Annotated in this window: 40 protein-coding genes (2 of these 40 cut by a window edge); 17 read left to right on the top strand and 23 right to left on the bottom strand. The window is 64.0% G+C overall.

Annotation, left to right across the window (positions count from 1 at the left end):
* Positions 1-1,236: the end of an RHS repeat-associated core domain-containing protein gene (locus XalbCFBP2523_RS17110; RefSeq protein ID WP_230599113.1), read on the top strand. 3,198 nt of this gene lie to the left of the window's left edge; 1,236 of the gene's 4,434 nt are visible here — the last part of the coding sequence; its start codon lies off the left edge, out of view; it ends in the stop codon at positions 1,234-1,236.
* A 418-nt stretch (positions 1,237-1,654) separates the two neighbouring features.
* On the top strand, positions 1,655-2,104 hold the full coding sequence (locus XalbCFBP2523_RS08360; protein WP_012916717.1) for a DUF4440 domain-containing protein: 450 nt from the start codon (positions 1,655-1,657) through the stop codon (positions 2,102-2,104).
* Between the two features lie 14 nt (positions 2,105-2,118).
* Here XalbCFBP2523_RS08360 and XalbCFBP2523_RS08355 read toward each other — a convergent pair whose 3' ends face one another.
* The 5 genes from XalbCFBP2523_RS08355 to mutS form a co-directional block, all read right to left on the bottom strand.
* On the bottom strand, positions 2,119-3,588 hold the full coding sequence (locus XalbCFBP2523_RS08355; protein WP_230599111.1) for a PepSY domain-containing protein: 1,470 nt from the start codon (positions 3,586-3,588) through the stop codon (positions 2,119-2,121).
* On the bottom strand, positions 3,575-5,731 hold the full coding sequence (locus XalbCFBP2523_RS08350; protein WP_249027720.1) for a TonB-dependent receptor: 2,157 nt from the start codon (positions 5,729-5,731) through the stop codon (positions 3,575-3,577). Before XalbCFBP2523_RS08350 ends, XalbCFBP2523_RS08355 begins: the two co-directional genes overlap by 14 nt.
* 149 nt (positions 5,732-5,880) lie before the next feature.
* A complete protein-coding gene (locus XalbCFBP2523_RS08345) occupies positions 5,881-6,918 on the bottom strand; it encodes a WD40 repeat domain-containing protein (RefSeq protein ID WP_052687952.1) in 1,038 nt (345 codons plus the stop codon).
* Positions 6,915-7,880: a CobW family GTP-binding protein gene (locus tag XalbCFBP2523_RS08340; protein WP_045766080.1), complete on the bottom strand. Its 966-nt coding sequence runs from the start codon at positions 7,878-7,880 to the stop codon at positions 6,915-6,917. The genes XalbCFBP2523_RS08345 and XalbCFBP2523_RS08340 overlap by 4 nt, the downstream gene beginning before the upstream one ends.
* A gap of 442 nt (positions 7,881-8,322) precedes the next feature.
* A complete protein-coding gene (gene mutS, locus XalbCFBP2523_RS08335; RefSeq protein WP_045766079.1) occupies positions 8,323-10,914 on the bottom strand; it encodes a DNA mismatch repair protein MutS in 2,592 nt (863 codons plus the stop codon).
* Positions 10,915-11,392: 478 nt separating this feature from the next.
* Between mutS and XalbCFBP2523_RS08330 the strand changes: the two genes are divergently transcribed.
* From XalbCFBP2523_RS08330 to XalbCFBP2523_RS16570, 3 genes are all read left to right on the top strand, one after another.
* Entirely contained in the window at positions 11,393-12,448 is a 1,056-nt protein-coding gene (locus XalbCFBP2523_RS08330) for a glycosylasparaginase (protein WP_045766078.1), read from the top strand.
* The gene (locus tag XalbCFBP2523_RS08325) at positions 12,445-13,185 is read left to right on the top strand and encodes a copper homeostasis protein CutC (protein ID WP_012916710.1); all 741 of its coding nucleotides are present in this window, start codon (positions 12,445-12,447) and stop codon (positions 13,183-13,185) included. The genes XalbCFBP2523_RS08330 and XalbCFBP2523_RS08325 overlap by 4 nt, the downstream gene beginning before the upstream one ends.
* Positions 13,186-13,384: 199 nt before the next feature.
* Positions 13,385-13,558: a hypothetical protein gene (locus tag XalbCFBP2523_RS16570; protein ID WP_158250778.1), complete on the top strand. Its 174-nt coding sequence runs from the start codon at positions 13,385-13,387 to the stop codon at positions 13,556-13,558.
* Between the two features lie 56 nt (positions 13,559-13,614).
* Here the strand turns inward: XalbCFBP2523_RS16570 and XalbCFBP2523_RS08320 are convergent, their stop codons facing one another.
* Entirely contained in the window at positions 13,615-14,691 is a 1,077-nt protein-coding gene (locus XalbCFBP2523_RS08320; RefSeq protein ID WP_045766077.1) for a sialidase family protein, read from the bottom strand.
* A 112-nt stretch (positions 14,692-14,803) separates the two neighbouring features.
* Between XalbCFBP2523_RS08320 and XalbCFBP2523_RS08315 the strand changes: the two genes are divergently transcribed.
* Complete coding sequence (locus XalbCFBP2523_RS08315; RefSeq protein ID WP_080928127.1) at positions 14,804-16,180, top strand: alpha-L-fucosidase; 1,377 nt, start codon at positions 14,804-14,806, stop codon at positions 16,178-16,180.
* A 9-nt stretch (positions 16,181-16,189) separates the two neighbouring features.
* On the opposite strand, the gene XalbCFBP2523_RS08310 is transcribed toward XalbCFBP2523_RS08315, so the two are convergent.
* From XalbCFBP2523_RS08310 to XalbCFBP2523_RS16345, 11 genes are all read right to left on the bottom strand, one after another.
* Entirely contained in the window at positions 16,190-17,485 is a 1,296-nt protein-coding gene (locus XalbCFBP2523_RS08310) for a sensor domain-containing phosphodiesterase (protein WP_080928126.1), read from the bottom strand.
* Between the two features lie 395 nt (positions 17,486-17,880).
* Positions 17,881-19,725: a glycoside hydrolase family 35 protein gene (locus tag XalbCFBP2523_RS08305; protein WP_045766075.1), complete on the bottom strand. Its 1,845-nt coding sequence runs from the start codon at positions 19,723-19,725 to the stop codon at positions 17,881-17,883.
* A gap of 57 nt (positions 19,726-19,782) precedes the next feature.
* Positions 19,783-22,125 carry a GH92 family glycosyl hydrolase gene (locus tag XalbCFBP2523_RS08300; protein WP_045766074.1) on the bottom strand — a complete coding sequence of 781 codons (2,343 nt, stop codon included), beginning with the start codon at positions 22,123-22,125 and terminating at the stop codon, positions 19,783-19,785.
* Positions 22,126-22,170: 45 nt separating this feature from the next.
* The gene (locus tag XalbCFBP2523_RS08295; RefSeq protein ID WP_045766073.1) at positions 22,171-23,619 is read right to left on the bottom strand and encodes a glycoside hydrolase family 125 protein; all 1,449 of its coding nucleotides are present in this window, start codon (positions 23,617-23,619) and stop codon (positions 22,171-22,173) included.
* 49 nt (positions 23,620-23,668) lie between these two features.
* On the bottom strand, positions 23,669-26,383 hold the full coding sequence (locus XalbCFBP2523_RS08290; protein ID WP_080928217.1) for a glycoside hydrolase family 3 C-terminal domain-containing protein: 2,715 nt from the start codon (positions 26,381-26,383) through the stop codon (positions 23,669-23,671).
* Positions 26,384-26,412: 29 nt separating this feature from the next.
* On the bottom strand, positions 26,413-29,112 hold the full coding sequence (locus tag XalbCFBP2523_RS08285; protein WP_045766072.1) for a beta-mannosidase: 2,700 nt from the start codon (positions 29,110-29,112) through the stop codon (positions 26,413-26,415).
* A gap of 16 nt (positions 29,113-29,128) precedes the next feature.
* Complete coding sequence (locus tag XalbCFBP2523_RS08280) at positions 29,129-31,582, bottom strand: family 20 glycosylhydrolase (protein ID WP_196297623.1); 2,454 nt, start codon at positions 31,580-31,582, stop codon at positions 29,129-29,131.
* 95 nt (positions 31,583-31,677) lie between these two features.
* Positions 31,678-32,733: a glycosyl hydrolase family 18 protein gene (locus XalbCFBP2523_RS08275; protein WP_045766070.1), complete on the bottom strand. Its 1,056-nt coding sequence runs from the start codon at positions 32,731-32,733 to the stop codon at positions 31,678-31,680.
* Positions 32,730-34,424, bottom strand: a complete 1,695-nt coding sequence (locus XalbCFBP2523_RS08270) for an alpha-L-fucosidase (protein ID WP_045766069.1) — start codon at positions 34,422-34,424, stop codon at positions 32,730-32,732. Before XalbCFBP2523_RS08270 ends, XalbCFBP2523_RS08275 begins: the two co-directional genes overlap by 4 nt.
* A gap of 98 nt (positions 34,425-34,522) precedes the next feature.
* On the bottom strand, positions 34,523-37,183 hold the full coding sequence (locus XalbCFBP2523_RS08265) for a TonB-dependent receptor (protein WP_045766068.1): 2,661 nt from the start codon (positions 37,181-37,183) through the stop codon (positions 34,523-34,525).
* Positions 37,184-37,786: 603 nt separating this feature from the next.
* Positions 37,787-38,008 (bottom strand): hypothetical protein, encoded by a 222-nt coding sequence (locus tag XalbCFBP2523_RS16345; RefSeq protein ID WP_146084064.1) that lies wholly within the window; start codon positions 38,006-38,008, stop codon positions 37,787-37,789.
* 102 nt (positions 38,009-38,110) lie between these two features.
* On the opposite strand from XalbCFBP2523_RS16345, the gene XalbCFBP2523_RS08260 reads away from it, so the two are divergent.
* Entirely contained in the window at positions 38,111-39,133 is a 1,023-nt protein-coding gene (locus tag XalbCFBP2523_RS08260) for a glucokinase family protein (protein WP_045766067.1), read from the top strand.
* A 219-nt stretch (positions 39,134-39,352) separates the two neighbouring features.
* Here the strand turns inward: XalbCFBP2523_RS08260 and XalbCFBP2523_RS08255 are convergent, their stop codons facing one another.
* The 3 genes from XalbCFBP2523_RS08255 to bioA form a co-directional block, all read right to left on the bottom strand.
* On the bottom strand, positions 39,353-41,908 hold the full coding sequence (locus XalbCFBP2523_RS08255; RefSeq protein WP_407070983.1) for a TonB-dependent receptor: 2,556 nt from the start codon (positions 41,906-41,908) through the stop codon (positions 39,353-39,355).
* 456 nt (positions 41,909-42,364) lie between these two features.
* A complete protein-coding gene (locus XalbCFBP2523_RS08245; RefSeq protein ID WP_045766065.1) occupies positions 42,365-43,096 on the bottom strand; it encodes a 16S rRNA (uracil(1498)-N(3))-methyltransferase in 732 nt (243 codons plus the stop codon).
* On the bottom strand, positions 43,087-44,478 hold the full coding sequence (gene bioA / locus XalbCFBP2523_RS08240; protein ID WP_045766064.1) for an adenosylmethionine--8-amino-7-oxononanoate transaminase: 1,392 nt from the start codon (positions 44,476-44,478) through the stop codon (positions 43,087-43,089). Before bioA ends, XalbCFBP2523_RS08245 begins: the two co-directional genes overlap by 10 nt.
* 74 nt (positions 44,479-44,552) lie before the next feature.
* Here bioA and nudE point away from each other — a divergent pair, with 74 nt between their 5' ends.
* The 9 genes from nudE (at position 44,553) to XalbCFBP2523_RS08200 (ending at position 52,151) form a co-directional block, all read left to right on the top strand.
* Positions 44,553-45,107, top strand: a complete 555-nt coding sequence (nudE, locus tag XalbCFBP2523_RS08235) for an ADP compounds hydrolase NudE (protein WP_045760883.1) — start codon at positions 44,553-44,555, stop codon at positions 45,105-45,107.
* Complete coding sequence (gene cysQ, locus XalbCFBP2523_RS08230; protein WP_045766063.1) at positions 45,104-45,904, top strand: 3'(2'),5'-bisphosphate nucleotidase CysQ; 801 nt, start codon at positions 45,104-45,106, stop codon at positions 45,902-45,904. Before nudE ends, cysQ begins: the two co-directional genes overlap by 4 nt.
* Positions 45,905-46,022: 118 nt before the next feature.
* Positions 46,023-46,844 carry a nucleoside triphosphate pyrophosphohydrolase gene (mazG, locus tag XalbCFBP2523_RS08225; RefSeq protein ID WP_230599108.1) on the top strand — a complete coding sequence of 274 codons (822 nt, stop codon included), beginning with the start codon at positions 46,023-46,025 and terminating at the stop codon, positions 46,842-46,844.
* 427 nt (positions 46,845-47,271) lie between these two features.
* Positions 47,272-48,237 (top strand): SPFH domain-containing protein, encoded by a 966-nt coding sequence (locus XalbCFBP2523_RS08220; protein WP_045766781.1) that lies wholly within the window; start codon positions 47,272-47,274, stop codon positions 48,235-48,237.
* 3 nt (positions 48,238-48,240) lie between these two features.
* Positions 48,241-48,672 (top strand): NfeD family protein, encoded by a 432-nt coding sequence (locus XalbCFBP2523_RS08215; RefSeq protein ID WP_045766061.1) that lies wholly within the window; start codon positions 48,241-48,243, stop codon positions 48,670-48,672.
* A gap of 262 nt (positions 48,673-48,934) precedes the next feature.
* A complete protein-coding gene (gcvT, locus tag XalbCFBP2523_RS08210) occupies positions 48,935-50,041 on the top strand; it encodes a glycine cleavage system aminomethyltransferase GcvT (protein ID WP_045766060.1) in 1,107 nt (368 codons plus the stop codon).
* A 100-nt stretch (positions 50,042-50,141) separates the two neighbouring features.
* Complete coding sequence (gene gcvH / locus XalbCFBP2523_RS08205; RefSeq protein WP_012916687.1) at positions 50,142-50,537, top strand: glycine cleavage system protein GcvH; 396 nt, start codon at positions 50,142-50,144, stop codon at positions 50,535-50,537.
* A 627-nt stretch (positions 50,538-51,164) separates the two neighbouring features.
* The gene (locus XalbCFBP2523_RS16340; protein ID WP_146084063.1) at positions 51,165-51,407 is read left to right on the top strand and encodes a hypothetical protein; all 243 of its coding nucleotides are present in this window, start codon (positions 51,165-51,167) and stop codon (positions 51,405-51,407) included.
* Between the two features lie 264 nt (positions 51,408-51,671).
* Positions 51,672-52,151 carry a hypothetical protein gene (locus XalbCFBP2523_RS08200; protein WP_045766059.1) on the top strand — a complete coding sequence of 160 codons (480 nt, stop codon included), beginning with the start codon at positions 51,672-51,674 and terminating at the stop codon, positions 52,149-52,151.
* A gap of 502 nt (positions 52,152-52,653) precedes the next feature.
* Here XalbCFBP2523_RS08200 and XalbCFBP2523_RS08195 read toward each other — a convergent pair.
* Both XalbCFBP2523_RS08195 and XalbCFBP2523_RS08190 read right to left on the bottom strand, forming a co-directional pair.
* Complete coding sequence (locus XalbCFBP2523_RS08195; RefSeq protein WP_012916683.1) at positions 52,654-54,042, bottom strand: serine hydrolase domain-containing protein; 1,389 nt, start codon at positions 54,040-54,042, stop codon at positions 52,654-52,656.
* Positions 54,043-54,398: 356 nt separating this feature from the next.
* Positions 54,399-55,997 (bottom strand): GMC family oxidoreductase, encoded by a 1,599-nt coding sequence (locus XalbCFBP2523_RS08190; protein WP_045766058.1) that lies wholly within the window; start codon positions 55,995-55,997, stop codon positions 54,399-54,401.
* A 236-nt stretch (positions 55,998-56,233) separates the two neighbouring features.
* On the opposite strand from XalbCFBP2523_RS08190, the gene XalbCFBP2523_RS08185 reads away from it, so the two are divergent.
* Positions 56,234-56,587, top strand: a complete 354-nt coding sequence (locus XalbCFBP2523_RS08185) for a DUF1304 domain-containing protein (RefSeq protein WP_012916681.1) — start codon at positions 56,234-56,236, stop codon at positions 56,585-56,587.
* 162 nt (positions 56,588-56,749) lie between these two features.
* Here the strand turns inward: XalbCFBP2523_RS08185 and XalbCFBP2523_RS08180 are convergent, their stop codons facing one another.
* Positions 56,750-57,671, bottom strand: the 3' portion of a protein-coding gene (locus XalbCFBP2523_RS08180) for an acyl-CoA dehydrogenase (protein ID WP_045766057.1). 1,559 nt of this gene lie beyond the right edge of the window; the window shows 922 of its 2,481 coding nt (coding positions 1,560-2,481); its start codon lies off the right edge, out of view — the gene reads right to left on this strand; the stop codon is at positions 56,750-56,752.

The raw sequence follows: 57,671 nt of genomic DNA, 5'->3' as shown, positions 1-57,671 counted from the left end.
GACTACGACGCCCTGGGCCGGTTGAGTGCATTCAAGGACGGCCCGACCGGCGCGGTGATCGATGGCTACACCTATGACGCCACCGGCAACCGGCTCAGCGCGCAGGTCAACGGCGTGACGCAGCACTACGTCTACCCGGCCGACAGCCATCGTCTGGCAAGCGTGGATGGCGCCAATCGCAGTTACGATGCGGCGGGCAACACCACCAGCATCGGCGGCAGCGCGCAGCAGTTCGTGTACGACGACAGCACCCGCCTGCGCCAGGCCAAGCGCAACGGCGCGGTGGCGATGGAATACCGCTACAACGGTCGAGGCGAACAGGTGCAGCGTTTCTTGGGTACGAACAGTACCTACACGCTGTATGACGAAGCCGGCCATTGGCTGGGCGACTACGACGGGAATGGCGCACCACTGCAACAGGCGATCTGGCTGGATGATCTGCCGGTAGGCGTGTTGGCAGCAGGCACCACGTTGAACTACATCCAGCCAGACCATTTGGGCAGTCCCCGCGCGGTGATCGATCCGGTGCGCGACGTGGCGATCTGGCGTTGGGATTTGAAGGGCGAAGCGTTCGGCAACACCGCCCCGGATCAGGACCCGGATCATGACGGCACCGCGTTCGTGCTCGACCTGCGCTTCCCGGGGCAGCGGTATGATGCGGCGAGTGGGCTCGATCAGAATTACTTCCGGGATTACGATATGAACGCTGGCCGCTATGTGCAGAGTGATCCGATTGGGTTGGGTGGTGGTCCTAATACCTATTCATATGTATTGGGGGATCCGCTAAGCGTTATTGATCCCCTGGGATTGGAAACTGGCGTAACCATATGGCAGCCAGTTGGCTGGGGTGAGTCTTCATTTGGGCATGTATCGACAGACGTCAATGGTACTACTTACTCTTTTGGTCCTGGTGGCATGACAGTCATGCCGACGGTGGACTATGTTAAAAAGAATTCGTTCCGTGATGGCGAGGAGGTATTGATTAAGTTGATGCCGGATCAGGAGGCGAAGTTGGAGCAGTGTTTGTCAAAGCCTCGCGATAAATACAATTTTGCTACTAATAATTGTGGAACCCCTGTTCAGGATTGTTTGAAGGGGATGGGGGTCGATACCGGTAACCAGATAATGCCTGTTTCTCTGGGTAACCAGTTGCTTGATATGTCCATCTTTAATGGTGTTAAATCATACCCGGCAAGAATTCCTTCTAATGGAGGTAGTGCGCCATGGGCACATTAAAGCGTATGTTGGCTGGTTTTTTTACTGCAATGGTAGTGCTCTCGTTAATATATTTGTCCGTCAAATCATTTGCGAGTTTCCGAAAAGGTTACTCTTGGTCTGAAATGGACTGGGATCAAAAGGGAAGCACCTCACTGGGCGACTTTTGGAGGGCTAGTGATATTGGAAAGCGTGAAATCATCAAAGATGGCAGGAAGTGCGTGGAGTATTACGCCTATAAAGATGGCCTTCCAGTGAAAACTATGTGTGCAAAAAGGAGTCTGTAAATTGAACTTTGGACACAACCACAGCCTAAACGTTGTACGACGAAGCCGGCCACTGGCTGGGCGACTCACATGGCCTCCGCCCTCAGTTGTTATAAAATAACAACCATCGCCACAGCGACACGCCCATCGTCCCCACAACTCAGGACTCCCCCATGACCGCCGATGCTGGGCCTGTCGATCGCCGTTCCGCTGTTGTCGAGCGCACCGCCGCGTATTGCTTGACCGAGGCGGGCAAGGTGCTGATCTGCTGGGCCGAGACAGTGGGCCGCCGCGACATCGATGCCTTGCTTGCCTTGTACGCGCCCGATGCCATTCTGGTGCCGACGCTGTCTGACGATATCCGCGGTCGCGACGAGGATCGTCGGACGTACTTTGCGTCCTTCCTCGCGGCCGATGGGATCAGTTGCGGCATCTCCGTGCAGAATAAGCGGGTCAGCGCCAAGCTCGGCACGGTGGTGATCGGTGGGCTTTACACCTTCGTGTTCGAGCGCAACGGGGCCAGCGAGCCGGTCAATGCGCGTTTCCTGTTCACCTTCGAAGAGATCGAGGGGCGCTGGCTCATCACCGGGCACCATTCCTCGCGCTGTTCCGAGGGCGTCTAGTCAATCCTGGCGAATCATCGCGTGCGCCGCCGCCGCGCGGTCGCACGCAGCCGCTTCACTGCCAGAATCGTCCCGGTCAGGCTCAGGCACCAGCCGGTGGTCAACAGCAGCAGTTGCAGGGCGATGCGCAGACGTGGGTATTCGACCAGCCCCGGAACGCGCGTCGTGTGCAGGGCGAAGTACAGCCAGGCATAGGCTTGGCGACTGGCGTCCAGCAGCAGCAAGGGGTGGCCCGAGTGCGTGTCGATGTATAGCTCGGCGTCTTGCGGGGCCACCAAGCTGATGCGCAAGGCATCCGTTGTAATGGCATCGGCTTCGCGATACAGCGCGTCGTCGCGTGGTCTGGGCGTTGCCGCCACCGACCAAGCATGCTGGGCCGCGCTGCGGATGGCGCGCGCGCGCTCCGGCGATGACAGCAGGCGTGCATCGCCGGTATCGGCCTGGATGCCGAGCGTGGCGGTTGCGGTGCTGCCGCCATATCCGCTCGCCCAGGCCTGGCCGCCGACGACTTGGAAGTCGATCTCGCTGCTGCCGTCCAACGCGCGCAGCATGGCCGGCGTGGCCTTGGTCAGCGCTGTGCGCAGGTCGGTCATCGCGTAGCGTTGCAGCGCTTGCGCCGAGGGTTGGCCGCGCGAGAACAGCCGGCCATGATCCATCGACAGCCAACCGCTGAAGATCCAGGCGAGCACGATGACGGCGCCCGCCAGGCCCAGTCCATGATGCCACTTCAACATGCCGCGGTAGGGCGACCAGCCGTCAGCGTTGCGGTGGCGATAGTGCCAACTGCGGTACAGGCCGAGTGCGGTGCCGGTCAGTGCGCCGACCAGGGCGGTCAGTCCCAGCCACCACACGCTGCGATCCCACGCGCCGAAGTCGTGCCGCAACACCGTGAAGTACACCCAGTGCGGGATGGAGCCCAGCCAGTTCCAACGACGCTCGACAGCACGGGTGCGCTGCATCACCTCGCCGGTGCGTGCCGAGATGTACAGCGTCGTGTCTTGCGAGTCGTCCATATCGACGCGATAGAACGGCCGCCAGGGATCGAAGCGTTGATGCACGATCCACTGGTCCGTTTCCAGCGGGCCGGTTAACCGACGCACTGGCGCATGCCCGAAACGTGCCGCCACGAGATGGGCCTGCGTGGCGCTCAACAGCCCCAGCGGGGCGCCGGTGCGCCCATCAAGGCTACGTAGTTGTGCGTCCTGCGCAATCACATAGCGCGGCTGCCCCGCGACGGAAAGCAAGCGCAAACCCGCATCGCTGTGGCTGTGCGCCAGTGCCATCGCCGGCGCGATCCGGACCTGCGCCAGCGCCAGCGGTTCGCTGTGCGACCAACGCGCCGTGTCCGGCAGCGATGGAAATGGCACGAACAGCATCACCATCCCGCTGCTGAACCAGACCATGAAGGACAGGCACAGCAGCACGCCTAGCCAGCGGTGCAGCCAGGCCAGTCGTGCCCAGACGCGCCGACTAGAATGTGGCACGCACGCTCAGCGCGTAACTGCGCGGTTGGCCCAGCATCACTTGCTGCGGATAGTAGATATCGGCCCACTGCACGTAGGGTTTGTCGAACAGATTGTCCACATGCAAGCTCAGCGTGAGCGACGGCGTGAACCGATAGGTGGCGTAGGCGTCGGTGAGCAGGTAGTGCTCCAATTGCAACGTGTTGGCGAGGTTGCCCGCGCGTGCGCCCACGCGATGCAGGTCGAGCCCGAGTTCCAGTGGCAGGCCGCCCACGCTGTCCACGTGGGTGCCGACGTTGAAGACGGTGCGTGGCACGTTGGGTGGACGGTTGCCCGAGACGTCGAGTCCGTTGTTGTCGATGAAATTGTGGTAACGGGCATCGGTGTAGGCCAGATTGGTATCCACCGCCCAGTGCGCGCCGAGCCGTGCCGTCAGCGACAGTTCCACGCCGCGCGAGGTTTGCGCGCCGACGTTGTCCAGCGTGTCTTGCCCGGTCAAGGTGAGGATGTTGTCGCGGCGGATGTCGTACACGGCCAGGGTGGCACTGGCGCGTTGCTCGCTGCTGGCGGCCTTGATCCCGGCTTCGTACTGGCGTGCGTGGCTGAGCCCAAAGTCCTCGCCGGCATTGACCAGGAAGATATTGGAGCCAGGCGGATCGCTGCCGGTGGTGTAGGACAGGTAGGGAGTCAACGAGGGGCTCAGTGCATACACCAACCCGATGCGCGCGTTGTTGGGGCGATAGCGGCGGGTGAAGCTGCTCGCGGCCTGGAACTGGCCATTGGCATCGAAGTTACGCCGGTCCAGATCCAGGATTTCCCAGCGTCCGCCCAGCACCAGTTTCAGGCGTGGATCGACGTCCAGCGCATCTTCCATGAAGAGTGCGGTGTTGTTCCACGTGGTTGGACTGCGCCGCGGTTGGCGGATGCCGAACACCCCGGTTGGTCCGGGTAGTGTGGGATCGACGCTGTCTCCATCCGGGAAGCCGCGCTCGCGCACAAAGCGCAGGTGGTTGTGATCCAGCCCGACCACCAATCGGTTGGGTAGTGCGCCCAGGGGTTGGTCGAAGGTCACGCTGGTCTGGCTGCCCCACAGGTGCTGTTGGTGGAAGACGAAGAAGCGATCGCGGTCGATCTGCCCACTGGCGGGGTTGTAGGCGTAGTTCTCCGCGTCGATCCAGCGCCGCGATGCGTCGAACGCGAACAACAGGCTGCGCACGGTGATGTGTTCGCTTGGCGACCAGACCAACGTGGCCTGCGGCCAGAGTTGCCGGGAGGAAATCCGCGCATCGGTGACGTTGTAGTTGTTGTAGCGCAATGCCGCATCCACCACCCTGCCGTCGGCGCTGTGCAGGATGCCGCGCAGCGGTGCGTGGGCTGCGGCGACCGGGACCAACGGTGTGCCGAAATAGGTGCTCGGGTGATCGTTGGCGTAATCGACGGTCAGTTGCAGGCTGAGATTGTCGCGTGGCCGCCACAGCACGGCCGAACTGGCGTTGAGGACGTTCGAGCCCGTGGCATGCACGAAACCGTCGGAGGACAGTCGGCTGATGTCGGTCCGGTAGGCGAGCACGTCGTTGAGTTTTCCGCCGCTACCCAGGCCGAACTCGCGACCACCGAAACGCGATGCGCCGGCAAGCAGGTCGTTGCTGATCGGGTCAAAACGCGGTTGTTTGTCGATCACGTTGACGACGCCGCCGATCGCGCCTTGCCCATAGAGCACCGACGCGGGGCCTTTGAGCACCTCCACCGATTGCAAATTGAAGGTGTTTTGCGGGCGCGTGACCATGTCCGATGGCCCCAGATACAGGCCGTTGTGTAGCATGGTGATCTGGCTGCCGGTGAAGCCGCGCATCGACAGGTCGGACAGATCGCCCGGCGAACCGCCTGCGGTGATGCCAGGGAGCGCCAGCACCGCACGCTCCACGCTCTGCACGCCGCGCGTTTGCATGGTCTCGCCATCGATCGTATCGAGCGTGGCGGGCGTTTGTGCGGGCGGCAACCCGAGCCGACCGGCGGTCGGCAGAAACGGGGCGGTGTCCGCGCCAACGGCACGGACATTGACCTCGTCCAGGGTCTGCAGCTTCGTGCCGGAGTCCTCTCCCGCCATCGCGATCGAAGGCAGCAGAGCGAGCATCGTGGCGAGCGCGAGACGCTGCATGGGCATGCCCATGCAGCGGGCGGCGAGCGGAGAACCTTCAACAGCAAGGAGGCAGTCAGTCATGGGCGTGATCGGAGCGGAGGAGGTAGGTGTCGGTCGCGCATTGCGATGGCGGCGAAGTTGGCCGACGACAGTTGCAGACGTGGGCGGCGCGCTCATGGCAGCAGCAGCGGCATCCACAGCGCCTGGCCGTCGTCGTGTACGACGAGCAGCCAATGCGGTTCCGGCAGGATCGCAAGCAGCGCGACCGCTGCGTTGCCGGGGGGGCGCAGCACATGCCAATGCTCCGGTGTGGCTGGCTCGCCGAGTAGGACGCTGCCATCGGTTCTGCCGGCCAGGATGCGCGGTTGATCGGGGAGCGTGCATAGCGCGCTGACCAGATCCTGCTGTGGGGTATCGAATAAAGTCAGCGGAGCGCGTTGCATCGGGCCATTGATGCCATCGAATGGCCACAGCACGGCCGACGTCGCGCCGCTGCTGGCGAGCCAGGGCTTGGTCCCGACCCAGCACCACTGCCGCACCTTGGTCGCATAGCCGGCGATGTGCAGTTGCAATGCATCGCTCACGCGCCAGCCGTGCAGCGCGGTTTCTTGCATGCTGCTGACGACGAAGCGGCCGTCTGGCGACCAGGTGACACCGAGATGGCTGCCACGACACGCCAGCGGCGTGGGTGTCCAGTCGCCGGGGGCGTGTGTCCAGACGGTGGCGCCGCCGTAGTGCGTCACTGCCAATCGCTGGCCATTGGGATCGAAGGCAATGCCGCCGACGCTGGAGGGGTGGTCCATGACCTGCGTGCTGCCGTCTGTCCGCCACAGGTGCACCTGACGACCGACGGCGCAGGCATAGTGGCCGTCGGCACTTGCGGCGACGTGCTCCACCCATTGTCCGGGGAAACGTGCCAGCACCTGCTGGCCGGTGGCATCTAGATGCGCGAACACGCCATCGTCGCCGCCGCTGAGCAGGCCGCCTGTCGCATCGGCCGCCAGTGTCAGGATCGCCCCATCGTGGACCTGCACGCGGTCTGGCGCTTGCTCCCTGGCGAAGCGGCGAACACTGCCATCGCCCCAGGCGGTGACCAATCGCGTGCCACACATCACCGCGGCCACTGGCACCGCGTCGACCTGCATGGTGAAGCCGGTGGCCGACTGCGTTGGGATGGAGGTGGAGGTGCGTTGCTGCGACGGCATCTTCATGCTGTCGCGCAGGCGCTGAATCCCTCCCGCAACTGCATGCGTTCGAGGTTCCTGCCGATGAACACCAGTTTGGACACGCGCGGCTTCCCGGCCGGCCAGGCATCGAGGAAATTGCCGTCGGTCAGCATGTGCACGCCCTGGATCACGTAGCGGCGCGACTCGCCGGCCAGCTCCAGAATGCCCTTGCAGCGCAATATGTCGGTGCCGTGCGTGCGCAGTAGGTCGCCGAACCACAGTTCGAATCGCAACGGATCCAGCGGGGTCTGCAATTGCAGCGACAACGAGCCGATATCTTCCTCGTGCACATGCGCGTGGTCTTCGTCGAGGAAGTCCGGTTCGATCTCCAGGACGCGTTCCAGCGTGAACGCATTCAAACCCAGGACTGCATCCAGCGGCACATCGCTGCGCTGACTGTGATGGATGCGCGCGTAAGGATTGATGCTGCGGATGCGCGCCTGCACCGCTTCCAGGTCTGCTGCCTGGACCAAATCGATCTTGTTGAGCAGGATCACGTCGGCGAAGGCAATTTGTTCGGCTGCCTCGTGTGCTTCGTCCAGATGCGTGGCCAGGTTGACCGCATCGACCACAGTGACGATCGCGTCCAGCCGGGTTTTGGCGGCGACGTCCGGGTCGACGTAGAACGTCTGTGCCACTGGCGCGGGATCGGCCAATCCGGTGGTTTCGATCAGGATGCCATCGAAATCGCGCCGCTTCATCAAGCCATCGAGAATGCGGATCAGATCGCCGCGCACGGTGCAGCAGATGCAGCCATTGTTCATCTCGAAAATTTCTTCGTCGGCGTCGACGACGAGTTCGTTGTCGATGCCGGTCTCGCCGAATTCATTGACGATCACCGCATAGCGATGCCCATGCGATTCGGTGAGGATGCGGTTCAACAACGTGGTCTTGCCGGCGCCGAGGAAGCCGGTCAATACGGTGACGGGAATTTGAGTGGCAGTCATGGGGGGGGCCTAGTGGTGCAAGTGCGTGGGGGAATGGCGAGATGGCGCAGGTGCCCATGGCAACCGAGCGAGGGGCGCGAACAAACTGGCAGCGTTGCGTGCGGCGATGGGCCGCAACCTACCTGCTGGAGTGCGATGACGGTGCTGGCGCACACTCGCGCTTTGTGCCTGGACGTCGGCATGACGCGCGCCGGTGGCCATGGCAATGCGAGGGGCAAGGCGAAGCGTGGCAGGACGCCAAGGACGACGCCGACGCACGGTGATAGCGTTGACGTGCGGTGCAACGTCACAAAGAGCCGGGATGGGGGCGTTGGCGGAGCGTGATACGCGCATGGATGTTATAAAGTAACACAGTGTATCCGGGGCTTCGCACACCGCGAAGTGCGCATGGGCATGCCGATCCTCGTTGCCAGGAACGCGCTATGGGCGCGCCTGGCAACGTTCAGAGCAGGGCTTTGAGCCGGTACAGCGCTTCCAATGCCTGCTTGGGGGTCAACTCGTCCGGATGCAGTGCCGCCAGGGCTTCCTGTGCGGCCGAGGGGGCCGCTGCGAACAAGCCGAACTGCTGTGGCGCGTCCAGCGCCTGTGGCGCCATCTGCACAGCATGGTGCTCGCCGCCGCGTTGCTCCAGTTCGGCCAGCCGCCGTCGCGCCTGCGCCACCGTGGCCTTGGGCAGGCCAGCCAAGGCGGCCACTTGCAGGCCGAAGCTGCGGTTGGCTGGGCCATCCTTGACCGCGTGCATGAACACCAAGCGGTCGCCGTGTTCGACTGCGTCCAGATGCACATTGGCGATGCCGCTGGGCCCGCCTTCGACCGGCTCGTCGGCCAGCGCGGTCAGTTCGAAATAGTGCGTGGCGAACAGGGTGTAGCAGCGGTTGTGCTGGGCGAGGTGGCGCGCCACCGCGTCGGCCAGCGCCAGACCGTCGTAGGTGGAGGTGCCACGGCCGATCTCGTCCATCAGCACCAACGACTGCGCGGTGGCGTGATGCAGGATGTAGCTGGTCTCGGCCATTTCGACCATGAAGGTGGATTGGCCGCGCGCCAGATCGTCGCCGGCGCCGATGCGGGTGAGGATGCGGTCGATCGGGCCGATCACCGCGCGTCGCGCCGGCACGTAGCTGCCGATGTGCGCGAGCAACACGATCAACGCGTTCTGGCGCATGTAGGTCGATTTACCGCCCATGTTCGGGCCAGTGATGACCAGCATGCGTCGACCCGGATGCAGGTCCAGGTCGTTGGGTTCGAACGGTTGTTCGCGCACCGCTTCCACCACCGGGTGCCGGCCGCGTTCGATACGCAGGCAGGCGTCGCTTTGCAGTTCTGGCTGGCTCCAGTCCAGCACCTGCGCGCGTTCGGCAAAAGCGGCCAATACGTCCAGTTCGCTGAGTGCGGCGGCGGCGCGCTTGAGCGGCTCCAGGCACTCGCCCAGGGTGTCCAGCAGGCCTTCGTAAAGCAGCTTTTCGCGCGACAGCGCGCGTTCGCGCGCCGACAACACCTTGTCCTCGAAGTTCTTCAGTTCCTCGGTGATGTAGCGCTCGGCGTTGGTCAGGGTCTGGCGTCGACTGTAGTGCACCGGTGCCTTGTCGGCTTGGCCCTTGCTGATTTCGATGTAATAACCATGCACGCGGTTGTAGCCGACCTTCAGCGTGGCGATGCCGCTGCTGGCGCGTTCGCGTGCTTCCAGGTCGATTAGGAATTGGTCGGCGTTGGTGCTGAGCCGGCGCAGTTCGTCCAGTTCGGCGTCGTAGTCGGCGGCGATGACCCCGCCGTCGCTGAGCTTGAGCGGCGGCTGTTCGGCGATGGCCGAGGCCAACAGGTGCGCGATCTCCTCGTGCTGGCCCAGTTCCGCCGCCAGTGCCGCCAGCCGCGGTGAATCCAGCGGCGCCAGAATCGCGCGCACCGCCGGCAGCAGGCCGAGGCCATCGCGCAAGGTAGAGAAATCGCGTGGTCGTGCCGAGCGCAGGGCGACGCGGGTGAGGATGCGTTCGAGGTCGCCGAGTGCGCGGAATGCATCGCGCAGGTCGGTATCGGCGCCACGGTCGATCAAGGTGCCGACCGCGTGGTGACGCTGCATCAGCACCTCGCGCAGACGCAGCGGACGGTGCAGCCAGCGTCGTAGCAAGCGCCCACCCATCGGTGTGATCGTGCTGTCGAGCACGCCGAGTAGGGTGTTGCGGGTGTCGCCATCCACGCGGGTGTCCAGCTCCAGATGGCGGCGGGTGGCCGCGTTCATCGCGATGGCTTCGCCAGCGGTTTCCAGTGCGATGGAGGTCAGATGCGGCAGGCGCTGCTTCTGGGTTTCTTCGACATAGCCGAGCAGCGCGCCAGCCGCGGCGATGGCGCGTGGCCGGTCGTCGATCCCGAAGCCGGTGAGGTCGTGCAACTGGAAGAACGCCAACAACTGGCGGCGGCCGCTGTCGGCGTCGAACAGCCACGGCGGGCGTCGTCGCACACCGCGTCGCTCGCGTAGAAATGCTGGCCACTGGTCCTCGTCCGGTACCAGCAGTTCGGCCGGTTCCAGCCGTGCCAGTTCCGCTTCCAGCGCATCCTCGCTGTCCACCTCGTTGACCAGGAAGCGGCCGCCGGCCAGATCGGCCCAGGCCAGCCCGTAGCCGTGCTTGGTGCGCGCGATGGCCATCAGCAACGTATCGCGGCGTTCGTCCAGCAGCGCCTCGTCGGTGACCGTGCCAGGGGTGACGATACGCACCACCTTGCGCTCGACCAGCCCCTTGGCCAGCGCGGGATCACCGATCTGCTCGCAGATCGCCACCGACTCGCCCAACGCCACCAGCCGTGCCAGATAGCCCTCGTAGGCGTGCACCGGCACGCCGGCCATCGGGATCGGCGCGCCGCCGGAGCTGCCGCGCTGCGTCAAGGTGATATCGAGCAGGCGCGCGGCCTTGCGCGCATCGTCGTAGAACAATTCGTAGAAATCGCCCATGCGGAAGAACAGCAACAAGTCCGGATAGTCGGCCTTGGCGGCGAAGAACTGCTTCATGAGGGGGGTGTGTTCTTTTAACTCGCTGTTCTGCATGGATGTTCTGTGAAGTGCAAAGGAGCAATCGTGCCGCGCGGACACGGTGGGGTAAGGTCGGAGCACGCTGGTTCACTCAACGTGTTCATGCTGCGTGCGGTTGTCCACCGCCCAGGGTGTGGACCCCATCGGAATAAGACAATGGTACGGGAGTACGGGAGTAACGAGGATGAGTCAGCGCGGATTCCCTGTGTCCGAGAGGCAGTTGTGAGTACTCAGCCTGGTCAGGCATTGGGCGCTTCATCGGTTTCTCGGGCATTGGACGAAAAGCACGATGGAAGCGCCTGCCCTTCAGTGGCGAGAAAACGACAGGTTGCACGGTGCGTTTGACAGCACCTCTCTACTGCCTTCTTGCCCATCGTGGGCGATGCAATGCCGCAATGCCCATTCAATCCGGCAGCACTCTATCGCATGATGCGCGCTTGGCCGCGCGCGATTGCCGCGCGGCGCCTGTCCATTGCCGCGCTGGAGCTGATCAATGCACGAACGTCGTCATTTCCTGAAAACCGCCGCTTTCGGCGCCCTGGCCGCCGGGGTGGGCGGTGTGTTGCCTGGGGCGCGCGCTGCGGCCAAGGCCAAGGCCGGTGTCGCGCCGCTGCCGCGCGGCGCGGCGCGGGTGATCTCGACTTGGGATTTCGGTGTGCCGGCGAATCAGGCCGCGTGGCAGGTGCTGGCCCGCGGCGGGGCGGCGCTGGATGCGGTGGAAGCCGGGGTGCGGGTGCCGGAGGCGGATCCGGACAATCACACTGTCGGGCTGGGCGGCTATCCCGATCGCGATGGCCGGGTCACGCTGGACGCCTGCATCATGGACCACACCGGCAGTTGCGGCGCGGTCGCGGCGCTGGAAGACATCGTGCACGCGATTTCGGTCGCGCGGCGGGTGATGGAGAAGACGCCGCATGTGATGCTGGTTGGCGACGGCGCGCTGCAATTCGCGCTGGCGCAAGGATTTGAGCGCACCAGATTGCTGACGCCCGCAGCGGAAAAGGCGTGGAAGGAGTGGCTGAAAACCTCGCACTATGCGCCGGAGGCCAACATCGAGAACCACGCCTATCGCCGCGGCACGCTGCCCGGCGGCAAGGACAATCACGACACCATCGGCATGCTGGCGCTGGATGCGCACGGCAATCTGTCCGGCGCCTGCACCACCAGCGGCATGGCGTGGAAGATGCACGGGCGGGTCGGCGATAGCCCGATCATCGGCGCTGGGTTGTACGTGGACAACGAGGTGGGCGGGGCGACGTCCACCGGCGTTGGTGAGGAGGTGATCCGCAATGTCGGTAGTTTTGCGGTGGTGGAAATGATGCGGCAGGGCAAGAGTCCCGCCGAGGCGTGTCGCGAGGTGGTGATGCGCATCGTGCGGCGCAAGCCGCAGCTCACGCGCGATCTGCAAGTGGGTTTTCTGGCGATGAATCGACGTGGCGAGATCGGGGCATTCGCGATCCAGCCCGGCTTCACCTACGCGGTTTGCGACGCGCAGCGGCAGGATTTGTTGCTGCCTGGACAGAGCCATTTCGCCGAGCCGGCGGCATGAATCGGCCCACGACCCCGGGCCTGGAAGTGGCCGCCGATGCGATCGGCTCGGCGTTGGCGGCACAGGCTGGCGGGGCGATGCGGGTGGAACTGTGCGGCGGGCTCGATGGCGGCGGCTTGACCCCATCCTTCGGCACGCTGGCGGTGGTGCGCGATCGCTTGCGGATTCCGTTGTACGTGTTGATTCGCCCGCGCGTGGGCGATTTCGTGTTCGATGCGGCCGAGGTCGAGGCGATGTGCCGCGACGTGGAGCAGTGCGTGCGGCTGGGCTGCGATGGCGTGGTGCTGGGCGCGTTGGATCCATCCGGCGAGGTGGACATGGCGACGATGCGCGAACTGATCGCCGCCGCTGGTCCGTTGGGCGTCACCTTCCACCGCGCCTTCGACGTCAGCGCCGATCCGCGTCGTGCGTTGGAGGACGTGATCTCGCTGGGCTGCGAGCGTGTGTTGACCTCTGGCGCGCGCGAGACGGCGCAAGAAGGCGCGGCTTTGATCGCCGAGTTGGTGCAGCAGGCCGGTACGCGGCTGAGCGTGATGCCCGGTGCGGGCGTCACCGATGCCAATCTGGCGCAGCTGCGCGCACGCACGGGCGCACGCGAATTTCATGGATCGGCGCGCGGGCCGCTGGCATCGCGCGCGCGCGCGACGCATCCGCATGTGCGCAGCCTGGGCGGTGATCGCCTGCAGACCGATGTGGCGCTGGTGCGGCGGATGGTGGCGTTGTTGCAAGAGACATAAGCCGGTTGAGCGGCTTGCCGGGGCGTGTGTGTTGGTGTGTTTGTTATTGGTCTTTCAGCGTTCTGGCGTGACGTCGTGGTTACGTCAACGCGGCGCGATTTAAACCAAACAGCCTCGGGAAATCCCAGGGCGTTTCGCTTTTGTTATTTTGAATTGGATATGGACGAAAGGCATAAAGAAATCCATTGGTCCGCGCAGAATGCTCTACTTGCTAGTAATGGCCGGAGCCTTAATGTTTTTTTCTGGTTTGACTATTCATCGGGGTGGTGTGGCGTATTTGATTTTTGGAGGAATGATCGGCCTTGGTACTTTCTTGATGTTGGCAGGTTTGATGATTTCTTTCTTTAAAGAGATGCGTCAAAGAGCGGTCTGATGCGTGCGCCGGCATGCTTGGTATGCCGGCGGCTTGATCGGTGTACGGCGCGATAGTCACCCGTTGTCGGCGCTCTGCCAGGTCGCGATGTCCAAGCGCTTCGGATCCAACACCACATGCTTGATGTGGGTGCGCTTCCACGTGTAGCTGATGTGGATCTGGCCGTCGCGGGTCTGGATCACCGCCGGGTAGGAAAATTCGTCCTTGGGGCTGTTTTCCAGGGTCAACACACGGGTCCAGTGCAGACCGTCGTTCGATAAGGCGACGGCCAGGATGCCACGGCCGTCCCACCACTCCTTGCCGGCCTCGGTGGGGTTGTAGACCAGTAGCGAGCGGCCGTCGGCCAGCACCACGGCGTCGGTGCCGGAATTGGGATTGGCCAGGTCGAGCAGGGTCATCGGTTCCCAGGTGCGGCCCTGGTCGTGCGACCAGGTGCTGAACACGTGGTTTTGCCGGCTGCGGCCGACAGCCTGCACGCGCCCGTTCGCATGCACCAGCACGCTGGGCTGGATGGCGCCGATCTTGGCCGGATCGTTCATGGCTGGGCCACGGGTCCAGTGCGCGCCGTTGTCGTCGGACCATTCCATATGCGCGACCCAGCCGGCGTCCTCGCTGCTGCTGGGGCTGAGGATGCGGCCGCTGGCCAGTTGCACGGGTTTGTTCTTGATCGGGCCGAGGATGCCCGTGGGCAAACGCTCCGGTGCCGACCAGTGGCGGCCGCCATCGCTGGAGGTGATCTGCATGCCCCACCAGCCCTTCGGGTCTGGACCGACTTTGTAGAATAGCCGCAGTGGCCCCTGCGCCGGTTGGAATAGCACCGGGTTCCAGGCGGGCAACGGCGGCGCGCCGTGCGCTTGCGCCCCGTCGGCCACGCGTTGCGCCGGCAGCCAGCCATGTGCGTCGCGCCGCGCGACCCAGATGCCCACGTCGTCGGCACCTTCGTGCTGGCCGCCGAACCAGGCCGCGAGCAGGCCATCGTCGGTTTCCACCAGGGTGGAGGCATGGCATTGCGCGGTCGGTGGTTTGGCGTTGACGAACTCGCTGTACACGATCGGCGTGAGTGTGGTCACGGGGGCGGCGACGGCGTGCAGTGCGAACAGCGACAGCAGGGGGAACAGCGTGCGCGATATCATGTGGTCGGTCCTGTGCCGGAGTGCGGGGATATCTATGTATCATCAATTGAACACCCTATGCTGACGGCGCTGGCAGCGTCGTTCGTCTGCTCGATGATTGTGAGGATCTGCGATGCCGTGCCGTGTGCTTTCTCCGTTCCGCTGCTTGGCCGTGCTCGGCTTGACTGCCTTGGCCGCACCGCATGCGCTGGCCGAGAACTTCGCCGAGGTCAAACCTTCGCCGCAGCAAGTGGCCTGGCAGGATCTGGAGTTCGGCGTGATCGTGCACTTCGGCACCAACACCTTCCTGGATCGCGAGTGGGGCGACGGCACCGCCAGTGCCAAGGTGTTCGCCCCGGATCGGGTGGACCCAGCGCAGTGGGCGCGCGCGTCCAAGGCGGCCGGCGCCAAGTATCTGATCCTGGTGGCCAAGCACCATGACGGTTTCGCCTTGTGGCCGACCGAGGAAAGTGCCTACTCCGTGAAGCAGAGTCCGTGGCTGGGCGGCAAGGGCGATCTGGTGAAAATGACCAGCGAGGCCGTGCGCCAGCAAGGCATGGGCTTGGGCATCTATCTGTCGCCATGGGATCGCCACGAACCCAAGTACGCCGATCCCAAAGCCTATGACAAATTCTACGCCGCGCAATTGGTGGACTTGGCCTTGCATTATGGTCCGTTGACCGAATGGTGGCTGGATGGCGCCGGCAGTGCCGGTCACGTCTACAACTTCGACAAGTATCTGGAGGAGCTGCGGACCTATCAGGCCAATGCCATGGTGTTCGCCGATACCGCGCTGTTCGAGTATGGCGATGTGCGCTGGGTCGGCAACGAGGCCGGCGCGATCGAGGGCGAGAATTGGAATACGATCGATCGTCACGGCGTGCTGCGCTGGCGTCCGGTCGAGGTGGATACGCCGCTGCACAAATTGCAGTGGTTCTGGCATCCCAATAGCGATCAGACGCTCAAGAGCGTCGACGAGCTGGTGCAGATCTGGGAAGACAGCGTCGGCCGTGGCGGGCAATTGGTGCTGGGCATCGCCCCGGACAAGCACGGATTACTGCCGCAGGCCGATGTCGAACGGCTCGAAGCGATGGGCCAGGCGTTGCAGGCGCGCTATGGCGCCGATCGCAATCTGGTACGCGGCCAACTCAAGGCCGACGACGCAATCGCTGCCGCGGTCGATGGTGATCGCGATACGTTCTGGAGCGCACCCGCCGGCTCGCATCACGCCACGCTCGAACTACAGTTCAAACAGCCGGTGACCTTCGATACGGCGTTGTCGATGGAGTGGCTCAACGATGGCCAGCTGGTGCAGAAATACGCGGTGGAAGTGTTCCGCGATGGCGCCTGGGTCAAGGTAGCGCAGGCGCAGGCCATCGGGCATATGAAGATCGATCACTTCCCCGCAGTCACTGCCTCGCGCGTGCGTCTGAATATCCTATCCAGTGTGGATGCGGCGCATATTCGCGAGTTTCAATTGTTCGAGGTTGGCGCTGCCTCCCTGCGTTGAGCCGGCAGGTCAGCTACAGGTATTTACCAGTCTTTGTCCGGCCGTGCCCCTGGCGCCGTGTATGGCGTCGGATACGTGTTCGTGCGCGAGCCGAGTCGCATCATCCCGTTGCATGGGTTTGGCAAGATAATAACCTTGCGCATAATCGACGCCTAATTGTTGCAGCGTTTCCAGTTCGCTGGCGGCTTCGACGCCTTCGGCGACGACCTCGCTGCCAATTTCGTGCGCGAAGTTGATCAATCCCTTGGCGAGAGCTTTGCGGTTTTTGTCGTGGTCGATGGACTGGGTCAGGCTGATGTCGAGTTTGATGAAGTCCGGCTGCAGGTTGAGGATATGCCGCATGCTCGAATAACCCGCGCCGGCATCGTCCACTGCCACGCGCACGCCCAGTGCTCGCACAGGGTTCAATGCTTCCGCCAGCGCTGCATAATCGTTCACGATGTCATGCTCGGTGATCTCCAGCACGATCCGTGAAGCATCCACGCAACCCAATAGTGGCAGTAGCCTGGACGAGATGATCAGCTCCGGCGAGCAATTGAGGTTGAACGAGATGTTGTCCGGGAATCGCGCCAGTTCCTTCAATGCCTTATCGATGGCATGCAATTCCAGGTCCAGGCCGAGCCCGACGCTGTGGGCGGCGTTGAACCACTTGTCCGGTGAACGGCAGGGCTGCATGTTGAAGCGCGACAGGCATTCGAAGCCATGGATGTGCGGTTTCGCGATACCGTACACAGGCTGGAAAACGATGCTCAATGCATCGTTCTGCATGGCGGCGCGGATATCCTGGGCCACGGATTCTTGCTCGCGTTTCTGCCGCTCGACACTGTCGAAATAGAAACCTAGGAACTCGGAGAATGCACGTAGCATATCCATGTCGCGTTCGGTGAGCGAGGCGACGGGGTGGTGGCTGAAGCAGCACAGCGTCCCGAACACGCGCTTGTCTTCCAGGACGATGGGCGTGCTGAGGTGAGAGCCGATGGGGATGGCGTGCGTTTCGGGGATGGCGATGGCGGCGGGAATATGCGCTGTGTTAGGGATAAACTCCGGTAATTCTCCGTTCACCACCTTCATGCAGTAGCCCGCATCTATCGGGATGGATTGTCCGCGGTTGAGCAGTGGATATCCTTCGGAGTCGACGTGATCGAGAATCCGCGTATCGCCCTGGAAGCGCGACACGAAGGCCACGTCCATCGAAAGGTGCCGCCTGACCACCCCCAGAACCCGATCCAGTCCGGAGGCTCCCATGGAATGTTCGAAGAAATTGGCCAGCTGGCCTGCATCGTCTGGGGGGTCAATCATTTCCATAGAACAATCACGATCAGAGGAAGTCGCTTTGCGGAAAGAAGGGAGACTGGCGATTGCGATGACGCCGTGTCATTCCTAGCCGCAGGCTATCGAAGTCTTTGACTAACTCTATCAGGGGAAATTTTGACGCACGTCACATATGCATCACGTGTGCAGATCTGCGCGAGCAGCCAGTGCGCGGCGATCCTGTGCGCCGCAAAGGCAGGCCCAGCTTGGATTTGAGCATGCGCAAGCTGTGCAACAGCGGTGAGCTGATATGCCGTCCGACCGCGGTTGGTCCCACAACGGTGGATGAATTGCAGTGCGCTGCAATCGTGGGCGTCAGCCTGTAGTTGGCCCGACCGCACGAGCGCCCATGCGGAGGAGGGGATGAGGCCGTGACGGGTAGACCGGATTCAGCCGCCTGGCTGACTCCACACCTGGGTTTTCCCGCCGCGAACGCTTGCATGCCGGGAGGTGTCCAGATCGAACACGATCACGCTGTTGTCGCCCTGGCGCTGCCACGGCGCCGGGAAGTACAGCGTGCGCTGCGGGCCGATGTTCCAATGACGGCCAAGATTGTGGCCGTTGGCCCAGGCGAAGCCTTTGCCGAAAGCGCGCATGTCCAGAAAGGTGTCGGCCGGGGCGGCGATCTTGAGTATGCCGCGGTGGAAAGCGGGGCCGTCCACCTTGGCGGAGGTCCAGCCGTGGAGTGTGCTGGCGTCGTCCATCGGCAGCGGGAAGGTTTGCCAGCCGCTCAGGGACTTGCCGTCGAGCAGCACCGGGTCGACCAGGCCGGCGCGACCGTCGGGCAAGTGCGTGCCGTAGTTGATGCGGCCGCTGTTTTCGACCAGCACGTCCAGCGTGTGGGTGCCGGCGGGAATGTCCACGTCCACGGCGACCTGCTGTCGGCGGCGGTCGGCGCTGCCGGCGAGCGCGTGATCGACGTAGACGCGCGCATAGTCCCGCACCTCACCCAGGTATAGGCTGCCCTTGCGCGGGCCGGTGACGGTCGTGCGGTAGAGGATGTAGCCGTAGGCTTGGCCGTAGCGTTCCATCGGTTGCGGGATGTCGGTGGTGGCGGCTGCCGGTGGCAGGTTGTCCCAGAGCGATGCCGATTCGCGCAGCGGTGTGTCCGCCAGTTCGGCGAAGTGCTGCGGCGCGGGCAGCGCCGGCGGCTGGATGCCGGTGACGCGGGCGATGGCGTCGCGGAACAAGGCGAACTTGGGCGTGGGACGGCCGGCTTCGTCCAGGACCGCGTCGTAGTCGTAGCTGGTGGTCTGCGGGGCGTAGTGGTCGGTGGGGTTCTTCTGGAAGTTGGCCCCGTTCATGAAGCCGAAGCTGGTCCCGCCGACGAACATGTAGATGTTGGCGGAATGGCCCTGGCGCAGGATCCATTCGAACTCGCTGGCTTGTTTGGCGGCGTCGGTGGCGGCATGTTTGTCGCCCCATTGGTCGAACCAGCCAGCCCAGTATTCGCCCACCATCTGTGGTTGCCCGGGGCGAAACTTGGCCAAGGTCTGGAAGGCGGTTTTGGCGTCGCCGGGGCCGAAGTTCACCACGGCCAGCGTATTGGGCAAGGTGCCATTGGCGAGCACGTCGGGACCGTCGGCGGTGAACAGCACGGCCTTGTCGAAGCCGGCCTGGACGTACATGGCACGGTTTGCGCGCATGTAGGCGTGGTCGTCGTTGTAGGAGCCGTATTCGTTCTCCACCTGCACGGCGATGACCGGGCCTCCGTTGCCGTTGAGCCGTGGCTTGACCTGCGCGCCGAGCGCATCGAGATAGGCCCGGCTGGCAGCGAGGAAGCGCGGGTCCTGGCTGCGCACGCGCATGCCCGGTTCGGCGAACAGCCACGCGGGATAGCCGCCGGCCTCCCATTCGGCGCAGACGTAAGGGCCGGGACGCAGGATCACGTTGAGGCCCTGCGCGGCGGCGGCGTCGATGAAGGCGGCGATGTCGTTGTTGCCGCTGAAGTCGAACTGGCCAGGACGCGGCTCGATCAGGTTCCAGAAGACATAGGTCTCCACCGTGTTCAGGCCCATGGCGCGGGCTTTTTGCAAACGGTCGTTCCAGTAGGCGCGGGGAATCCGCTGGAAGTGGATGGCGCCGGAGATGATCTGGTAGGGCGTGCCGTTGCGGGTGAAGTGATCGCCCTGGGTGGAAAACGCGGGCCAGGCTGGCGTGTGCTTCGGTTCTGCGGAGGCCGTGAGCGACAACAGCAGCGACAGGGCAAGCGGGGGTAGGGAGCGACGCAGCATGTGGAGTCTCCGGCAATCGCGAAGGTGATGTGTTGGCGCCGCGCCCATCGTGGGGCGTCAGGCGAACGAAGGCGGCAGGTCGTCCTTGGCAGCGCCGAAGGTGGTGTTGGGGGTTGGCCCCATGTCCAGTTCGAGGGTGCCGCCAGTGGCAAGATCGGCGTGGCGCAGCCAACTGCGTGTGTACGGTTTGCCGTTCCAGCGCGCGCGCTGGATGTACACATTCGCCGGGCTGTTGCCGTGGGCAATGATGCGCAGGGTGCGGCCGTGGCCGACATCCAGTTCGGCGCGTTTGAACAGCGGGCTGCCGAGCACGTAGTTGGCGCTGACCGGATCGACCGCATACAGGCCCAGCGCGCTGAGCACGAACCAGGCGCTCATCTGTCCGCAGTCCTCGTTGCCCGACAGGCCGTTGGCGGCGTCGTGGTACTGCTCGCGCAGCAACCGTCGCACCATTGCCTGGGTCTTGTACGGCTGCCCGGCGTAGGCGTAGAGGTAGGCGACGTGGTGGCTGGGTTCGTTGCCGTGCGCGTACTGGCCGACCATGCCGTCGATGTCTGGTGGCGCGTCGGCGGGCAATGCCGAACTGGTGGAGAACAGTTCGTCGAGTTTGGCGACGAAGTGGTCGCGGCCGCCGAACAGGTCCATGTAGCCGTACAGATCGTGCTGGTTGAGGAAGGTGGCCTGCCAGGCGTTGGATTCGGTGAAGTCGCGCCAGCGCTTGCTGTGGCCCATCGCGCGCGGGTCGAACGGCGTTGCCCAGTGGCCATCGCTCAGGCGCGGCTGTACGAAGTTGCTGTCGTGGTTGAACACGTTGCGGTAGTTGCGCGAGCGTGCGCGCAGGCGTTGCGCGTCCTCGTGGGCGCCTGCGGCATCGGCCAGATGTGCCACGGCCCAGTCGTCGTAGGCGAATTCCAATGTGCGGCTGGCGGATTCGTCGACCTTGTCGCAGGGAATGTAACCCAGTTGCCGGTACAGCCCCAGGCCGTGCACGTCGTCGTCCATCGCGCGCTTGCGCCACGCCGGCCATGCCGCCTTCCAGTCGATGCCGGTAAAGCCCTTGGCATACGCTTCGGCCAGCACCACGGCGGAGTGGTAGCCGATCATGCAGTCGGTTTCCACGCCTTGCAGCGGCCAGATGCCGACGCCTTGCGGGCATTCGTTGGCGCCGCGCACCAGGCACTGCACCAGATCCGGGACGCGCTCGGGCTGGACCAGGGTCAGCAGCGGATGCAGCGCGCGGTAGGTATCCCACAGCGAATACGTGCTGTAGTTGTGGTAACCGGCAGGTGCCTGGTGGATCTGCAGATCCATGCCGCGATAGCGGCCGTCGGTGTCGCTAAACAGGCTTGGCGCGAGCAGGCTGTGGTACAGCGCGGTGTAGAAGATGCGGCGCTGTGCGTCGTCGTCGCTGTCGATGCGTACCCGTCCCAGTTCTTTCTCCCACGCGGCCACGGCGGCGGCGTGCACGCCGGCGAAATTGAAATCGGGTAATTCGCTATCCAGGTTCGCCAGCGCGTTCTCGGCGCTGACTGCGGACAGGCCGACCTTGACCAGCAACGGCGCGTCGGCGGCGTCTGGATAGTGCAATGCCAGTTTCAGCTGCGTGCCGTCGGCCTGCCGCGCGGATGCGGCCAGCGGTTTGTCTTCGGAATACAACTGCGCGGTGGCGAACGGCCGCGACAGGCGCAGCGCGAAGTAGATGTAGCGGCCCTTGGCCCATTGGTAAACGCGGCGGCCGCCGGTCACGGTCTGCGCATCGACGATGCGCAATTGCGCGTCGCTGATCCGGGTGGGGATGCCGGGTTTGTCCTGCATGCCATGGCAAAAGTCCAGCAACAGGTGCGCCGGTTTGCCCTTGGGAAAATGATAGCGGTGCAGGCCGGCGCGCGCGGTGGCGGTCAGCTCGGCGTGCACGCCGCTGTCTTTCAGGCGCACGCGGTAGTAGCCGGGCGAAGCGGCTTCGTCGGCATGGTCATAGCGCGAGCGGTAGCCGGCGTCTGGATTGTCGAGCGTACCCGGCACCAGCTTGACCTTGCCGGTGCCTGGCACCAACAGCACATCGAGCATATCGCCGATGCCGGTGCCGGACAGGTGGGTGTGCGAGAAGCCCATGATCGAGCTGTCGTCGGCGTGGTATCCCGAACACGCGTCCCACACGGCGTTGTAGGTGTCCGGGCTCAGTTGCACCATGCCGAATGGCAGTGTCGCGCCGGGGAAGGTGTGACCATGGCCGCCGGTGCCGATGAAGACATCGACGTGGCGGGTGAGTTCGGCCTTGGCGCGCGCATCGGCCGGCAGCGCGTAGTTGCCGGCGCGCGCCCGCGCCAGTCGGGCGATGCCGCTGCTGCCGAATAGAGCCAGGGCGATGGCGCCCTGCAGGAAACCGCGTCGTGTGGCCATGATGCTGTCCTTGGAGGTGTGCGGTGAAGAGGAGGGGAAAGCGGATCAGGCGTTCAACAAGTGCGGCTTGCGCTGGTGCAGATCGATGATCAGTTCGCCGAACATGGTGTTGGCCCAGGCGAACCAGGAACGGGTGAAGTGCGCAGGATCGTCTTTGTCGAAGGACTCGTGCATGAACCCGCTGCCGGCGTCGGTGCTCTTCAACCATTGCAGGCACTGGCGGATCTGCGCGTCGTCGTCGCTGACCAGCGCGTATTGCATCAGCGACATCGGCCAGATCGTGTTCAGCCCGCTGTGCGGGCTGCCGACGCCCTCGGCGGCATGCCCGCGACAAAAGTACGGGTTGCGCTCGCTCCAGGCCAACGCGCGGGTGCGCAGGAACAGCGGATCGCGGCGGTCGCAGCAGTCCAGATAGGCCAGGCTCAGCAGCCCCGGTGCGTTGGCGTCGTCGATGAACAACTGGTTGCCGTAGCCGTCCACTTCGTAGGCCCAGAACGCTTGGCCGTCGGCATCGCGCATCTGCCCGAAGCGGCGTGTAGCGGTCTCGACTTCGTCGGCGAAGGCGCGGCACTCCGCCGCGAAGGGGGCATCGTGGTGCAGGGCTTCGCTCATCGCCGCCAACTGTCGCAGGGAGGTCACCGCGAACAGGTTGGCCGGGACGAACAGCGGATACACGCAGGCATCGTCGGACGGACGGAACATCGAGTGGATCATACCGTTGGGCCGTGTCGGTTGACCGTAGCCGTCCAGCACCAGGGTCTCGGTAGCTAGCGGCGAGGGGCGCTGGAAGCTGTACGGGCCGCGATCATGCAGGCGCTGCTGTTCGCGGAAGGTCCTGACCACCACGTGCATCGCCTCGCGCCAGTCCTCGTCGAACGGTGCGGCGTCGCCGCTGGCGCGCCAGTAGGCGTGCGCCAGGCGGATCGGATAGCACAGCGAATCCACTTCCCACTTGCGCTCGCCGACGCCGGGCTTCATCTCGGTGATGTCGGCCACCGACCACTTCAGGCGCTGGCTGCTGCCATCGGGCAGGAACGCGTTGGCATACGGATCCAGGCGGATGCACGCGGCCTGGCGCTGGATCAGGCCATGGAACATGCGCTGCAGCGCCGGATCGTGCTTGGTCAAGGCGATGTATGGATGCACTTGCGCGGAGGAGTCGCGCAACCACATCGCCTCGATATCGCCGGTGATGACGAAGGTGTCCGGCTTACCGTGGCGGGTGCCGATTTCCACCGTGGTGTCGAGGGTGTTGGGATAGCAGTTTTCGAACAGCCAGGCCAGAGACGGATCGGCGATGTCGGCTTTGATGCGGCGCAGGTGTTTTTCCACTGTGCTGCTGACGAAGCGGCGCTTGCTCGGCGGCGGGCGCTTGCTGGTCAGCCTGGTGGATGCAGCCGCAGTCGTGGCGGCAAAACCCGGTGCCACGGCACCAAGCAGGCTGGCGCCGGCAGCGCTGCCGATCAGGTGGAGGACGTCGCGGCGGGAGGGCATGATGAAATTCCTGGTGTGTTTTTGTACGAATGTGCGCAGTGCATGCGCGTCATCGTGGCAATGGCGTCGTGCCCTGAATCGAAAACGCCGCTTCACTGCCAGACACTTGCGTGTCCGGCTGACCACCACCGACGAATAGCCGGTAGTCGCCGGCCTCGACCGCGCGCTGGCCACTGCGATCCACGTCGCTGAGCTGGCGCGGCTCCAGGGCGAAGCTCAGGGTGCGTGCTTCGCCAGGTTGCAGGCTCACCCGCTGAAAACCGACCAGCGCCCGCAGCGGCGACTGTGCACGCGGCGGATATTGCAGGTACACCTGTACTACCTCGTCGCCGGCGCGTGCGCCGGTGTTGCGCACGGTGGTGGTGACGTGCAAGGTGTCGCCAGCGCGCAGCGTGGTGCTGGACAGCTTTGGTGTCGTGTAAGCGAACTGGGTATAGCTCAGGCCGTAACCGAACGGGAACAACGCTTCGCCCTTGAAATAGCGGTAGGTGCGGCCCTTCATGTCGTAGCTGACGTAGGGCGGCAGATCCTTGGTCGAGCGGTAGAAGGTCACCGGCAGGCGCCCGCCGGGGTTGATGTCGCCGGCCAGCGCCTGTGCGATCGCGGTGCCTCCAGATTGTCCGGGATACCAGGCCGCGAGGATCGCATCGGCGTGTTGCTTGGCCCAGTTCAGCGCCACCGCGCTGCCGCTCATCAGCACCACGATCAACGGCTTGCCGCTGGCTTTGGCGCGCTCCAGCAGCGCCTGCTGCGCCGCGGGCAGGGACAGGTCGTTGCGGTCGCCGCCGTCGAAGCCGGGCACGTCGATGCGCAGTTCTTCGCCTTCCACATCCGGCGATAGACCGACGAAGGCCACAACCGCGTCGGCCTGCGCCACCGCGTGTTCGACCTCGGCCAATTGCGCCGCTGGTGGTGCCAGCCATTCCAGGCGCAGTCCCTGGTCCTGGCCACGGTGTTCCAGTTCCAGACGGATGCGGTGTGGCTGGGTGTCGTCGAAATGCAGCACGGTTTCCACGTTGCGGCCATCGGCGTTATGCATGCCGGCTGGCACGTGCTTGTCTTCGGCGTTGCCGGCGACGATTAATTGATCGTCGATGTACAAGCGCACCGGATCGTGGCCAGCACAGTCGAAACAGCGCGCCACCCGCACCGCCAGGGTGTAGTCGCCCGGGCCGGGCGGCAGCAGTTCGCCGCTCCAGCGTACCGAGTAGCGATCTTTGTCCACGCCCTTGGCCGGCGCCACGTGGTCCCAGTTGAAGCCGATCACCCGATCCTGGCGTTGCGCGCGCGGGCGACCGACCAGATCCAGGTTGTCGAAATATTCGCCACGCAGACCGGGCTTGCCGTCGCTGCGTAGCGCGGTCTCGGGGATCGTGCCCGGTACGCCCGCAGCCAGCGGCGCGCCCTGCGCATAGTGCACTTGCGTGGTGCCAAAGCGCGCACGCAGGCCTTGCAGCGGCGTCACCGGTGCCACCGAGGTGCCTTGGTAGTTGGCTTCCAGTGCCGCCAGTGCATCGGCATTGGGGCCGATCACCGCCAGACGCAGCCCTGGCCGCAGCGGTAGGGTGTCGTTGCGATTTTGCAGCAGCACCAGCGATTGCTGCGCCGCTTGCAGCGCCAGCGCGCGGTGCGTGGGGCTATCGATGTCTTTGGCGCCGAGTCGCGCATACGGATCCTTGCTGCGCGGCTGCAATTCGCCCAGTCGGTAGCGCGCGGCGAACAGCCGCACCAGCGAGCGGTCCAGCATGGCCTCCTCGGCCTCGCCGCGGTCGAGCGCGATGCCGAGATCGCGGTAGGCGTAGCCGCAGTTCAGATCGTGGCCAGCCTTGAGCGCGGCGGCGGCAGAGCCGGCGTTGTCGGCGCGGTAGTAATGGAACTGGGTCATGTCGTCGATGGCGTCGCAATCGGAGACGACGAAACCCTTGAAGCCCCAGTTGCCGCGCACGCGACCGTCGATCAGCCAGTCGGCGGCACAGGCCGGGATGCCGTGCAGTGCGTTGTAGGCGCACATCACCGAGCCGGCATGACCCTCGACGATGGCGGCGCGGAATGCGGGGGAATACGTGGCTTCGAAATCGTGCGGCGAGACGTCCACGTCGAAACCGTGACGGCCGGATTCCGGCCCGCTGTGCACGGCCAGATGCTTGGGCGTGGCGATGGTGCGCGGATGCGTCGGGTCGTCGCCTTGCAGGCCGTGGATGAAGCCCACCGCGAGCTGCCCGGTGAGATAGGGGTCCTCGCCGTAGGTTTCCATGCCGCGGCCCCAGCGTGGGTCGCGGAAGATGTTGATGTTGGGCGACCAGATCGTCAGCCCGCCATAGCGCGCATGGTTCTTGCCAGGGCCGCCAGCGAGGTTGAATTTGGCGCGTGCTTCGGTCGAGGTGATGGTGCCGACTGCATGCAGCAGGTCGGTGTTCCAGCTTGCCGCCAGGCCGATGGCCTGCGGGAACACCGTGGCCTCGCCGTTGCGGGCGATGCCGTGCAGGCCCTCGCTCCACCATTCGTAGGCGGGGATGCCCAGGCGCGGGATGGCCGGGGCATCGTTCATCGCCTGGGCGATTTTTTCTGCGCGGGTCATCTTCGCCACCAGCGCGGTGGCGCGGTCTTCGGCGTCGTCGGCATGGGCCAGTGGCGAGACGAGCAGCCCAAGCAGGCACAGCGCTTGTGGTATGTCGCGCAGGAGCGACGACAGTGGCGATCCGGCGCTGCCGGCATCGCGTCGTTGCGGTTGATCCGCTGGCGTGTGCAGTGCCGTGCGCGGCATGCTGGGCGTGGTGATCTTCGGCATCGGTATCACTTGTTTTCCATTGGTTCGGCCGGTGCGCCGGCGAGGGTGCTGGCTAGGTCGCGCACCTGCAGCGCAGCGCGCAATTGTTCCAGTGTGGCCTGGCTGCGCAGATGCACGGTCAGTGGTTCGCCGGGCAGCAGGTCGAAGGCGTTGTCGGAGAGGGTGACGTCCAGATCGCCGAACGCCAGCCACACTTCGCTGGCCAGGGTGGGGCTGCTCAGGGTCAGCGCATAGCCATCGCCGTCGGCGCGCAGGTCGGTGCGGATGTCCGTGCGAGGCCATTGCAAGCGCTTGGCGGTGTCGAAGAACACCAAGTTGCGCGACAGCACGCGTTCGCCGTCGAGCAGTTCGAACACCGCCACGCTGCGCGCGGGATCGGCGCGGCGCAGCAACTGCGCATCGCTGAAACTGCCGACGCGCAGGCTGGACAGCGGTGCCAGCGTCACCGGTTTCTCGCTCTTGCTTAGCACCTTGCCGGCCATGTCCATCACCCGCATGCGCCAGCGTGCAGTCAGTGGCGTGGTGCGGTCGGAGACCAGCGATACAGTGGTATGGCCGCTGTCATCGCGCAGGGCGGCGATCAGTTCCGGTGCGTAGAAGCGCCGCGCGCGGTAGTGCAGTGCTTTCCAGCGACCGAAGTAATCCAGGCTCGACCACGAGGCGCCCGGCCAGACGTCGTTGAGCTGCCAGTACATCGAACCCATCGCCTGCGGCCGCGCCGCGCGTAGGTGTTCGGCCGCCAGGGCGATGCCTTCGGCTTGCATGATCTGGCTCAGGTACACGAAGCTCTCGAAATCCTTGGGCTCGCCGAACGCGCGGCGGATGTACAGCAACAGACGCTGGTTGCCATTGCCCTTGTCGAACTTCTGGTGCGCGCGCATCACCGGCGATTCCGGTTGCAGGTCGCCGGGCTCGGCGAAGGCGCGGATGGTGCGCATGTCCGGGAACGATTGCAGACCGTATTCGGACATGAAGCGCGGGGTCACGTTGAGGTATTCGGTGACTGGCAGCGCCGGGCCGCCCCACACTTTCCAGTAGTGCATGTCGCCATCGTTGGGTTGGTCGGCGGCGCCATCGAAATCGGTGCCGGGCGAGGTGGCCCAGTACGGCGTGTCGCTGTCGTAGTGGCGCACCGCGTCGCGCAGCACGCTGCCGAACAAGGTGGTCATGCCGCGCACGATGCGCTCGCGCTCTTCCGGGTCGATCGACTGCTTGAACTTGATCCGGTCGCCCCAGTTCTCCCAGCCGGTCTGCACTTCGTTGTTGCCGCACCACAGCACGATGCTGGGATGGTCGCCCAGGCGTTTGACTTGCGCTTCGGCCTCGGCACGGGTGTTCTCGCGGAAGGCCACGTCGTAGGGCGGGATCGCGCCGCCGAACATGAAATCCTGCCAGATCATCAGGCCCAGGCGGTCGGCGTCTTCGTAGAAGCTGTCCGGTTGATAGTGGCCGCCTCCCCAGATGCGCAGCATGTTCATGTTGGCCTCGCGCGCGGATTGCAGGAAGCCGTGCATGCGCGCGGCGTCGACGCGGCTGGGGAAGCTGTCGAACGGGATCAGGTTTGCGCCCTTGGCGAACACTGCGATGCCGTTGACCACTAGGGCGAAGCTTTTGCCCCACCTGTCCTGTTCGCGGCGCAGTTCGATGCTGCGCAGGCCGGTGACGCGCTGGGTGTCGAGGCTGTCGCCGCTGGTATCGCGTAGGTGGGTCTTGAACGTGTACAGATCCTGCCGGCCATAACCGACCGGGAACCAGCGCTGCGGGTTGGCGATGCGCACCGGTACGGTGAGGATGTTGTTGCCTGGGTCGAGGACCGCTTTCTGCGAGAACTGCGCCACCGGCTGGCCGTCGGGGCCGAGCACGTCCAGATCCAGTTGCACCGCATCGCGATGGTCGGCTTGCACCTCCAGTTGTGCCAGCAGTTGTGCCGCGTCGGCGTCCACCCGCTGCTGGGCGATGTGCAGGCCTTCCACACGCAGGGCGTCCCAGGCTTCCACGCGCACGTCCTGCCAGATGCCGGCGGTGACGATGCGCGGACCCCAGTCCCAGCCGAAATTGTAGGGCGCCTTGCGCACGTAGGTGGAACTGTGCCGCGCCACCGGCTCGTCGCCGAAGGCCGAATCGTAGGCGCCGGGCAGCGCGTAGGGTTGTTTGGCCAACCATGGTTGGATCTTCTTGATCGGCGAGGACAGCCGGACTTCCAGTACGTTGTCGCCGCGCTGGAGCAACGGTTTGGCATCCACCCGCCATTGCCGGAACATGTTGTCGGCCGAGAGCAGTTTCTTGCCGTTGAGGTAGACCTCGGCGAAGGTGTCCAGGCCGTCGAAGATCAGTTCCACATGCGCACGCGCCAGCAGCGCTGCGTCGGCCTTGAACCGGGTCTTGTATTCCCAGTCGCTCAGTCCGACCCACTGGATCTTGGCTTCGTTGTCGCGATAGAACGGGTCCGGGACCACGCCAGCGGCGATCAGGTCGGTCTGCACCGTGCCCGGCACCTTGGCCGGCAGCCACTGCGCTGCTTTCGGGTGAGTGCTGGCCGAGGCATCGCCCGGCGCCAGCCTGACTTGCCAGCCCTGCTGCAACGACAACGACGATGGTGGCGCTGCCTGGCCCAGCGCCGGTAGCGCCAGCGCCAGTAAGAGCCCGAGCCGCGCGGGAAGGCGCGTGCACGGCGCGGAGCGGAAGTGGCGATGCGACAGGGTCATGCGGGGTCTCCGGGGGTCAGTGCGCGGCGGCGGTTGGCGCCTGCGCGGCGCTGTCGATCAAATGGACGGCGCCGATGGCGTAGTACGGGCCTGCGATCGGTGCGGTGGAGCGCAGGCACAAGTCGTGTACGCCGGTCTGCGCCGGCAGCCGCGCTTGCAACGAGAACTGTTCGCCGAGGGTCTTGCCGGCCGGCAGCGGCAGCCGTGCCAGGAGCTTGCCCTTGCAATCGCCCAGATGCACTTCGAACTCGCCATGCGCGCTCTTGGCCGGATAGCGCTTGACCTTGGCTTGGTCGTGCGCCAATCCATAATTGCGCGCCAGCCGCGCCGCATCGATGCGAATGCGGGCGATGCCGTCCAGGCGCGCGTCGGCATAGCGCCAGCAACTGGTGAAGAGATCGATGTTGAATACAGGTGTGTCTTTGCCGGGCAGATCGGGCAGCAATGGCACGCGCAGGCCCAGCGAGCCGTCTGCGCACGAACCCAGGCCCTGGGTGTCGCGGCTGAGCAGGTTGGGGCGGTCGAGGATGCGGCTGCGCGCTGCGGCGAGCACGCGGCCGTCGTCGGCGAAGGTGGCCACCCGCACCGTGGTCGGCAGGGGCACGGCGAACGGCGCGGTGTAGTGCGCCGAGTCGGCCTTGGGTTCGCTGCCGTCGGTGGTGTAGCGGAAGTTGCCAAACTTGGCCTGATTGCTCAGCACGATGGTGGCCTTGCCGCTGTCGAGCGCGGCATTGTCGCCGCCCTGCACCGCGATGTCCGGCGCGAAGGCGCCGTCGCTGGCGTCGATGCCCTGAGTGCGATAGCGGTCCAGTTGTGCCGGCAGGCGTTGCAGGAAGCTGTTCCAATTGCGCGCGGCCATCGGCGACCACGCGGCTTCGGCCACCGCGCTCAGCCGTGGGAACAGCGCATGGTCCACGTGCCATGCCGAGGGGATGTACTCGGTCCACAGCGCCGCTTGGGTGCCGAGCACGTGCTTGCTCTCGTCGGCGCTGAGGGCGGCCGGCACTGGATCGAAGCTGTAGACCTTCTCCAGCGGCAACACCGACAAGCGGCCATTGGGTTCGTCGTTGCGAGCGCTTTGCAGGTTGTCCAGGTACATCCAGCCGGCGGGTGCCAGGACGACGTCGTGGCCTTGCTTGGCCGCGGTGACCGCACCTTCCACGCCGCGCCAGGACATTACCGAGGCGCTCGCGGGCAGGCCGCCTTCGAGGATTTCGTCCCAGCCGATCAGGCGTCGGTTGTGTTTGGTCAGATAGTCGGCCAGTTGCGCGTTGAACCAGCCTTGCATCGCATGCGCATCCTTGACGCCGAGCCTGCGCATCTGTGCGCGTACCGCCGGCGAGTGTTCCCACTGGTCCTTGACCGCTTCGTCGCCGCCGATGTGGATGTAGGTCGAGGGGAAGAGTTGCAGCACTTCGTCCAGAACGCCCTGGATGAAGGTCATGCTCTTGGCGTCGGTGTTGAAGAGATAGGGGTTGACGCCCCAGTCCACCGACACCTTGGGCCGTTGCCGGGTGACCCCGACCAGTTCCGGATACGCCGCGACCGCTGCCTGCGCATGTCCGGGCATGTCCAGTTCCGGCACGATGGTGATGTGCCGGTCGGCGGCATAGGCGACCAGGTCGCGGATCTGGTCCTGGGTGTAGAAACCGCCATAGCGGTTGGGCAGGTCGTGGCTGCCGGCACCGGGCGGGGTGCGCCATGCGCCGATCTGGGTGAGCTTGGGATAGCGCTTGATCTCGATGCGCCAGCCCTGGTCGTCGGTCAGATGCAGATGCAGGACGTTGAGCTTGTGCTGCGCCATCGCGTCGATGACGTGCTTGACCGTGTCCGGGCCATGGAAATGCCGTGCCACATCGAGCAACAGGCCACGCCAGCCGAAGCGCGGCCAGTCGCGGAGATGCACTTGCGGCACCTCCACCTCGCCCTTGTCGGCATTCGGGGTAAGCAGTTGCCAAGCGCTGATCGCACCGTAGAACAAGCCGGATTCGTCGCGGGCCTGGATCAGCATGGTGTGCGAGTCCACGTCCAGCGTGTAGCCCTCCGCTTGCGCGACCGCGGTGTTGGGGTTGAGTTGCAGGCGGATGCTGCCGTCGGCCGGGATGGTCTCCTCACGCACCTGCACGTTCAGACCGCGCGTCTTGCGCAGCAGCGCGGCTAGTTGTTGGGCCACGCGCATCGCCGCTGCGTCGTCGATGGCCACCGAGAGCGCGCTGTCGCTGTCGAAGGTCAGCGTGTCGCCGTCGCGTTCGGCCTGCGCCGGTGCCGGGATCAGCGGCAACGGTGCGTCATCGTCGTGGTGGTCCCGCGGCTTCGGTGCGGGAGCCGGTTTCGATGCAGGTTTGGGTGCGGCCTGTGGCGCAGGTGGTGGGGCGCGATCGCAGCCACCGAGCAAGGCGCCAAGCGCGATCAAGGACAAGCGCAGCCAGGCGGTGCGGGAGGCCGCCGCGATGCGCGCGCAGGCGGGCATCGGGCGGTGCGGCAAACGGGAGTGGTCGCCCACGACGGTCATCGGTCTATCTCATACGATCCAGACGCGTATCGTAGTGGATCGCCCCTCGTGGATCAGCGCGATGCAGCCGGTAGCTCGTCCCAGACCTTGGGGTCTTCGGCGCCCAGCACCCAGCAACTGAAGCCTTCCAGGCCATATTGCTTGGTCAGGTCGTAGCGTGCGCGGAAGCTGCGTGCGTCCGGGCGGAACACCCACTCGCGCATGTCGTCGCGGTAGAAGTAGAACCACGATTCCTGCTCCACCGGATCCCATTGCACGGTGGCGTTCTGTTCGATCGCCAGCGGGAAGGATTCGTCGGCGTCGATGTAATCGGCGGTGATGTTGGAGGCTTCGGTGCCGTCGGCCTTGACCGGGTCGCCGGTATACCAGCGGTAGCCGTAGGTGGCGATGCCCAGCGACAGCTTTTCCTTCGGCACCTGGGTCAGCGCGTACTCCAGGTGTTTCTTGATCCACGGCATGCCGTCCACCGGACCGGGCGTGGTCCAGCGGGTGTGCTGGTCGTAGGTCATCAGGCTGATCAGGTCTGCCGACGCGCTCAGTGCCTTTAGATCGTAGGCACCACGCCAGTATTCCCACATCCACTTGGCGAAGCGTCCGCCCTCGGCGTAGCCCGGCGCGTTCGGCACCACCGCCACCGACATCTTGAAGCCGGCCTTGTGCAGTGCCTCGGCGGTCTGCTTGACCATCAGCGAGTAGGCATCGCGGTCGGTCCAGGCGATGCTCTCGAAATCGAACTGGAAGCCGTCATAACCGTGTTTTTTCCCTTGGACCAGCAGCGCGGCGATCATGCGCTTTTTCGCATCCTCGTCGTGCAGCAGCTTGTGGAAGCCATCGCGGCCTGCGGTCATCGACAGGATCGGCATCACCCGCAGTTTGTGCTGCTTGGCGATGTCGTACAGGTACAGGTTGGGCGTGCCGTTGACCAGTCCGCTCTGGTCCACGCCGTACCAGGTCGGCACGACCACGTCGATCTTGTCGAGGTGGGCCAGGAACGCGTTGGTCGATTTCTGCGTGCTCATCAGATAGAACAACGCGGTCGGATTCTTGGCCATGGCCGGAGAGCAGACCAGGGCCAGGGCGAACAGCAGCCCTGCGAAGCGTTTCATCATCGGGAGGTATCCGTTGGCGGGGTGAGGGAGGGGAGATCGATGCGGAAGACGTAGGCGTGCTCGCCCACCGGTTTGGTCGGCAGACGCAGGTGCAGACCGTCGGCGCGTTGTTCGAATGGCACCGGCTTGCCGTTGGCCAGCAGGGTCACGCCGCGTACGTGGTCGGCCGGGGTCAACGAGCGGATCACTGCCTTGCCGTCGGCCGGCCAGCCCAGTTCGATCGCATACAGCGCGCCATGGCCGGTGGTGAAGCGGAAATCCTTGGCGGTGTAGGGCTTGGTCTTGGTGTCCTGAAAGGTGCCGCCGACCACTTCGGTCGGGCCTTCGCCGTAGGTGCGCCAGGGTCGGCTGGCGTAGATGGCCTCGCCGTTGGTCTTGAGCCAGGTGCCGATCGACAGCAGGATGTCGCGCTCGCTGTCGGGGATCGAGCCATCGGCGCGCGGGCCGATGTTGAGCATCAGGTTGCCGTTTTTGCTGACCACGTCCACGAGCATGTGCACGATGAACGTGGGGGTCTTGTAGGTGTCGTGGTCGATATAGCCCCACGAGGCGTTGCTGACCGAGGTGTCGGTCTGCCAGTGGGTGGGGTGGATGCCGGTGAGTTGGCCGCGCTCGATGTCCAGTGTGCCAGCGCCCTCGGGGAACGCGCCGATTTTATAGTTCACCACCACGCCACCCTTGGCGGCGCCGTGGTTGTAGTAGTACGCCAGCATCGTCGGCAGGGTGCCGCGGAAGATCGGGTGTGCGATCCACCAGTCGAAATAGATCAGGTCCGGGTCGTAACGGTCGATCAGCTCGGTGGTGCGTGCCAGCCAGTCGTCCAGCCACGCTTGCGAGACCGGGGTCCAGTCGTTCTGTACGTCGGCGTCGTCCTTGCCGGCCAGGCGCACCTGTGCCGGGCCGTACAGGCCGGCATAGCGCGGATCGTTGACGTCCGAATCGAAATGGCGCCCGCCGTCGAAGAACCAGTCGTGTTCGGCACGGTGCGAGGACAGGCCGAAATGCATGCCTTGGGCGCGGATCGCCTTGGACAGCGCGCCGATCACGTCGCGCTTGGGGCCCATCTTGGTCGCGGTCCAGTCCGATAGTTGCGAGTCGTACATCGCGAAGCCGTCGTGGTGTTCGGCCACCGGCACCACATAGCGTGCCCCGGAATCGCGGAACAGCGTGGCCCAGGCCTGCGGATCGAACTTGGACGCGGTGAACAGCGGGATCAAATCCTTGTAGCCGAAGCGCGATTGCGGGCCGTATGTTTCCCGGTGGTGGGCATATTCCTTGGTGTCTTGCAGGTACATGTTGCGCGAGTACCACTCGCTGCCAAAGGCTGGCACCGAGAACACGCCCCAGTGGATGAAGATGCCGAACTTGGCGTCGTCGTACCAGGACGGCGAACGGTAGTGTTTCAGCGAGGTCCAGTCGGGCCGGAAGCTGCCGCTGCGCGCGCCGGTTGCGGCCTCGCGCACCAGTCGAGCGCGTTCGGGCGCGTATTTGGCGGTGGCGTGCAGCCACTGCTGGTCGATCTGTTCCGGGCTGAGGGTGGTGGCGGTCGGCGCGGTCGGCGACGGCGCATCCGCGGCGCTGCTGGGCAAGGCGGCCAGCGCGAGCATCAGGGCCATTGCACTGGCCAAGCGCTGGCGTGCAGTTCCGGCGTGGCGGGATCGGTCCGCGCGCAGGCGGGTCTCGGACGTCATGGCACTGCACTCCTGCGTAAAAGACGATGTCGGCGCAACAATACGCAGACAAAGAAAAGCGCGCCACCGTGGAGGAACGGTGGCGCGCCGTTGTTACATCAGAACTTGAAGTTCAGCTGTGCCTGGTAGCCACGGCCGTTCTTGTACATGCCGATCGGCGCGTACTTGACCTCGTTGTACCAGTAGTACGTGGAGTCGAGCAGGTTGGTCGCGCTGAAGCTCAAGCTCAACTGGTCGTTGATCTGATACGAAGCGGTCAGATCCAGTTGCTTGTACGCGTCGGCGAATACCTGCGAATTCAGACGACCGACCTGGGTGAAGTACTTGGTGCGATAGCTGTAGTTCAGGCGCACCATCCACGGACCGTTTTCCCAGTAGGGAATCACGTTGTAGGTGTTCCGCGACAGGTAAGGCATGTTCAAGCCCTTGCTTGTGTTGGCTTCGGCGTAGGTGTAGTTCGCCTGCAGGCCGAAGCCGTAGCCGAACGCCTGCTGGTAGTTCAGCGACGCGCCCTTGACCTTGGCGTTGGAGGCATTCACCGGCGAACTCACCGAGTACAGGCCGCTCACCCCGGAGACCGCGTCGGTCAGCTGCTGATTCGTGGTGGTGGTGACGATGTACGAACTGATGTCGCGGTAGAACAGTTCCGTCGACAGCATGCTGGACGGGGCGAAATACCACTCGGCAGCCAGGTCGTAGTTGGTCGACTCGTACGGTTTCAGGTCCGGGTTACCACCGCTGGCGGTCAAGTTGCCGTTGCTGCTGTTGATGGTGAACGAGCCGGCCAGATCGCCGTAGCGCGGACGCGCCATGACTTTGGCCACGGAGAAGCGCAGCACCTTGTCCTGATCCAGGTCATAAGCCAGGTTGAGGCTCGGCAGCGGCTTGTAGTACTGCTTGGTCGCCTGTGTCTGGTTGTAGGTGTTGCCGCCATCGCTGCTCTGCCAGTACAGCGACTTGTCCTTGGTGTCCACATAACGAAGGCCCAGGTTGCCGCGCCACGCACCCGATTCGAAGTTCAGCTGCGCGTACAGGTCGCTGGTGATTTCCTTGACGTCGAACGAGGAGCCGTAGTCGGTCTTGTACGGACCCTGCGGCAGTGAGTGCAGGTAGTTGATGACCGAATTGAGGTTGGCGGTCGACCAATTGGTCAGGTCGCCGCTTGCGCCCAGGCCGTCGTACAGGCCGCTCGGCGTGGTGCCGGGCCTGAAGTCGGTCAACGACACCGGGTTGGTGGTGTTGATACGGTTGCCGCGCGCATCGACGCCGTTGTCGTGGTTGATGTACTTGTAGCCGACCTGCAGCTTGTTCAGCGGGCCCCAATCGAGGTCGCGTGCCGCGTCGAACTGGAAGTACTTCTCCTTGTCCGTGCTCCGGGCATAGTAGATGCCGCCAGCCTGCATCGCAGATTTGTTGGTGGAGCCAGGTGCCAGGCCCGCAGGTGAGCCGACCAGGCCCCAGTTCGACGCGCTGGGGTCGTCGTAGTTGACGCTGGTGTGCTTGCCGTCGTACGCGAAGTTGTAGCCGCCATTCTGCAGCAGGTACTTCATCAGGTATTCGGGATCCTTGCCGCCGGTTGCCTCGGTGGCACCCACCTGGGAGGTGAACACCCACTTGTCGCCATAGAAATCATGGCGCAGATTCAGGCTCTTGGTGGTGACGATGCTCTCACGGTAGTTGGTATCCAACTGCGCGTAGGGCTGTTTGCCGTTGCCGGCGCCGTCGGTGACCGTGGCCTGGGTGATGTAGCCGTTGTTCACCGTGGCGCTGGTGATCTTGTCCTGGTCGCCGCAGCCCGGACAAACGTAGCGCGATTCGCTGAAGTTGTTGTACTTGCCCTTGATGTAGATGCCGGTCAGGTTGAGTTCGTTCTGCTCGTTCGGCTTCCACTGCAATGCGCCCTGCAGACCATTGCGCTCGCGGGTCTGCTGGAAGAAAGCGCTGTTGATACCGACCGGAATCTTGGCGGTGGCAACGTTGCTGCCATCACCCGAAATGCGGGCAGTCGGCGGAATGCCGGCGCCGGTGTTGTAACCGAAGAACTCGATACCCGCGCGGGCCAGGTCCTGCTTGTCGTGGGTGGCGGAGATCAACGCGCCGAAGGTCTCGTCGTCGTTCTTCCAGCTCCACAGCGCCGAGCCGCGCGGATTGCCATCCTTCGAACGGTCGTTGTAGTTGTAGCCGACCGAGCCACGGATGGTGTTCTTCGGCAGGTCCAGCGGCTTGCGGGTGTTCACGATCACGGTGCCGCCGATCGAGCCTTCGTCGATGCGCGCTTCCGGGGTCTTGTAGACCTCCATCAAGCCGATGATTTCCGGCGACAGCAGGGTGTAGTTGAAGGTGCGGCCGCTGGTGTCGGTGGGGTTGCCACCCCAGTCGCCGGAGGCGATGGTCTGGCCGTTGAGCAGCACGCGGTTCAGCGCCGGATCGGTGCCGTTGATGCTGACTTTTTCGCCTTCGCCGAACTGGCGGTCCACGCTGATCCCGGGCAGGTGCGCCAGCGATTCGGCGGCGTTGGTGTCCGGGAACTTGCCGATGTCCTCGGCGCTGATCGCATCGACGATGGAGTTGGCCGAGCGCTTCACCGACTGGCTCTTCTCCAGCGATGCGCGGTAACCGGTGACGGTGATCGCGTCCAATTGCTGGACGCCCTTGGAATCTGCATTGCCGGAAGCGGCAGCTTCTTGCGCAGCGGCGTTACCGGACAGGTACAGCGCGGCCATGATGCTCAGGGCTAAAGTGGTGGTGCGGCTATTCATTGGCTAAACCTCTGGGTGGGTACATGGGCAGTTAAGGTGCCGCCGATGTTCCGGTGGCTGGCCGCTGCCCGGCCTTGTGTATGCGCAGTGCTCTTGCAAGCGCTGCGTGTATCGCAATCTCGATGCGCGTCGTCCGGTTGCTGACGCGAAGTGGCCGGACGGCGGCATCGAGTACGCCGTTCCTTCCTGTATTGCTGCAGCTATAACGACCAAGTTCAGCAAAAATGTAGCGTGGCCCCAGGCGGTGCTCGATCCTCACACTCACACTCACACGCCCGTGCTCGACATGCGGGCAAGAGGCGATGTGGAGTTGGTGGGGAGGCCGGACGCCGCCTCAGCGTGTGCACTGCCACAGGGCACGGGAGGAGCGGCAGTGAGTCGCTGTTGATAGGTTCCCTGAATGTGGCATGTCTTTAAGTTGTAAAACTTGTGTGAGTTGAGTCTGTCGTAGCGCTGACAGCGTTGTCAACATATTGCTCCAGGGTGGCTTTATCGGGATGTACAGGGCGCCATCGACGCTTACTGCGCACACTTCGGAGTGAAGCCTTGATGCACGTCTAGGTCTTTGTCTACAAAAAGAAAATTTGCATCGGGTCGCGTTGATCACGATTGTCGGCGCATAGCGCAGGCTTTGCGGTCGTGACGAAACAGGGGCGATATGCGCGGCAAGAATTTGTGCATTGCGGCGAAATTTTGCGACACGTTGCGGTCTTGGCGATGCACTGCAACGACGGTGCGAAGAGAACTGCCCCAAACCATGTCGCGATGCCCGATCTCCCTTAAAATGCGATTACGAAAGTGGAGTGACAGTTCGGTGAATTCCATCGGGCGAATTCCACCTTGACAACGTTGTCAGTGTGATCGGACACTCAATTGATCACTTTGGCCGAATCGGCAGGCGCCTGCTCTGGCGCAACGGGAGAAGACGTGCCCTCAACCAATTCACAAATGGCAGCGGCTGTGCCGTGTGCCGAACCTTTCATTGCTGCCGATGTCGGCGGAACCCATGTGCGGATCGCACTGGTTGCGCGCGCCACGACCAGCGGTACGGCACCGGCGGTGGAATTGCTGGACTACCGCAAATACCGTTGTGCGGACTATCCGGGCTTGGCCGAGATCATCGGCGAATTCCTGTCCGGCGTGTCCGGCCCCATGCCCACCCGTGGCGTGATCGCCAGCGCCGGCTATGCGTTGGAGGATGGACGGATCATCACCACCAATCTGCCGTGGACGCTGTCGCCGCCGGAAATCCGCGAGCGCCTGGGGATGCAGGCATTGCATTTGGTCAACGATTTCGAAGCGGTGGCGTATGCGGCGGCGTCGATGGATGCCAGCGAAGTGTTGCACCTCACTGGGCCGCGTCGTGCGCAACGCGGTCCGGCACTGGTGATCGGTCCGGGCACCGGGCTCGGCGCTGCGGTGTGGATTCCGACGGGTCGCGGCGCGGTGGTGCTGGCGACCGAGGCCGGGCATGCGGCGCTACCGGCGGGCAGTACGCTGGAGCTGGAGTTGGTGCAGCGCCTGCTGCGCACGCGCGGCTACGTGCATGTGGAACACTTTCTGTCTGGTCCGGGCTTGATCAATCTGTATGGTGCCTTGTGCGAATTGCGTCAGGCCACGCCGGTCCACACCGAGCCGAGTGCGGTCACCGCTGCGGCGCTGGCCGGCGACGATGCGCTGGCGCACGAAGCCTTGTCGACGTTCTGCGGTCTGCTCGGCAGCGTGGTTGGCGATATGGCACTGCTGTACGGAATCCACAGTGGCATCTATCTGGCCGGTGGCTTCCTGCCGCAGATCGCCGATTTCCTCGCTGCCAGTGCGTTCGTCGAGCGTTACTTGAACAAGGGCGCGATGCGTCCGGCGCTGGAACAGATCCCGGTGAAGTTGGTCGAACACGGTCGGCTCGGCGTTATCGGCGCGGCGAATTGGTTCCTGCAGCAGCAAGGATGACCGCCTGCGCAGGCGCATGCCTGTGCTTGCGATGTTGGCCTTTCCCTGCGTTGCCCTCAGTGCACCATATGCAGCGTGGCCGATGGGAACGGTCGATAAGGTTGGCTACTGCGCATGCACTTTCCCGGCATGCCCGACCGATCGTGCGTGTGATGCCGGGCGCGCGGTGCATGCCGCGCGCCATGACGGACCCGTGCATAGCCGCGATGGCGGCCGCGTTTACAGGGTGACGTGCAGGCTTAGCAGATAGCTGCGCCCGTTCTTGTACAGATAGTATGGCTCGCTCGTCTGGCCGGCATAGCTGTAGTAGGTCTCGTTGAGTAGATTGCTCGCCTCCAACTGCAGCTTGATCTTGTCGGTGAACGCGTATCCCACCGAGGCATCGAGTTGGGTGAAGGCATCGGTCATCTGGTTCGCTCCCAGTCGTCCGATCTGGGTGAAGTAGGCCGAGCGCCATCCCAGGGTCACGCGCGCTTCCCAAGGGCCTTTTTCGAAATACGGGCTGAGGTTGTAGCTGTTCTTGGAGTTGTAGGGCAGGTTGTAGTTGCTTTGCGTGTCGGCCTTGGAATAGGTGTAATTGGCTGCTACGCCGAAGCCGCCGCCCAGTTCCTGCTGGTAGCTCAGCGACACGCCCTTGACCTTGGCTGCGCCGGAGTTCTGCGGCAGCGTGACCTCGTAGACGTCCTGGCGATCATAAGTGTTGTTGTGCAGCGGTTGCTGTACCAGTGTTTGCAGGATGTAGTTGGAGATGTTGCGATAGAACAGTTCTCCGGCGAGGACGCTGTTGGGCGCGAAATACCATTCCAGGGATGCGCCGTAGTTGGTCGAGCGGTAGGGGTCCAATGTTGGATTGCCGCTGCTGGCGGTGAGCTTATTGTCGTCGGCATTGATGTACGGCGTGAGGTCGGCGTAGCGCGGACGTGCGATCACCTTGGCCGCTGCCATGCGCAGGATCAACGCATCGGAAAGATCGTAGGCGAAGTTCACAGCGGGCAGCCACTGGCCGTAGGATTTGGCGTAATGCACCGGTGTGTATGCGTTGCCCGCGTATTGGTAGCCGCCGATTGCGTCGCGGGTGTTGACGTAGCGTACGCCGATGTTGCCGCGATAGTTGTAACCGGCGAAATCGGCTTGCAGATAAGCGGCGCGGTTACGCTCGATCACGTCGAACGTGCTGGTGTAGCTGGGGATGAAGGTGTCGCTGCCGGGCAATCCGTCGATATACCCGACCAGCGCGCTCGGACTCTGCCGTGGCCAGTGGCGCATGTCGTCGCTGACCGACAGCCCGTCCAGGTAATCGCTTGGCGTAGTGCCGCCGTACAGAGCGCTCAGCGTGGTCGCGGGGTCGGCGGGGAAACTGTCGTAGTAGGAGGTCTGCGCGGTGCGGTGCCGCGTTGCTTTCACTCCGGTACGTAGTTTGGTGATCGGTCCCCAATCCACGTCGTGGTCGAAGTCGAGCTGTGCGTAGCGTTCCTTGTCCAGGTTCGGATAGCGGTTGACCGTGCCGCCGATCACCGACATTGTCTGAAGGTCCGAGGGCGGCACCGCATAGTCGACGCTGACGTGGCGGTGGTCGATGGCGTAGTCGTAGCCGCCTTTGCCACGCAAGGTCAGCCCATAGATGCGATCCGCGCCGCCGGTCGAGCGCGTTGCGCCTGCCTGGCTCGACAGATTCCAGCCGTCGCCGTGCCAGTCGCCGCGCAAGGTGTTGCTGCTGGTCTTGACCGAGGTGTTGCGCACATACGAGTCCAGGATGGTGTCGGTGTTGTCGCCGTAGGCGCCCGAGGTGGCCACGCCATCGACCACGTTCAGGGCGGTGGCGCTGGACGGAACGACATTGGCGAAGCGGCTTTGGTTGATATTGTTGAAAACTTCATCGACGTACAGGCCGGTGTAGCTCAGTTCGAACGTGTCGCTGGGCTTCCATTGCACGGCGCCGGTGACGCCATCGCGCTTGCGCGTCTGCGTGAACAATGCGCTGTTGATCGCACTCGGATACACGCCTTGCTTGCCGTTGGCGACCGCATCGGGAAAACCTGCGCCTTGAATGTTGCTGTAGCCGAAGATCTCCACGCCATCGCGACGCAGCATGCGCTCGGAATGCATCACCGAACCGAGCACGCCGAATGTGTCGTCGGCGCTCTTCCAGTTGTACAGCAACGAAGCGTTCGGTTTGCCCTTTTCGGAGCGGTCGTTGTAGCCGTAGCTGACGTTGCCGGTCAGCAGGTTCCGTTCTAGTTCCAGCGGCTTGCGTGTGTGCACGATCACGGTGCCGCCGAGGCTGCCCTCGTCGATGCTGGCCTGCGGGCTCTTGTACACCTCGGCGTTGCCGATGACTTCCGGTGCCAGCAGCGAGTAGTTGAACGAGCGGCTGTCGGGGTTGTTCGGGTCGCCGCCCCAACTGGTGGAGGCGATGCTCTGGCCGTTGAGCAGGATACGGTTCAGGGCCGGATCTGTGCCGAGGATCGAGACCTTCTCGCCTTCGCCGAACTGGCGGTCGACGCTGACGCCGGGTAGATGCGATAACGATTCGGCGACGTTGGCCGCGGGGAACTTGCCGACGTCCTCGGCCGAGATCGCGTCCACGATCGCATCGGCGTTGCGCTTGATGTTGAGCGATTTTTGCAGGCTGGCGCGATAACCGGTCACCTTGATCGCATCCAGTTCCTTGGTCGGTGGCGCGGCGGTGGCGTCGCCGCTGTTGGCCGGTGGTGCAGAGGCATCCTGGGCGAGCGCAGCGGGAACGGCGAGCAGGGTGGCAAGGGCAAGGGCCAAGGGAGCGGGGTGAACATGGTTCAAAGCGGCGTTCTCCGAATAGTGCAACAGGACGCATGAGATGCGCCGGGACGGCGGACGAATCGACAGCGCGGGCAGCGTCATGTGCAGGGGCGTGACCGACGGTGGCGGCCGCGATGCGGTCAGCGGCGAGTCGCGTGTGCGACCGCTGCATGATGATGTGCAGCAGCGCGTACGTCGGTGTGCAGCGAGGCGCCGTTGTTGCGGTCGATTCCTTGGCCTGTTCCACCCGCGTGAACCGGATGCATCCCGCGTGCTGGTTCAGATGGCAGTGACTGTGTCGCGCCTGTTCTTGGTTGTCAACGCATGTGCGGCGCAGTGGGACGAAATGAAAAAGCGTTGATTCCACCCGTGAATCTGCGGTTTTTCTCCGTCGTGCGGGATATGCCGATAGTGTGCCGGATTAGCGATGTCTACAAGATTGTATGCGTTGACTCACAAATCGCCGCCGTGTGCTTGCAAGGCCGCGATCGCCGCCAGGCTGGCGGTTTCGGTGCGCAGGATGCGCGGGCCCAGACGCAGGCCGAGGAAACCGGCGGTTTCCAGCGTGGTGCGATCACGTGGCGACCAACCGCCCTCCGGGCCGATCGCGATGGTGACCGTGTTGCCGATGAAATCCAGTGTTCGCAGGCGCTGTTCGCCCTGTGGATCCAAGATAAGGCGACATGGACTGTCCGCGGCGGCGCGCGCGGCATCGGCCAGCGCCAGCGGTGCGCTCAGCGCTGGAACTCGGGCGCGGCCGGATTGTTCGCAGGCCGACACCACCACGCTGCGCCAGTGTGCGACGCGTTTGTCTGTTCGCGTCGCATCCAGCTTCACTTCGGTGCGCTCGGCCCAGATCGGTACGATCGCGGACACGCCGAGTTCGGTCGCCTTTTGCAGGATCAGATCCATCTTCTCGCCACGTGCCACGCCTTGCAGCAGCGTGATCGCCAGTGACGATTCGTTGTCGACCGGACGTGCCACGCCGATGCGTGCGCTGGCGCCACGCTTGCCGGTCGGCAGCAGTTCGGCGTCGTAGTCGCAGCCATTGCCGTTGAACAGCACGCAGCGGTCACCTTCGCGTAACCGCAGTACTCGCAGTAGATGCCCCGCGACATCTTCCGGCAGGGCCACTTCGGCTCCGGTGTGCAGTGGCAGATTCACATGGCAGCGGGTCAGGCGCATGCCACGGCCTCATCGATCGCCGCCAGCGTGATTTCGGCCAGAAGCGCCAGTTGCGTTGCGTCCACACAATACGGCGGCATCCAGTACAGCACGTCGCCCAGCGGACGCAGCACCACGCCACGCCGCAACGCGGCGCGGTAGGCGTGCAGGCCCACGCGCTCGGATGCGTCGAATGGGGTGCGCTTGTCGCCGTTGCGGGTGAGTTCGAACGCGACCACCATCCCTGCCTGGCGCACATCGGCCACATGCGGATGCTCGGCGAACGGCGCCGACAGCGCGCGCAGGGTGTCGGCGGTGCTGCGGTTGCGCGCGATCACATCGTCCTCGCGCAGGATCCGCAGCGACGCCAGCGCCGCTGCGCAGGCCAGCGGGTTGCCGGTGTAGCTGTGCGAATGCAGGAAAGCGCGTTCGCGGCTGTCGTCGAGGAAGGCATCGTATAGATGCTGGGTCGCCAGGACCGCCGATAAGGGCAGGAAGCCGCCGGTCAGGCCCTTGGACAGGCACAATAGATCCGGCATCACGCCGGCCTGTTCGCAGGCGAATAAGGTGCCGGTGCGACCGAAGCCGGTGGCGATTTCATCGGCGATCAGGAACGCGCCATGCGCATCGCACAGCGCGCGCGCGCGGCGCAGGTACGCCGGGTCATGCATGCGCATGCCACCGGCGCATTGCAGCCGCGGTTCCAGAATCACCGCGCAGATTTCGCCTGGATGGCGTTCGAACAGCGCGGCCAGTGCGTCGGCGGCGACATCGGCGCGTTCGCGTGCGGTCTGTCCCGGCGCGGCCAGGTAGGCATCGGGCGAGGGCGCGAACAGCGCTTCGGCGAGCAGCGGGGCGTACACCCGCCGGTATAGCGGGATGTCGCCGACCGCCAGGGCCCCGATGGTCTCGCCGTGGTAGCCGTTCTCCAGGGCGACGAAGCGGGTGCGCTTGGGTTCGCCACGGTTCTGGAAATAGTGAAACGCCATCTTCAGCGCCACTTCCACGCCGGCCGAGCCATTGTCGGCGTAGAACACCTTGGCCAGCGGTGCGCGGCCATCCTGGCGCGGGGCCAGAGCGAGCAGTTGTTCGGCCAGCAGCACCGCCGGTTCATGGCTGAAACCGGCCAGCATCACGTGTTCCAACTGCGTGGCCTGGGCGGCGATCGCGGCGGCGATACGTGGTTCGCTGTGGCCGAACAGGTTGGTCCACCAACTGCTCACCGCATCCAGGTAGTGGCGACCGCCGTGGTCGATCAACCAGGCGCCTTCGCCGCGTGCGATCGGGAGCAGCGGTAGCGTGTCGGGATGCTCGCGCATCTGTGTGCATGGGTGCCAGAGGACCGACAGGTCGCGCTTGCGCCACGCGTCGGTCGTCTGTGCTGCGGTCAGGTCTGTTAGCATCTCGCGCTCATGAACAGGTTCTTCGCTCTGCGCATTCTATCGATCGACGCCCTGGTACGTCGCAGGGTGCCGGCATGACCCGTCCGTTGCCGATCATTCACGCGCGCCGCGAACGCAGCGCGTCCGACGTGGAGCGTCGGGTCGAGGAACTGGATCTGGAGTTCAGTAACGGCGAGCGCCGGGTGTTCCACCGGCTCCAGGCTCCCGGCCATGGTGCGGTGGTGGTGGTGCCGATGCTGGACCCGCAGACCGTGCTGCTCGTGCGCGAATATGCCGCTGGCGTACACCGTTACGAACTTGGTTTGGTCAAGGGCCGCATCGATGCCGGCGAAACGCCGTTGCAGGCAGCCGACCGCGAGCTCAAGGAAGAGGCCGGCTACGGCGCGCGGCAGTTGCGCGTGTTGCGCGCGATGACGCTTGCGCCGACCTACATGACTCACCAATCGTGGCTGGTGCTGGCCCAAGAGCTCTATCCCGAGAAACTGGCTGGCGACGAGCCGGAAGAATTGGAAGTGGTGCCGTGGAAGCTCGCTGAACTGGATCGTTTGATGCTGCGCGAGGATTTTTCCGAAGGGCGTTCGCTGGCGGCGTTGTTCATCGCCCGCGAGTGGCTGGGGCGTGCCCAATGATCCCTCTGAGCAGCAATCTGCGCGAGAACGTCATCGCCATCGCCTGCGATGCCGCCGCGGCAATCATGCAAATCTACGCCACCGGTTTCGAGGTCGAGCATAAGGCCGACGCCAGTCCCCTGACCCAGGCCGATCTGGCGGCGCATCAACTCATTGTCCAAAGCTTGGAGCGGTTGACCCCGGACTTGCCGGTGCTATCGGAGGAATCGGCGCAGATCCCGTGGGACGTGCGCCAGCAATGGACGACATATTGGTTGGTGGATCCGCTCGATGGCACCCGCGAATTCGTCAAGCGCAACGGCGAGTTCAGCGTCAACATCGCCCTGATCCATCGGGGGGTGCCGGTGTTCGGTGTGATCCAGGCGCCGGTGGATGGTCGCCTCTGGCATGCGGTGCATGGTGAGCAGGCGTACCGCCGCGATGGCCTGCGCGACACCGCACTGAACACGCGGCGGCCGGCGGCAGCTCCGCTGCGGGTGGCGGCGAGCCGTTCGCACCGCGATCCGCGCACCGACGCGCTGCTGCAACGGATGGGCGAGATCGAACTGGTCGGGCAGGGTTCCTCGCTGAAATTCTGCCGCCTTGCCGATGGCGAATTGGATGTGTACCCGCGTTTCGGGCCGACCTCGGAATGGGATACCGCAGCCGGTCAATGTGTGCTGCAAGCTGCCGGCGGAGTGCTGTTGGCTGCCGACACCGGCAAACCGTTCCGTTACAACCGGCGCGATTGCCTGCTCAATGGCGACTTTATTGCGCTTGGCGATCCCGCCCTGTCTTGGCGCGAATGGCAGGGCTGAGCGGGACGCGATGCGACGCGAGGCCATAAAACATCCGCGACGCGCCGGAATGGTGCTCTGCCATATCTGCCAAACTAGACGCTAGACGGCAGCGGTGCCGTCGCATCGGATTCCACCCGTGCCCCCTGCCCGTGACGACCTTTCCGCTCTGCTCGATATCATGGCGCGCCTGCGCGATCCGGCGCAGGGCTGTCCGTGGGATCTGCAGCAGGATTTCGCCAGTATCGCTGCCTACACCATCGAAGAGGCCTACGAAGTTGCCGACGCGATCGATCGCCAGGACCTGGCGGGGCTGAAGGACGAACTCGGCGACCTCTTATTGCAGGTGGTCTTCCATGCACAGATGGCGCACGAGCAGGGAGCGTTCGGCTTCGACGCGGTGGTCGCGGCGATCTGCGACAAGATGGTGCGCCGTCACCCGCATGTGTTCGGCGACAGTCCGGTGGCCAATGCGGCGGAGCAGACGCGACGTTGGGAGCAGATCAAGCGCGCCGAGCGCGCGGCCGCCGGCGAACCCGACACCTCGGCGCTGGCCGGGATCGCCCGTGGCCTGCCCGAATGGCAGCGCGCGTTGAAACTGCAGACGCGTGCGGCACGCATCGGTTTCGATTGGCCGGGGCCGGAGGCGGTTCTGGACAAGGTGCGCGAGGAAATGGAAGAAGTACGTGCGGAACTGGCGCACGCCGCGACCGAGGATCATCAGGCGCGCCTGCAGGACGAGATCGGCGACTTGCTGTTCGTCTGTGTCCACTTGGCGCGGCACGCGCAGATCGATCCCGGTGCGGCGCTGCGTCATGCCAACCTCAAGTTCGAGCGCCGTTTTCGCGCGATGGAGCGGTTGGCGCAGCAGGATGGCACCGTGCTCGACGGCCTGTCCCCGCAGCGACAGGAGGCGTACTGGCAGGCGGCAAAGCGCGAGGAGCGCGACCCGGAGCAATAGCGCGATTGCGCTGCACCGCGGCGAATGCGGTTGACCCGCGGCGCTTGCCGAGCAGAGCGTATGCATTGCTTCGGTGGTGTTCGCGGGTTCTACCGGTGGTCGGCGTGCGAACACGGCGGTCGGTTGTTGCCGCGCTTGCATGGCGGGGGTGGTCTGGCGGTGTCGCTGACGGTCCTGCCGTGGATCTGCGCTGGTCAGTCGGGTTGACTGTGCGCGGGGGCCGCTATGCGTCGATGGCGATGCCAGGGTCGATCACGGCATTCTTTAACCCGTCGGTGACATGGCCTCATCCGCTGGGCTCGCTCGCCAGCGACGCAGGAATGTGCGAGTACATCTCGCCGAAGTGTTGCGCTGCGCGACCGGCGGGCATGCGCTCTGGCGCTCGCTATACTGATGGTTCGATCCTCTCTGGTTAATGGAGCAACCGATGTCGTCCACGTATTTTTTTGCCTTTCTCCTTCTGTTCGTCGGTGTGATCGCGGTGTTCAAGACCGTGCGTATGGTGCCGCAGGGGTTTCAATGGACGGTGGAGCGCTTCGGTCGCTATACCCACACCCTGTCGCCGGGTCTGCATTTTCTGTTTCCGTTGGTCTATGGCGTGGGGCGCAAGGTCAACATGATGGAGCAGGTGCTGGACGTGCCCAGCCAGGACGTCATCACCAAGGACAACGCGGTCGTGTGCGTGGACGGCGTCGTGTTCTTCCAGGTGCTGGACGCGGCCAAGGCCGCCTATGAGGTGGCCAATCTGGAAATCGCCACCATCGCGCTGGTGCAGACCAATATCCGCACGGTGATCGGCTCGATGGACCTAGACGAGTCGCTGAGTCAGCGCGAGACGATCAACGCGCAACTGCTGAACGTGGTCGATCACGCCACCAACCCGTGGGGGATCAAGGTCACCCGTATCGAGATCCGCGATATCCAGCCGCCGCGCGATCTGGTCGATGCGATGGCGCGGCAGATGAAGGCCGAGCGCGAGAAGCGCGCGCAGATTTTGGAGGCCGAGGGCTCGCGGCAGTCGGAGATCCTGCGTGCCGATGGGCAAAAGCAGGCCGCGGTATTGGAGGCCGAAGGTCGCAAAGAGTCGGCGTTCCGCGACGCGGAGGCGCGCGAACGGCTGGCCGAGGCCGAGGCGCGCGCGACCGAGATGGTGTCCAAGGCGATCGCCGAGGGCGACGTGCAGGCGATCAACTACTTCATCGCGCAGAAATATGTGGAAGCGTTCAAGGAACTGGCCACCGCTCCGAACCAGAAGTTCGTGCTGATGCCGATGGAGTCCAGTGGCATCATCGGCTCCATCGCTGGCATCGCTGAACTGGCGCGCGAGGCGTTGAACAAGCAGGTGACCTCGCCAACAACGGTACCGCATGCGCCACCGCGCAGCGGAGGCTGAGTCATGCGCCTGGAGTGCATGGCCTGGGGAGCGTTGACCTTGCTGCTGTTCGGGATCGAGGTGCTGGTGCCCGGCGCCTTCATGTTATGGATGGGGTTGGCCGCGGCCGTCGTGTTCCTTGCCGTACTGGTCGTGCCCGGCATGCCGTTGCTGCTGCAGATCGGTGCGTTCGTGGTGCTGAGCTTTGCCGCGATGCAGGTGTACCGCACCTGGTTTCGTGCGCGTGGTCGCGGCAGCGACCGGCCGCTGCTCAATCGTCGCGCCGAGCAGTTGATCGGCCGGTGGGTGACGTTGGATCAGCCGATCCAGGGCGGTCGCGGTCGTGCCAAGGTCGACGATGCCTTCTGGGTCGTCGGCGGTCCCGACCTGCCGGCGGGCAGTGCGGTGCGCATCGTCGGCGTGGATGGGATGACGTTGCTGGTGCGGGCGGATTGAGGTCTGCGACCGGCGATTTTCGTAAAGGCGTGATGCGTCCACTTTTGCTGGAGGAGCGAGCGGCGTTCGCGCTGACGCATTACTAATAAGGAGTCATGGTGGAATCGCTCCTGTGCGCAGTGCCATGTCAGGCCGAGGCACGGCTGCTCCGAACGGTTGGCCACGTTCACTGTCGCATCGCTTCTGCTTCGGTCATCGGTGGCGCGTCCCGCGCCCCTCCCCATTTCGCGATAATGGGGCACTTTTCTCACGGACCCATGCCATGACCCAGAAGACCATCCTCAACGACAGCCATCGCGCCCTCGGTGCCAAGATGGTCGACTTCGGCGGCTGGGACATGCCGATCCATTACGGTTCGCAGATCGACGAGCACCATCAGGTCCGCCGCGACGCCGGCATGTTTGACGTCAGCCACATGACGGTGGTCGATTTGCATGGTGAGCAGGTCCGCGCGTTCTTGCGCCATCTGCTGGCCAACTCGGTGGACAAGCTGAAGGTGCCGGGCAAGGCGCTGTACACCTGCATGCTCAATCCACAGGGCGGGGTGATCGACGACTTGATCGTGTATTACATGTCCGATGCCTTCTTCCGCCTTGTGGTCAACGCGGCCACGCGGGTCAATGACCTGGCCTGGATCGGCGCTCAGGCGCAGGCGTTCGGGGTACAGGTGCGCGAGCGCGACGACTTTGCGATGGTCGCGGTGCAGGGGCCGAACGCACGTGCCAAGGTGATCGGCCTGTTGCGCGAAGGCGACCGCGCCGTGGCCGAGAAATTGACCCGTTTCGCTGCGGTCGAGGTGGTCTCGCGCGAAGGTGTGCCGTTGTTCGTGGCGCGAACCGGCTACACCGGCGAGGATGGTTTCGAGATCGTGTTGCCGCAGCAACAGGCGCCGGCGTTCTGGGCGGCGCTGCTCAGTGCAGGTGTCGCACCGGCGGGCCTGGGCGCGCGCGACACGCTGCGTCTGGAAGCCGGAATGAATCTGTATGGTCAGGACATGGACGAGCGCGTCTCGCCATACGAAGCGGGATTAGCCTGGACCGTTGCGCTCGACGAGGGCCGCGCTTTCGTCGGTCGCGAGGTGCTGGAGGCGCAGAAGGCCGGCGGTGCGCCGCGACAGATGATCGGCGTGGTGATGGACGAAAAGGGCGTGTTGCGCCACGGGCAGAAAGTGCTGACCGCGCAGGGCGAGGGCGAAATCCTGTCTGGTACCTTCTCGCCCACGCTGGGCAAGGCGATCGCATTCGCGCGGGTACCGGCGGGCGAGCCGGGTGCGGTGCGGGTGGATATCCGTGGCAAGGGCGTGCCGGTGCGGGTGGTTAAGTTCCCGTTCGTGCGGGAAGGCCAGGTCCAGCCCGGCGTACTGGGTTGAGGTGCGCTTGCCGCCGTGTGTTGTACGACTTCTTCCCAACCTGCGCGGTTCGCTACACTAGCCTTCCACCCTTGATACCGTCTTCTTCCGGAGCAGCTTTATGAGCGAGATCCCTGGCGACCTCAAATTCCTCAAGTCCCATGAATGGGCGCGCGTCGAAGGTAATGGTCGCGTCACCATCGGCATCTCCGACCATGCGCAGAGCCTGCTCGGCGATTTGGTCTACGTCGAACTGCCTAACGTCGGCGATCAGATTGAGGCCGGTAACGGCGTGGCCGTGGTCGAGTCGGTCAAGGCCGCCTCGGATGTTTACAGTCCGTTGAGCGGTCGGGTGGTCGAGGTCAACACTGCACTCAGCGACAAGCCGGAGACGATCAACGAGGATGCTTATGGCGAGGGCTGGATCTTGGTGTTGGAGTTGGACGACGCGGAGCAGTTGAACGACCTGCTGTCACCGGACGAATACGCCGAGCTGCTTGAGGAAGACGGCCACTGAGCTTTCCGCTGTCTCGCGACACCCGAACCGGCCGCCCAGTGCGGCCGGTTTTTTTTGGCGTTGGCCTGCTTGCATCCTGCCTGTGCCCTGTCCATTCATCGTCGCAGCCGTAGTGCGAAGCGTGCATCCGGGCGATGTCGTTCTCAGGATGGCGCGTGCGATTGAACGGTGTGCCGGTTTCGGTGTGCGCATAGTGTCGGTGGCGTCAGTTTATTGGCGTTAGTTCCGTCGCCCACGACGATGTCAGGTAGATGGCTTGCGCGTGTGATCGCCGATATCGGTCGAGACTGGATGTGGACTGTTGAACGTGCGGAACATTGCTCGATTGGCGCGCTGCAGACAGCGGCGATGCGTTCGACTTCAGTGCATGGCGTGCGTTGTTCTGGCCAATTGAGTGGTGACGGATGGTGTCGTCGTGACCTAATGCGTGCATGCCATCGGTCTTGCCGGATACCACCACGACCGACCTCGTCGATGTCTGCAGGAGGCCGACAGACGGCAAGAAAGTTCGCGCAATTTTGCGCATTTGGGCGTGTTGGATCCAAAAATTGCATGTGGCGTCGAAATTTTTTTCAGCTGGCGGACAGGCTCGGGTGTGCGCATCGCATCCTCGCTTCCGGGTCTCGCATGCGTGCCGATGATCAGCCTGCGATGATGCGATTTTGCAAAAAACCTCGGAAATTTTCGGGTTTTTCTTCAGGCCTAGAGTTGAGTGGATGCGCCGCCCATGGCGCCGACGGCGATGTCATCGCGATCGATGTGGCGTGCCTCCGCGCCGCACGGCACATCTTTTTGAAAAAAATTTGCGCGGAAGTGTTGACAGTAAAAAAAACCGTGATTAGGTTTCGCTCAGCAGACGTTGCTGTGTAACCGAGTGAATCGGATCGACATCAAAGCGCAAAGCACAACTTGGACATCCGCCACAGAACCGACGATGGTGGAGTTGGGGTCGCTTCCCCCCGAGAAATGCAACGTCTTCCCTGGCAAAGCACCCGTATCGACATTCGGTACGGGTGTTTCTGTATCCGGTCCGGCTCGTAGCGCGAGCCGGTGGGTCATGCAGGCAGATCATCGCCGCGTGTTTGCTTTAACTGGGCGTTTTCAATCCATAGTTCACTGACGAGGAGCCATCTCATGGCCACGAAGAAAGCTGCGAAAAAACCGGCCGCCAAGAAAGCGGTCAAAAAGACTGCTGCCAAGAAACCGGCAGCGAAGAAGGTTGCGGTAAAGAAGGCGGTCAAGAAGGCCGCCAAAAAGGTGGCAAAGAAGGTCGCCAAGGTAAAGAAGGCAGCCAAGAAGGTTGCCGCCAAGAAGACGGTGAAGAAGGCCGCCAAGAAGAAGACCGCTCCTAAGAAGGCAGTGAAGAAGGCCGCAAAGAAGGCAGTCAAGAAGACCGCCAAGAAGGGTGCTGCCAAGAAGACGGTGAAGAAGGCCGCGAAGAAGGTTGGCGCCAAGAAGACCGCTGCCAAGAAGACGGTGAAGAAGTCGGCAGCCAAGAAGCCGGCCGCGAAGAAGGCCACCGCCAAGAAGACTGTGGCGAAGAAGAAGCCGGTCGTCCGCAAGAAGAAGGCCGCTCCGGTCGCGCTGCCGGCGACGCCTGCACCGCTGATCTGATTTATCCCGATAGCCGTTCCTAAGCTCTCTCCCCGGTGCCCAGCGGGGAGGGAGCTTTTTTATTGTGGTAACCCTCTGTTCTGTTGCGATCGGCTCAACGTACTGCGCCCATGGCGTGGCATCGGCTGTCGGCGCAACGATGCTCTCGCCTGCGAAGGGAATGTCGGTTGGCGAATGCGCTCAGTGCGCGGTTGTTAGCTGCTGATCGCAGCGCAATGTTTCCATCGGATCCCGCCTCTTGTGCCCACAGCCTCTTGCCCATCGGTCACGGCGTTTGTTGTAGCGTGTCCACGCATCAGTAATCTTTTCCAAGCCAGTGGCTCGGTGTCATGCCGGCGCCCTCGCATGCGTGGCGCGAGCGGTTGGCGCGCGCGCGAATGGCGGGTGTCCCGCTTCGGGATCTTGCGGGGCAATGTGTGGCCGCCGCCATTGGGTGTATAGGCGTTGGATAGCAAGAAGGCGGCTTGCGCCGCCTTCCGCGATAACTCAATCGTGTTTTCGGTCAGTGTGGCGAAGCAACCGAGGTGGACGAAGACACGCCCTTCTTCTCCTTCGGGTCTGCATGCTCGGTCAGCAGATTGTCGCTGCCGAAGTCGGTGTCTATATCCAACCAGCGCTGCGCCGGTAGCCCGATTGCCCGATCAATGACGGTCGGCAGCAGGCCTGAGGGGAGGCCGCTTTCGCCGTTCCATAGGATCACGACGCCCAGGTCGCGTTCCGGCAACAGCGCGATCAGGCCGCGATAACCCTGCACCGCACCGGCATGGAACATCACCTGGTGTCCGGAATAATCCAGCACGCGCCAGCCCAGCGCATAGCTGGCCGAGTTGACACGGGCGTGGCGCCAACCCGAGCGCATTTCGCCGGGGGTGGGGATGAGCGGGGCATGCAGCGTTGCCAGGAGCGGCGCAGGCAATACGTCAGGACGGTGTCCGGTCTGGGCGATCAGCCACTGCGCCATGTCGCTGATGCTGGCATTGACGCCTGCCGCCGGTGCCAGCCGGTAGTAATTAGGCTTGGGCATCAGCGACACCCAGCCGTTACGATTGCGCACGTGCGGGTGCGCCCAGCGCGGGCTGGATTGGATGCCTGCCAAGCCCAGGCTGGCGTCGTTCATGCCCAGCGGTTTGAAGATGCGGCGCTCCACTAACTGTTCGTAGAAGGTGCCGGATGCGGCGAACACCACGTCGCCGATCAGACTGAAGGCGACGTTCTGGTACGCATAGCATGCGCCCGGTGCGCACTTGAGTGGCGCATAGGCCAGCTTGTGGCTGAGCGTGTAGTAATCGACATTGGATTCGACATCGCCGTCGTAGGCGTTGAAGGTCAGGCCGACACGGTGGCTGAGCAGGTCGGCCACGTTCAACTGGTGCGTGGCGGCCGGATCGCTGAGCTGGAAACCTGGGACATAGTCGACGACCTTGCTATCCCAGCGCAGGATGCCGTCGTTGACGAGCAAGCCGGTCATGGTGCCGGCGAAGGCCTTGGATAGCGAGGCGAGCCGAAACACGGTGTGTGCATCGACCGGTTGGGGGTGGTTGACGTCGGTGACGCCGTAACCGCGTGCGCTGAGGACTTCGCCGTTATGCACGATCGCCATTGCCAGGCCCGGGACGCGTTCGCCATAGGTCAACTGCTCGGCGATTTTTTCCAGGCTCGCGACATCGAAATCCTTGGCCAATGGCAGAGCATGACTCTGCGCCAGCGAGTCGCGATTGGACAGTGGCGCTGTCGGCGAAGAAGGTTGGTGAGCCTGGGGAGAAAGGGGCGGCGGTAACGGTTGCGCGGGTGCCGGAGTTTGTGCGGTGGAGGACATCGCAAGGGGCAACAAGGCCCCGAGCAAACCGATTGCCACCGGTCGAATAAACCGGCGTCTGCTGTTCTGTGTCATTGCGCCTGATGCCTGTGAGGTGCTGCCCGGGTCGATTCTAGCGCTGCTTTTCGCTATTGCACAAACTGAGAGAAGATGAATAGGCATGAGGTTGATCCTGAAGAAAATTTCCCCGCCAAAATGGCGCCTGTGCAGTGTCCCCCGGGCGCTCAGTCAGCAGCCGCGCTGGAAGTGTTGTGCATGCAAGCGTCATGCCGTTCGTCGGTGGCGGCAGGTACCCGTCCTTCTCGGTGAGGCGTGGGCTCGGCTGGGTGATGGCGTGTCGTTGACTGCGATCGCAGGCAGGTTCGCGATCGCCTGTCGCGCTTGGTCCTGGCCGGTGTTGCGCTTGGTTGTGTTGCGGTGCTCTTGACCGCTCAGGCGTCGCGTAGCAGGGGGCGATCGCGGATCATGTCGGCGGCGCGCTCGGCGATCATCATGGTCGGACCGTTGGTGTTGCCGCCGATCAGGTGCGGCATGATCGACGCATCGACCACGCGCAGGCCATCGAGTCCGCGCAGGCGCAGTTGCGGATCGACCACCGCTTGCGCGTCGTTGCCCATCCGGCAGGTGCCGATCGGGTGGTAGATGGTTTCTGCCTTGGCGCGGATGAAGGCGATCAGGCCGGCCTCGTCCAGATCGTCGCGTGCGGGCAACAGTGGTGCGCCACGCATGCTATCGAACGCCGGCTGTTGCAGGATCTGTCGGGATAGACGCGCGCATTCCACCAGCATGCGCAGGTCGAAGCCATCCGGGTCGCTGAGATAGTTCGCCTGTATTCGTGCCGGTGTGCGTGGGTCGGCGTCGTTGAGCATGATGCGGCCGCGGCTACGCGGCTGCAGATGGCAGGCGTGCAGAGTGAAGCCGTCGCCGGGCAGGCGCTTGCGACCGTGGTCCTCGAGCATTGCCGGGACGAAATGCAGTTGGATGTCGGCGCGTGCATCCGTTGCCAAAGGCGAGCGCACGAAGCCGCCAGCTTCGGCGATGTTGCTGCTGCCGACGCCGCGGTGGCCGCGCAGGAAGTAATCGAAAGCGACCTTGAGTTGGTTGCGGCGGTCGTAGCTGATCCCTGGGCGGGTGCGGTACAGCGTGCACACGTCCAGGTGATCCTGCAGGTTGGCACCGACCTGAGGTTGATCCAGGCGCACCGCGATGCCGTGACGTTGCAGTGCATCGGCTGGGCCGATGCCCGAGAGCATCAGCAGCTGAGGGGAATTCACTGCTCCGGCGCTGAGCAGCACCTCGCGCTCGGCGCGCGCCTGTACTTCGCGGCCGTGCTGCGCATAGGCGACACCGACCACGCGCGTGCCCTCGATCAGTAACCGTAACACCAGTGCCTCGGTGATCACGTGCATGTTTCGCCGTGCACGCGCCGGCGCCAGGTAGGCGACCGCGGCCGAGCAGCGTGCGCCATCCTTCTGTGTCACTTGGTATAGCCCAACGCCCTGTTGCTGCGGTCCGTTGAAGTCGCTATTGCGCGGGAAGCCGGCTTGCTCGCCAGCGGCGATGAACAGATCCGACAGCCGGTTGTGATAGCGCAGGTCGGACACATGCAGCGGGCCGTCACCGCCGTGCAGCGCATCGCCGCCACGGCTATTGCATTCGCTGCGCCGAAAGTAGGGCAGTACGCCGTGCCAGTCCCAACCCTCGGCGCCATCGGCGGCCCAGTTGTCGTAGTCGGCAGGTATGCCGCGCACGTAGCACATCGCATTGATCGAACTGGAGCCACCCAACACCTTGCCGCGTGGCCACCACAGGCGGCGACCGTTCAAGTTCGGCTCGGCCTCGGTGAGATAGTTCCAGTTGAAGCGAGGATCGCGGGCCAGACGCGCCAAGCCCGCCGGCATGTGGATAAAAGGATTGCGATCGCGTGGTCCTGCTTCGATCAGTAGCACTGTGCAGTTGGGGTCTTCGCTGAGACGATTGGCGAGGACGCAACCTGCCGAACCCGCGCCAATGATGATGTAGTCGTACACCCACAATGCCCCATGTTCAAGAGTACCGACGCTAGTCGCCAAGGATAGAGCATATGCTCGGCGAACAGGTTCTGCGTGTCGTGCAGGGCCGGTATGGTGCATTTGCACCAATAAGGCTGTCGTCTCGTCGCCGTTGCCGTGCGCGCTTCCGCTCGGGGAGCGGTAATTCCGCGACTGGCTGCTTGCCTTAATTGGAGGCTATGCTGGATATTATTTCCGCTGTCTCGGAGCGTGCGATGACCCTGTTGGCGACGGTCTTGGTGGGCGCGGTCTCGTTGTTGCACCTGTACATTCTGGTGCTGGAGATGTTTCTGTGGACGCGCCCGTTGGGGATGAAGGTGTTTCGCAATACGCCTGAAAAAGCCCAGGCGACTCGCGTGCTGGCTGCCAATCAGGGGCTCTACAACGGTTTTCTGGCCGCTGGTTTGGGCTGGGGTGCGGTTGCGCAGCGGGTCGATGTGATGCTGTTCTTCCTCGCTTGCGTGGTGGTGGCCGGTTTTTATGCCGCGTGGAGCGTCAATCGTCGGATTCTGTTCGTGCAGGCGCTGCCTGCGCTGGTGGCCATGGCGATGTTGTTGCTGGCGTCATGAGTGCGGTTGTTGTATCGCGTGCGCGGCGCAGGCTGTGGCTGCCTATTCTTCTGCGGGCACATGTTCCTGTCATCGACCATGTGCGAGTGTTCCCGATGTTGGCGCTCGCGAGACGGACGGTGGACCGAGATCCACCGTCTTGAGGTTGTCTGCTGCGCAGGATCAGGCCGCTTCGCGCGAGTGGTCGTTACCGCTGCTCATCCGGTTGGAATAACTAGCCGAGCGGAGTTCGTTGGTGTCGAAGTCGTCGACGCTGATCGTGTCCATGGTGATGTCGCGCAGTTCCTCTAGCTGATGGCGCTCATCGAGCGTGAGCATGCCTTCGCGGACTGCTTCGTCCAGTTGCGAGGTAAAGTCCAGGGCCTGGATTTTCTTGCTCTTGAGTGCTTTCAGGAACTTGCGTTCCACCGGCTCGGCTAGCACGGCCTTGGTCAGGTAGCTGGCGATGCGGCCACCGGGGTTGTTCTCGCAGGGGGTCAGGAACACGTCTTGGCCCAGGCGATCGCGTGCTTCGTTCGGGGTCATCAGCAGCGCGGCGACGCGGTGGCCCAGGCGGTCGCCCGGCGCTTCGGCGCGACGGCCCCAGGGGAAGATCAACGCCCACATCAGCCAGCCGACCGGACGAATCGGGAAGTTGCGCAGTGCCGCCGACAGGGCCAGTTCGATCTTGTGTACGCTGTCGTGGAAGGCCCACGCCAGCAGCGGCTGGTCGCTCGCCGGCGCGCCATCGTCGTGATAGCGCTTGAGCATGGCGCTGGTCATGTAGATGTGGCTGAGGACGTCGCCGAGGCGTCCGGACAGCGATTCCTTGAATTTCAACTTGCCGCCGAGCATCAGCATCGACACGTCGGCCATCAACGCCAGGTTTGCCGAATACCGGTCCAGTTTGCGGAAAAAACGCCGGGTGTAGGCGTCGCCGGGGGCGGCGCCGATGCGCGCAGCGGTCAGGCCGAACCACAGCGAACGTACCGCATTGGAGAGGGCGAAGCCGATATGGCCGAACAGGCTGCGGTCGAACGCGTCGATGCCTGCGTTGTGGTCGGGATTGCTTGCGGCCTTCATCTCCTTCATCACCCAGGGATGG

The organism is Xanthomonas albilineans, assembly GCF_002939705.1.
In the GTDB taxonomy this organism is placed as follows: Bacteria; Pseudomonadota; Gammaproteobacteria; order Xanthomonadales; family Xanthomonadaceae; genus Xanthomonas_A; species Xanthomonas_A albilineans.
The sequence above is the reverse complement of the archived record's forward strand: the minus strand, read 5'-3'. Positions and strand labels throughout refer to the sequence as shown.

What these genes read in the sequence shown, in the direction of transcription:
- XalbCFBP2523_RS08360 (WP_012916717.1), top strand. Translation starts at nt 1,655, where the DNA reads ATGACCGCCGATGCTGGGCCTGTCGATCGCCGTTCCGCTGTTGTCGAG.
- XalbCFBP2523_RS08350 (WP_249027720.1), bottom strand. Translation starts at nt 5,731, where the DNA reads ATGCCCATGCAGCGTCTCGCGCTCGCCACGATGCTCGCTCTGCTGCCT.
- XalbCFBP2523_RS08345 (WP_052687952.1), bottom strand. Translation starts at nt 6,918, where the DNA reads ATGAAGATGCCGTCGCAGCAACGCACCTCCACCTCCATCCCAACGCAG.
- XalbCFBP2523_RS08340 (WP_045766080.1), bottom strand. Translation starts at nt 7,880, where the DNA reads ATGACTGCCACTCAAATTCCCGTCACCGTATTGACCGGCTTCCTCGGC.
- mutS (WP_045766079.1), bottom strand. Translation starts at nt 10,914, where the DNA reads ATGCAGAACAGCGAGTTAAAAGAACACACCCCCCTCATGAAGCAGTTC.
- XalbCFBP2523_RS08330 (WP_045766078.1), top strand. Translation starts at nt 11,393, where the DNA reads ATGCACGAACGTCGTCATTTCCTGAAAACCGCCGCTTTCGGCGCCCTG.
- XalbCFBP2523_RS08325 (WP_012916710.1), top strand. Translation starts at nt 12,445, where the DNA reads ATGAATCGGCCCACGACCCCGGGCCTGGAAGTGGCCGCCGATGCGATC.
- XalbCFBP2523_RS16570 (WP_158250778.1), top strand. Translation starts at nt 13,385, where the DNA reads ATGCTCTACTTGCTAGTAATGGCCGGAGCCTTAATGTTTTTTTCTGGT.
- XalbCFBP2523_RS08320 (WP_045766077.1), bottom strand. Translation starts at nt 14,691, where the DNA reads ATGATATCGCGCACGCTGTTCCCCCTGCTGTCGCTGTTCGCACTGCAC.
- XalbCFBP2523_RS08315 (WP_080928127.1), top strand. Translation starts at nt 14,804, where the DNA reads ATGCCGTGCCGTGTGCTTTCTCCGTTCCGCTGCTTGGCCGTGCTCGGC.
- XalbCFBP2523_RS08310 (WP_080928126.1), bottom strand. Translation starts at nt 17,485, where the DNA reads ATGGAAATGATTGACCCCCCAGACGATGCAGGCCAGCTGGCCAATTTC.
- XalbCFBP2523_RS08305 (WP_045766075.1), bottom strand. Translation starts at nt 19,725, where the DNA reads ATGCTGCGTCGCTCCCTACCCCCGCTTGCCCTGTCGCTGCTGTTGTCG.
- XalbCFBP2523_RS08300 (WP_045766074.1), bottom strand. Translation starts at nt 22,125, where the DNA reads ATGGCCACACGACGCGGTTTCCTGCAGGGCGCCATCGCCCTGGCTCTA.
- XalbCFBP2523_RS08295 (WP_045766073.1), bottom strand. Translation starts at nt 23,619, where the DNA reads ATGCCCTCCCGCCGCGACGTCCTCCACCTGATCGGCAGCGCTGCCGGC.
- XalbCFBP2523_RS08290 (WP_080928217.1), bottom strand. Translation starts at nt 26,383, where the DNA reads ATGCCGCGCACGGCACTGCACACGCCAGCGGATCAACCGCAACGACGC.
- XalbCFBP2523_RS08285 (WP_045766072.1), bottom strand. Translation starts at nt 29,112, where the DNA reads ATGACCCTGTCGCATCGCCACTTCCGCTCCGCGCCGTGCACGCGCCTT.
- XalbCFBP2523_RS08280 (WP_196297623.1), bottom strand. Translation starts at nt 31,582, where the DNA reads ATGCCCGCCTGCGCGCGCATCGCGGCGGCCTCCCGCACCGCCTGGCTG.
- XalbCFBP2523_RS08275 (WP_045766070.1), bottom strand. Translation starts at nt 32,733, where the DNA reads ATGATGAAACGCTTCGCAGGGCTGCTGTTCGCCCTGGCCCTGGTCTGC.
- XalbCFBP2523_RS08270 (WP_045766069.1), bottom strand. Translation starts at nt 34,424, where the DNA reads ATGACGTCCGAGACCCGCCTGCGCGCGGACCGATCCCGCCACGCCGGA.
- XalbCFBP2523_RS08265 (WP_045766068.1), bottom strand. Translation starts at nt 37,183, where the DNA reads ATGAATAGCCGCACCACCACTTTAGCCCTGAGCATCATGGCCGCGCTG.
- XalbCFBP2523_RS16345 (WP_146084064.1), bottom strand. Translation starts at nt 38,008, where the DNA reads ATGGAATTCACCGAACTGTCACTCCACTTTCGTAATCGCATTTTAAGG.
- XalbCFBP2523_RS08245 (WP_045766065.1), bottom strand. Translation starts at nt 43,096, where the DNA reads ATGCGCCTGACCCGCTGCCATGTGAATCTGCCACTGCACACCGGAGCC.
- bioA (WP_045766064.1), bottom strand. Translation starts at nt 44,478, where the DNA reads ATGCTAACAGACCTGACCGCAGCACAGACGACCGACGCGTGGCGCAAG.
- nudE (WP_045760883.1), top strand. Translation starts at nt 44,553, where the DNA reads ATGACCCGTCCGTTGCCGATCATTCACGCGCGCCGCGAACGCAGCGCG.
- cysQ (WP_045766063.1), top strand. Translation starts at nt 45,104, where the DNA reads ATGATCCCTCTGAGCAGCAATCTGCGCGAGAACGTCATCGCCATCGCC.
- XalbCFBP2523_RS08220 (WP_045766781.1), top strand. Translation starts at nt 47,272, where the DNA reads ATGTCGTCCACGTATTTTTTTGCCTTTCTCCTTCTGTTCGTCGGTGTG.
- XalbCFBP2523_RS08215 (WP_045766061.1), top strand. Translation starts at nt 48,241, where the DNA reads ATGCGCCTGGAGTGCATGGCCTGGGGAGCGTTGACCTTGCTGCTGTTC.
- gcvT (WP_045766060.1), top strand. Translation starts at nt 48,935, where the DNA reads ATGACCCAGAAGACCATCCTCAACGACAGCCATCGCGCCCTCGGTGCC.
- gcvH (WP_012916687.1), top strand. Translation starts at nt 50,142, where the DNA reads ATGAGCGAGATCCCTGGCGACCTCAAATTCCTCAAGTCCCATGAATGG.
- XalbCFBP2523_RS16340 (WP_146084063.1), top strand. Translation starts at nt 51,165, where the DNA reads ATGCGTGCCGATGATCAGCCTGCGATGATGCGATTTTGCAAAAAACCT.
- XalbCFBP2523_RS08200 (WP_045766059.1), top strand. Translation starts at nt 51,672, where the DNA reads ATGGCCACGAAGAAAGCTGCGAAAAAACCGGCCGCCAAGAAAGCGGTC.
- XalbCFBP2523_RS08195 (WP_012916683.1), bottom strand. Translation starts at nt 54,042, where the DNA reads ATGACACAGAACAGCAGACGCCGGTTTATTCGACCGGTGGCAATCGGT.
- XalbCFBP2523_RS08185 (WP_012916681.1), top strand. Translation starts at nt 56,234, where the DNA reads ATGACCCTGTTGGCGACGGTCTTGGTGGGCGCGGTCTCGTTGTTGCAC.